Source organism: Nocardia fusca NBRC 14340 (assembly GCF_001618425.1).
GTDB classification, from domain to species: domain Bacteria; phylum Actinomycetota; class Actinomycetes; order Mycobacteriales; family Mycobacteriaceae; genus Nocardia; species Nocardia fusca.
Map to the genome: position 1 here is coordinate 1 of NZ_BDCU01000054.1, position 55688 is coordinate 55688.

The 55688-nt window shown below is 68.5% G+C and carries 61 protein-coding genes (1 of these 61 running past the window's edge); 40 read left to right on the forward strand and 21 right to left on the reverse strand.

Features of this window, described 5'->3' with window-relative positions:
- Nucleotides 1-231: 231 nt before the first annotated feature.
- Entirely contained in the window at nt 232-693 is a 462-nt protein-coding gene (locus NF4_RS31305) for a hypothetical protein (RefSeq protein WP_063131009.1), read from the reverse strand.
- Between the two features lie 498 nt (nt 694-1191).
- Here NF4_RS31305 and NF4_RS31310 point away from each other — a divergent pair, with 498 nt between their 5' ends.
- Nucleotides 1192-1512, forward strand: a complete 321-nt coding sequence (locus NF4_RS31310; protein ID WP_063131010.1) for a hypothetical protein — start codon at nt 1192-1194, stop codon at nt 1510-1512.
- A gap of 417 nt (nt 1513-1929) precedes the next feature.
- Here the strand turns inward: NF4_RS31310 and NF4_RS31315 are convergent, their stop codons facing one another.
- A complete protein-coding gene (locus NF4_RS31315; RefSeq protein WP_063131011.1) occupies nt 1930-2628 on the reverse strand; it encodes a helix-turn-helix transcriptional regulator in 699 nt (232 codons plus the stop codon).
- 133 nt (nt 2629-2761) lie between these two features.
- Between NF4_RS31315 and NF4_RS31320 the strand changes: the two genes are divergently transcribed.
- From NF4_RS31320 to NF4_RS31360, 10 genes are all read left to right on the forward strand, one after another.
- Complete coding sequence (locus NF4_RS31320; protein ID WP_063131012.1) at nt 2762-3274, forward strand: DUF2231 domain-containing protein; 513 nt, start codon at nt 2762-2764, stop codon at nt 3272-3274.
- A 37-nt stretch (nt 3275-3311) separates the two neighbouring features.
- The gene (locus NF4_RS31325; RefSeq protein WP_063131013.1) at nt 3312-3731 is read left to right on the forward strand and encodes a hypothetical protein; all 420 of its coding nucleotides are present in this window, start codon (nt 3312-3314) and stop codon (nt 3729-3731) included.
- Nucleotides 3732-3733: 2 nt separating this feature from the next.
- Entirely contained in the window at nt 3734-4327 is a 594-nt protein-coding gene (gene folE / locus NF4_RS31330; RefSeq protein ID WP_063131014.1) for a GTP cyclohydrolase I FolE, read from the forward strand.
- Nucleotides 4328-4425: 98 nt separating this feature from the next.
- On the forward strand, nt 4426-5370 hold the full coding sequence (locus NF4_RS31335; protein WP_063131015.1) for an NADP-dependent oxidoreductase: 945 nt from the start codon (nt 4426-4428) through the stop codon (nt 5368-5370).
- A 289-nt stretch (nt 5371-5659) separates the two neighbouring features.
- Nucleotides 5660-5989, forward strand: coding sequence for a barstar family protein (locus NF4_RS38895; protein ID WP_063131016.1), 330 nt, complete (start codon nt 5660-5662; stop codon nt 5987-5989).
- A 34-nt stretch (nt 5990-6023) separates the two neighbouring features.
- Nucleotides 6024-6155 (forward strand): hypothetical protein, encoded by a 132-nt coding sequence (locus NF4_RS39870; protein ID WP_269749668.1) that lies wholly within the window; start codon nt 6024-6026, stop codon nt 6153-6155.
- Nucleotides 6156-6217: 62 nt separating this feature from the next.
- Nucleotides 6218-6454 (forward strand): hypothetical protein, encoded by a 237-nt coding sequence (locus tag NF4_RS31345; RefSeq protein WP_157120702.1) that lies wholly within the window; start codon nt 6218-6220, stop codon nt 6452-6454.
- Nucleotides 6455-6817: 363 nt separating this feature from the next.
- Nucleotides 6818-7315, forward strand: a complete 498-nt coding sequence (locus NF4_RS31350) for a pyridoxamine 5'-phosphate oxidase family protein (RefSeq protein ID WP_063131018.1) — start codon at nt 6818-6820, stop codon at nt 7313-7315.
- A 51-nt stretch (nt 7316-7366) separates the two neighbouring features.
- Nucleotides 7367-7804, forward strand: coding sequence for a VOC family protein (locus tag NF4_RS31355; RefSeq protein ID WP_063131019.1), 438 nt, complete (start codon nt 7367-7369; stop codon nt 7802-7804).
- Nucleotides 7805-7958: 154 nt separating this feature from the next.
- On the forward strand, nt 7959-8444 hold the full coding sequence (locus NF4_RS31360; RefSeq protein WP_232330734.1) for an SLOG cluster 4 domain-containing protein: 486 nt from the start codon (nt 7959-7961) through the stop codon (nt 8442-8444).
- On the opposite strand, the gene NF4_RS31365 is transcribed toward NF4_RS31360, so the two are convergent.
- Nucleotides 8441-8974: a TetR/AcrR family transcriptional regulator gene (locus NF4_RS31365; RefSeq protein WP_198165540.1), complete on the reverse strand. Its 534-nt coding sequence runs from the start codon at nt 8972-8974 to the stop codon at nt 8441-8443. The two genes, NF4_RS31360 and NF4_RS31365, sit on opposite strands and share 4 nt — an antisense overlap.
- A gap of 79 nt (nt 8975-9053) precedes the next feature.
- Here NF4_RS31365 and NF4_RS31370 point away from each other — a divergent pair, with 79 nt between their 5' ends.
- Both NF4_RS31370 and NF4_RS31375 read left to right on the forward strand, forming a co-directional pair.
- Nucleotides 9054-9908: a TIGR03564 family F420-dependent LLM class oxidoreductase gene (locus NF4_RS31370; protein WP_063131020.1), complete on the forward strand. Its 855-nt coding sequence runs from the start codon at nt 9054-9056 to the stop codon at nt 9906-9908.
- Between the two features lie 263 nt (nt 9909-10171).
- Nucleotides 10172-10648 carry a 2'-5' RNA ligase family protein gene (locus NF4_RS31375; protein WP_269749669.1) on the forward strand — a complete coding sequence of 159 codons (477 nt, stop codon included), beginning with the start codon at nt 10172-10174 and terminating at the stop codon, nt 10646-10648.
- Nucleotides 10649-10878: 230 nt separating this feature from the next.
- Here NF4_RS31375 and NF4_RS31380 read toward each other — a convergent pair whose 3' ends face one another.
- Nucleotides 10879-11634 (reverse strand): MerR family transcriptional regulator, encoded by a 756-nt coding sequence (locus NF4_RS31380; RefSeq protein WP_063131091.1) that lies wholly within the window; start codon nt 11632-11634, stop codon nt 10879-10881.
- Between the two features lie 217 nt (nt 11635-11851).
- Between NF4_RS31380 and NF4_RS31385 the strand changes: the two genes are divergently transcribed.
- Entirely contained in the window at nt 11852-13393 is a 1542-nt protein-coding gene (locus NF4_RS31385) for an MFS transporter (protein WP_063131022.1), read from the forward strand.
- Nucleotides 13390-13986 (forward strand): TetR/AcrR family transcriptional regulator, encoded by a 597-nt coding sequence (locus tag NF4_RS31390; protein ID WP_232330735.1) that lies wholly within the window; start codon nt 13390-13392, stop codon nt 13984-13986. The genes NF4_RS31385 and NF4_RS31390 overlap by 4 nt, the downstream gene beginning before the upstream one ends.
- 263 nt (nt 13987-14249) lie before the next feature.
- On the opposite strand, the gene NF4_RS31395 is transcribed toward NF4_RS31390, so the two are convergent.
- Nucleotides 14250-15071: an SDR family NAD(P)-dependent oxidoreductase gene (locus NF4_RS31395; RefSeq protein WP_063131024.1), complete on the reverse strand. Its 822-nt coding sequence runs from the start codon at nt 15069-15071 to the stop codon at nt 14250-14252.
- 84 nt (nt 15072-15155) lie between these two features.
- Here NF4_RS31395 and NF4_RS31400 point away from each other — a divergent pair, with 84 nt between their 5' ends.
- The 7 genes from NF4_RS31400 to NF4_RS31430 all read left to right on the forward strand — a co-directional run bounded on the left by NF4_RS31400 (nt 15156) and on the right by NF4_RS31430 (nt 20950).
- Nucleotides 15156-15707, forward strand: coding sequence for a TetR/AcrR family transcriptional regulator (locus NF4_RS31400; RefSeq protein ID WP_063131025.1), 552 nt, complete (start codon nt 15156-15158; stop codon nt 15705-15707).
- A gap of 93 nt (nt 15708-15800) precedes the next feature.
- Nucleotides 15801-16484: a TetR/AcrR family transcriptional regulator gene (locus NF4_RS31405; protein ID WP_063131026.1), complete on the forward strand. Its 684-nt coding sequence runs from the start codon at nt 15801-15803 to the stop codon at nt 16482-16484.
- The gene (locus NF4_RS31410) at nt 16481-17362 is read left to right on the forward strand and encodes an alpha/beta fold hydrolase (RefSeq protein ID WP_063131027.1); all 882 of its coding nucleotides are present in this window, start codon (nt 16481-16483) and stop codon (nt 17360-17362) included. Before NF4_RS31405 ends, NF4_RS31410 begins: the two co-directional genes overlap by 4 nt.
- Nucleotides 17363-17416: 54 nt before the next feature.
- Nucleotides 17417-17737, forward strand: a complete 321-nt coding sequence (locus NF4_RS31415; protein WP_063131028.1) for a hypothetical protein — start codon at nt 17417-17419, stop codon at nt 17735-17737.
- 260 nt (nt 17738-17997) lie between these two features.
- Entirely contained in the window at nt 17998-19458 is a 1461-nt protein-coding gene (locus NF4_RS31420; protein WP_063131029.1) for a DHA2 family efflux MFS transporter permease subunit, read from the forward strand.
- 425 nt (nt 19459-19883) lie between these two features.
- Complete coding sequence (locus tag NF4_RS31425; RefSeq protein ID WP_232330736.1) at nt 19884-20480, forward strand: DUF5994 family protein; 597 nt, start codon at nt 19884-19886, stop codon at nt 20478-20480.
- A complete protein-coding gene (locus tag NF4_RS31430; protein ID WP_063131031.1) occupies nt 20477-20950 on the forward strand; it encodes a DUF5994 family protein in 474 nt (157 codons plus the stop codon). The genes NF4_RS31425 and NF4_RS31430 overlap by 4 nt, the downstream gene beginning before the upstream one ends.
- Before the next feature lie 89 nt (nt 20951-21039).
- On the opposite strand, the gene NF4_RS31435 is transcribed toward NF4_RS31430, so the two are convergent.
- Complete coding sequence (locus NF4_RS31435; RefSeq protein ID WP_063131032.1) at nt 21040-21627, reverse strand: HdeD family acid-resistance protein; 588 nt, start codon at nt 21625-21627, stop codon at nt 21040-21042.
- 56 nt (nt 21628-21683) lie between these two features.
- A complete protein-coding gene (locus NF4_RS31440; protein ID WP_063131033.1) occupies nt 21684-22598 on the reverse strand; it encodes a phosphotransferase enzyme family protein in 915 nt (304 codons plus the stop codon).
- Between the two features lie 285 nt (nt 22599-22883).
- On the opposite strand from NF4_RS31440, the gene NF4_RS31445 reads away from it, so the two are divergent.
- Together NF4_RS31445 and NF4_RS31450 are read left to right on the forward strand one after the other, a co-directional pair.
- The gene (locus NF4_RS31445) at nt 22884-24098 is read left to right on the forward strand and encodes a phospholipase D-like domain-containing protein (protein WP_232330737.1); all 1215 of its coding nucleotides are present in this window, start codon (nt 22884-22886) and stop codon (nt 24096-24098) included.
- Nucleotides 24099-24385: 287 nt separating this feature from the next.
- The gene (locus NF4_RS31450) at nt 24386-24949 is read left to right on the forward strand and encodes an STAS domain-containing protein (protein ID WP_198165541.1); all 564 of its coding nucleotides are present in this window, start codon (nt 24386-24388) and stop codon (nt 24947-24949) included.
- Here NF4_RS31450 and NF4_RS31455 read toward each other — a convergent pair.
- The 7 genes from NF4_RS31455 to NF4_RS31485 all read right to left on the reverse strand — a co-directional run bounded on the left by NF4_RS31455 (nt 24899) and on the right by NF4_RS31485 (nt 32043).
- Entirely contained in the window at nt 24899-25477 is a 579-nt protein-coding gene (locus NF4_RS31455) for a pyridoxamine 5'-phosphate oxidase family protein (RefSeq protein WP_063131093.1), read from the reverse strand. The genes NF4_RS31450 and NF4_RS31455 overlap by 51 nt on opposite strands.
- Nucleotides 25478-25555: 78 nt before the next feature.
- A complete protein-coding gene (locus tag NF4_RS31460; RefSeq protein WP_063131035.1) occupies nt 25556-26599 on the reverse strand; it encodes an FAD-dependent oxidoreductase in 1044 nt (347 codons plus the stop codon).
- Nucleotides 26600-26766: 167 nt separating this feature from the next.
- Entirely contained in the window at nt 26767-27753 is a 987-nt protein-coding gene (locus NF4_RS31465; protein WP_063131036.1) for a glycine betaine ABC transporter substrate-binding protein, read from the reverse strand.
- Nucleotides 27750-28487 carry an ABC transporter permease gene (locus NF4_RS31470; protein WP_063131037.1) on the reverse strand — a complete coding sequence of 246 codons (738 nt, stop codon included), beginning with the start codon at nt 28485-28487 and terminating at the stop codon, nt 27750-27752. Before NF4_RS31470 ends, NF4_RS31465 begins: the two co-directional genes overlap by 4 nt.
- Nucleotides 28484-29770 carry an ATP-binding cassette domain-containing protein gene (locus NF4_RS31475; RefSeq protein ID WP_063131038.1) on the reverse strand — a complete coding sequence of 429 codons (1287 nt, stop codon included), beginning with the start codon at nt 29768-29770 and terminating at the stop codon, nt 28484-28486. The genes NF4_RS31470 and NF4_RS31475 overlap by 4 nt, the downstream gene beginning before the upstream one ends.
- Nucleotides 29771-30080: 310 nt before the next feature.
- A complete protein-coding gene (locus NF4_RS31480; protein WP_063131039.1) occupies nt 30081-30725 on the reverse strand; it encodes an ABC transporter permease in 645 nt (214 codons plus the stop codon).
- Between the two features lie 382 nt (nt 30726-31107).
- Nucleotides 31108-32043 (reverse strand): TauD/TfdA dioxygenase family protein, encoded by a 936-nt coding sequence (locus NF4_RS31485; protein ID WP_063131040.1) that lies wholly within the window; start codon nt 32041-32043, stop codon nt 31108-31110.
- A gap of 282 nt (nt 32044-32325) precedes the next feature.
- On the opposite strand from NF4_RS31485, the gene NF4_RS31490 reads away from it, so the two are divergent.
- Complete coding sequence (locus NF4_RS31490; protein WP_063131041.1) at nt 32326-33822, forward strand: aldehyde dehydrogenase family protein; 1497 nt, start codon at nt 32326-32328, stop codon at nt 33820-33822.
- A 145-nt stretch (nt 33823-33967) separates the two neighbouring features.
- Here NF4_RS31490 and NF4_RS31495 read toward each other — a convergent pair whose 3' ends face one another.
- A complete protein-coding gene (locus NF4_RS31495) occupies nt 33968-34822 on the reverse strand; it encodes an oxygenase MpaB family protein (RefSeq protein ID WP_063131042.1) in 855 nt (284 codons plus the stop codon).
- Nucleotides 34823-35048: 226 nt separating this feature from the next.
- On the opposite strand from NF4_RS31495, the gene NF4_RS31500 reads away from it, so the two are divergent.
- Nucleotides 35049-36719 (forward strand): acyl-CoA synthetase, encoded by a 1671-nt coding sequence (locus NF4_RS31500; RefSeq protein WP_063131043.1) that lies wholly within the window; start codon nt 35049-35051, stop codon nt 36717-36719.
- A gap of 25 nt (nt 36720-36744) precedes the next feature.
- Here NF4_RS31500 and NF4_RS31505 read toward each other — a convergent pair whose 3' ends face one another.
- Entirely contained in the window at nt 36745-37431 is a 687-nt protein-coding gene (locus NF4_RS31505) for a lysophospholipid acyltransferase family protein (protein ID WP_063131044.1), read from the reverse strand.
- A 35-nt stretch (nt 37432-37466) separates the two neighbouring features.
- On the opposite strand from NF4_RS31505, the gene NF4_RS31510 reads away from it, so the two are divergent.
- Nucleotides 37467-38018, forward strand: a complete 552-nt coding sequence (locus tag NF4_RS31510; RefSeq protein WP_063131045.1) for a TetR/AcrR family transcriptional regulator — start codon at nt 37467-37469, stop codon at nt 38016-38018.
- A gap of 43 nt (nt 38019-38061) precedes the next feature.
- Here NF4_RS31510 and NF4_RS31515 read toward each other — a convergent pair whose 3' ends face one another.
- Both NF4_RS31515 and NF4_RS31520 read right to left on the reverse strand, forming a co-directional pair.
- On the reverse strand, nt 38062-38565 hold the full coding sequence (locus NF4_RS31515; protein ID WP_157120704.1) for a GNAT family N-acetyltransferase: 504 nt from the start codon (nt 38563-38565) through the stop codon (nt 38062-38064).
- Between the two features lie 401 nt (nt 38566-38966).
- Complete coding sequence (locus tag NF4_RS31520; RefSeq protein ID WP_063131046.1) at nt 38967-39587, reverse strand: maleylpyruvate isomerase family mycothiol-dependent enzyme; 621 nt, start codon at nt 39585-39587, stop codon at nt 38967-38969.
- Between the two features lie 103 nt (nt 39588-39690).
- Here NF4_RS31520 and NF4_RS31525 point away from each other — a divergent pair, with 103 nt between their 5' ends.
- Nucleotides 39691-40587, forward strand: a complete 897-nt coding sequence (locus tag NF4_RS31525; protein ID WP_198165543.1) for a MerR family transcriptional regulator — start codon at nt 39691-39693, stop codon at nt 40585-40587.
- A 101-nt stretch (nt 40588-40688) separates the two neighbouring features.
- Here the strand turns inward: NF4_RS31525 and NF4_RS31530 are convergent, their stop codons facing one another.
- Nucleotides 40689-41150, reverse strand: coding sequence for an SRPBCC family protein (locus tag NF4_RS31530; RefSeq protein WP_063131048.1), 462 nt, complete (start codon nt 41148-41150; stop codon nt 40689-40691).
- A gap of 210 nt (nt 41151-41360) precedes the next feature.
- On the opposite strand from NF4_RS31530, the gene NF4_RS38260 reads away from it, so the two are divergent.
- The gene (locus NF4_RS38260) at nt 41361-41507 is read left to right on the forward strand and encodes a hypothetical protein (protein WP_157120706.1); all 147 of its coding nucleotides are present in this window, start codon (nt 41361-41363) and stop codon (nt 41505-41507) included.
- A gap of 26 nt (nt 41508-41533) precedes the next feature.
- Here the strand turns inward: NF4_RS38260 and NF4_RS31535 are convergent, their stop codons facing one another.
- Complete coding sequence (locus NF4_RS31535; RefSeq protein WP_063131049.1) at nt 41534-43024, reverse strand: sugar transferase; 1491 nt, start codon at nt 43022-43024, stop codon at nt 41534-41536.
- 427 nt (nt 43025-43451) lie between these two features.
- Here NF4_RS31535 and NF4_RS31540 point away from each other — a divergent pair, with 427 nt between their 5' ends.
- From NF4_RS31540 to NF4_RS31555, 4 genes are read left to right on the forward strand one after another with little or no spacing between them, the layout of a single operon-like run.
- Nucleotides 43452-44699: a class I SAM-dependent methyltransferase gene (locus tag NF4_RS31540; protein WP_063131050.1), complete on the forward strand. Its 1248-nt coding sequence runs from the start codon at nt 43452-43454 to the stop codon at nt 44697-44699.
- Nucleotides 44696-45478 (forward strand): glycosyltransferase family protein, encoded by a 783-nt coding sequence (locus tag NF4_RS31545; protein ID WP_063131051.1) that lies wholly within the window; start codon nt 44696-44698, stop codon nt 45476-45478. Before NF4_RS31540 ends, NF4_RS31545 begins: the two co-directional genes overlap by 4 nt.
- Nucleotides 45475-46125 (forward strand): PIG-L deacetylase family protein, encoded by a 651-nt coding sequence (locus NF4_RS31550; protein WP_063131095.1) that lies wholly within the window; start codon nt 45475-45477, stop codon nt 46123-46125. Before NF4_RS31545 ends, NF4_RS31550 begins: the two co-directional genes overlap by 4 nt.
- Before the next feature lie 2 nt (nt 46126-46127).
- Nucleotides 46128-47156: an NAD-dependent epimerase/dehydratase family protein gene (locus NF4_RS31555; protein WP_063131052.1), complete on the forward strand. Its 1029-nt coding sequence runs from the start codon at nt 46128-46130 to the stop codon at nt 47154-47156.
- On the opposite strand, the gene rfbC is transcribed toward NF4_RS31555, so the two are convergent.
- A complete protein-coding gene (rfbC, locus tag NF4_RS31560; protein ID WP_063131053.1) occupies nt 47140-47703 on the reverse strand; it encodes a dTDP-4-dehydrorhamnose 3,5-epimerase in 564 nt (187 codons plus the stop codon). The genes NF4_RS31555 and rfbC overlap by 17 nt on opposite strands.
- A 14-nt stretch (nt 47704-47717) precedes the next feature.
- Here rfbC and NF4_RS31565 point away from each other — a divergent pair, with 14 nt between their 5' ends.
- The 7 genes from NF4_RS31565 to NF4_RS31595 all read left to right on the forward strand — a co-directional run.
- Nucleotides 47718-48881, forward strand: a complete 1164-nt coding sequence (locus NF4_RS31565) for a class I SAM-dependent methyltransferase (protein ID WP_084533707.1) — start codon at nt 47718-47720, stop codon at nt 48879-48881.
- A 166-nt stretch (nt 48882-49047) separates the two neighbouring features.
- Entirely contained in the window at nt 49048-49884 is an 837-nt protein-coding gene (locus NF4_RS31570; RefSeq protein WP_063131054.1) for a glycosyltransferase family 2 protein, read from the forward strand.
- A 29-nt stretch (nt 49885-49913) separates the two neighbouring features.
- Complete coding sequence (locus tag NF4_RS31575; RefSeq protein ID WP_063131055.1) at nt 49914-50969, forward strand: glycosyltransferase family 4 protein; 1056 nt, start codon at nt 49914-49916, stop codon at nt 50967-50969.
- Nucleotides 50966-52120 (forward strand): glycosyltransferase family 4 protein, encoded by a 1155-nt coding sequence (locus NF4_RS31580; RefSeq protein ID WP_063131056.1) that lies wholly within the window; start codon nt 50966-50968, stop codon nt 52118-52120. The genes NF4_RS31575 and NF4_RS31580 overlap by 4 nt, the downstream gene beginning before the upstream one ends.
- Nucleotides 52117-53589: a lipopolysaccharide biosynthesis protein gene (locus NF4_RS31585; protein WP_084533708.1), complete on the forward strand. Its 1473-nt coding sequence runs from the start codon at nt 52117-52119 to the stop codon at nt 53587-53589. Before NF4_RS31580 ends, NF4_RS31585 begins: the two co-directional genes overlap by 4 nt.
- Nucleotides 53586-54590, forward strand: coding sequence for a CgeB family protein (locus tag NF4_RS31590; protein WP_063131057.1), 1005 nt, complete (start codon nt 53586-53588; stop codon nt 54588-54590). The genes NF4_RS31585 and NF4_RS31590 overlap by 4 nt, the downstream gene beginning before the upstream one ends.
- Before the next feature lie 24 nt (nt 54591-54614).
- Nucleotides 54615-55688, forward strand: the 5' portion of a protein-coding gene (locus tag NF4_RS31595) for a hypothetical protein (RefSeq protein WP_063814762.1). It continues 345 nt past the right edge of the window; only the first 1074 of its 1419 coding nucleotides appear in the window; its start codon is at nt 54615-54617; the stop codon falls past the right edge of the window.

A 55688-nucleotide genomic window follows, 5' to 3' on the forward strand; every position in this document is an offset into this window, starting at 1 on the left:
GAGTCCTTCCTCGGCCGGGTCCGGCGCGCGCCGAACAGACCGAAGTGCTTGTGGTGGTTCGGAATCGGCTCGCCGGAAGAAACGGGCGCCGGGTGATCGCGAATCTCGCGATCGTGAATCCTGGATTCGGCCGTAGGAATATTCAGCCCACATCAGAAGGGGCGCAACGAGCCGAGTCCGAATCTACCACCGGCCGCGGTGGTTTGCTACGGAACTGCGCCACATCCCGGCTCAGGAATTCGCCTGCGGCCGCGCCTCGTGGCCGGGTCGGCCGTGGGTACGACGCGCTTCCTTCATCTCGGCTTCGTAGACGTGACGCCTGCCCTGGAGCAATTCCTCCCGGACGTCGCGTTCGATTTCGCGGAACAAGCTGTAGTACCCGTCGTCGTACTCCTCGACGACCTGGAAGGTCCACCTGCCCTCCAGGACATTGCGGCCGATCAGGTCGGCCGTGATTCGATCGGCGAGCTGGTCGTGACCTGCCTCCCGCAACAACGTCACCGCCCAGCCCAGGGCGAAGTCGGCGCGGCCGGTCAGTTGATGGAACGCGTACAGATGCCCCCGGGCGCGCTCGGCGATCTCGAAGGCTTCGGACAGTTTCCCCACTGCCTCGACCGTCGTGTCGCCGACACCCGCCGGCCGGCGATGACGCTCCGCGGGAACGTCATCGTCACCGGTCTCGGTCACTGCCATTCCGACAGGCTATCGACATACCGGCGGAATCCCGTCTCGCTCCGCGCGGGCGAGTCGGGGTCGCGCGAGGCCGGTTGCCGCAGCATCACAGACGTTCGCGCCCGGGCGAGGGTCGGCAGCACAGGACGCATCTATGTTCCTTGCAGTTCTATCACATACAAGCCCTGACACACCTGTTCGGTGCGCGCACGCAAAACATACTTTCCGGAACAATCAGCGCTCTGCGACAGAAATTCCGGCGATTGCGCTGCCAATCAACGGATCACAGCCTCATAGTCGAACCGCACGAGCCGCATCGCCTGTCCTGATAAGTTACTTAGTATTCTCGACTGGTCGGCAGATACCAGGCCGAGGCGTTTCGACTCGATGAGGAGTGGGGACGATGGACCGACTCGACAGGCGCGATGCGTCGAAGCCGCCGGACGACGACGACCTCCTCTCGTACCCGTGACCCGGACCCACCCCACGCCCGGTCGCCGACCCCCAGAAGGAAATACGATGATGCGCACTCCCCTCCGCTTGGCCGCCACCTCGATTGCGGCGACCGGCCTGATCGCCACCGCGGCCGGCGCGACGGCCGCTCCCCCGGTCGCCCCGATCCCCGCACCGGTGGCCGCCGCCGAAACCGGGACCGGCTCGGCAATGCTGGATTCGGGATCGGCGGCCGCGCAGTCGGCGGTCGAAACCGTCCAGCGCGGCGACATCATCGGGATCATCGTGCTCTTGGCCCTCACGCCCTTCCAGATGCTGACCGGCGGCGTCTGCGACCTCGCCACCCTGTCGGCTCTGCCGAACCCGTGCGCCCCGAGCACCTACTGATTCCCAGGCGGCCGACTGCACGGCATTGGCTCGGGCCGGATGCGGCAGCAGCCCCCGACGCCGGGGACCGGTCCGGTCGGTAACGCACGAAACGCCGCCGAGCACGAAGTCCGGCGGCGTTCGGTCGGGGGTGCCGACGTCCCACAAGCGCCTCTCGGCGAGTGGTCGCTCGTAGCGACAAAAGGGGTGAGGCCCGGGGCTGTCCGGACGCCGACAGGTGTTCCAACGCCGACCGGTGCGGGTTCTATTCCACCGAGCATGTGATGCGGGCTACCCGGTATGTCACCGGCCCGCGCGCCCGGCCCGGAGATGGGAGACCCGGGTCGCACTGCGCGTCCGAACACCGATGGCCGGACCGCCCGGTACCAACTCGTACCACTGTGCCGACGTCTTCGCGTAGGAAGTAGCCGCGGCCGATCAGGGGCCGGGTTCGGCGTGGATTTCGACGCAGCATTCACCGGCTGCGGGGGCGAGGTCGGCGTGCACGGCATCCGCTTCCAGACCGCGGAGCAGCCCGGTGAGATAGGCGTGATTGAGCGAGCACACCAGGTCGGGTGCCCGGGCCGCCAGCGGGTGGAAGGGGCAATTGCGCAGCCGCAGACAGGCCGGGGCTGTTCTGGCAGGTTCGAAACCCTGTTCGCCGAGCGTGGCGGCCAGGAGGGTGATGGCACGTTCGGCGCCGAGCCGGCCCGGCCGTAACCGTGCACGGATTTCGCGGCCGGTGGCGGCACCCCGGTCCCCGGCGACGCGCAGGGTGGCATCGCGCGCGGACTCCCCGGTAGCCTCGGTGAGGACGGCCTGCATCAATATTTCGGCGAGGATCTCGTGGCGGCGTTCGGGAATGCTGACACGTACTTCGATATCGGCGGGTTCGTACACCTTCGGCGCCCGTCCGACGCGCCGGATCGCGCCGACGTATTCGTAGTGGGCCCGTAGTAGCCCGGTGTCGACGAGTTTGTCGAGGTGGAACGCGGCGAGTTTGCGGGATATCCCGACATGTTCGGCGGCTTCGTCACGGGTCACGGGACGTCCGGCGCGCCGGATGAACCAGTACATGTTCCGGCGTAGATCGTCATCCAGTGCGGCAACGGCGCCGATATCGGCTTCACTGGTCACCGGTCCACAATAACGCCGATCAGATTGTGTGGAACCTGCCGGACGGCCGGCGGAGAGGCGGGCCTTGACCCCTCCCTTCAATTGAACCAAAATTTATTGGTGTAATTACGTCCCGGGTGGCGCGGAGGTTGTCATGACCGATGACTGGCGGCAGGCCAAACGCCCGGTCAGCGCCGTGCTGGCCGGGCCGTACGGGCACCCGTTCCATCCGATCCTGGTCACCGTGCCGATCGGAGCGTGGCTGGCCAGTGTGGTGTTCGATATCGGCTCGCACCTGGTCGACGACCCCGGATTCCTGGCGCGGGGCGCGCAGTGGTTGATCGCGATCGGGGTGCTGGGCGCGCTGGCCGCGGCCACGGTCGGATTCCTGGACCTGTTCGCCATCCCGACCGGCACGCCCGCCTTCCGGATCGGGCTGGTCCATATGAGCCTGAATCTGGCGGTCACCGTGGCGTTCGCACTCGATTTCTGGTGGCGCGCCGCCGGCACCGATCCCGACGCCGCCGTCGCGGGTGGCCCGCTGGCCCTGTCGCTCGCCGCCGTCGTGGTGCTGGCGGTGTCGGGATATCTGGGCGGCAAACTTGCCTACCACTACGGCGTGCGGGTCGCCGACGAGCGCACCCAGGCCACCGGTTTCCGGCGTTGACCTCTCCCTTTGTCCCTTCTCTTCCTCAGGAGTCATCATGGGCATCGCAGCTCTGATCCTCTGGCTGCTCACCGCGGTCGGCGGCTTCGTCCTGTTGGGCACGTGGATCGCCAAAGGCGGTGCACGTGATTCGGATTCCAGCCATCTTCCCGTTCCGGTGGTATTCGGGCACTTCCTGCTCGCCGTGGCCGGGCTGGTGGTGTGGATCGTCTATCTCGTCGTCGACAACGATGCGCTGGCCTGGGTCGCCTTCGGGCTGTTGATTCCCGTCGCGCTGCTCGGATTCGTGATGCTGGCGCGCTGGCTGCCCGTCTACCGCTCCCGTACCACCGGACTGATGGGCAAGACGCCGCCCGAGCGGCACTTCCCGGTGGCGATCGTCGGCGGGCACGGTGTGTTCGCGGTCGCCACCCTCGTGCTGGTGCTGCTCACCGCGCTCGGCGTCGGAGGCAGCTGACCATGTCCCAGCCTGGCCTACGGGTCGTCCACGACACCGGCGCTGTCGATCTGACCGCCGCCGAGGACGCCGCCCGCGCCTTCCTGACCGCCCTCGGCATACGCCTGGACAGCGAACATCTCCAGGCCACGCCGGGACGGATGGCCCGGGCTTATGCCGAGTTGTTCACCCCGCGCGCGTTCGATCTGACCACTTTTCCGAACGAGGAGGGTTACGACGAACTCGTGCTGGCCCGCCGGATCCCGCTGCGGTCGGTGTGTGAACATCACCTGCTGCCGTTCGTGGGCGTCGCGCACGTCGGCTACCTACCCGGCGACCGCATTCTCGGACTGTCGAAACTGGCCCGGATCGTCGAACACTTCTCCCGTCGGCCGCAGGTCCAGGAAAGGCTGACCAAACAGGTCGCCGACTGGCTCGACCAGCATGTGCAGCCCAAGGGTGTCGGCGTGGTCATCGAGGCCGAGCACACCTGCATGACCCTGCGCGGAGTGCTGGCCGCCGGAGCCACCACCGTCACGTCCACGCTGCTCGGCACCCTGCGCGAAGACGCCCGATCCCGCCAGGAGTTCTTCGCCCTCACCGGAAACGGCCCGTAAGCCGCCCCATCCGGTTGCCGACCGCCGGTGCCGTCGGGCCGGATCTCGGTACCCGGCGCCCGGGAATGCCGTAGCGCCACAACGGGTTGCGCCGGGGTATGAAGGCTATCGGTTTCCACGAATTCGGCGGTCCCGACGTCCTCCGGATGCTGGACTTGCCCGAACCCCAGGCCGGTCCGGGCGAAGTCCGCATCCGTGTGCACGCCGCCGCGGTGAACCCGACCGATGTCCTGTTGCGCACGGGCGGCCACGCCGTCCGGATGCCGGACCGGCGGCCGCCGTTCGTGCCCGGTATGGACGCCGCCGGCGTGATCGATCAACTCGGCCCGGGAACCGGCGACCGGCTCGGCGTGGGCCAGCGCGTGATCGCCATGGTGCTTTTCACCGGTCCGCACGGCGGAGCCTATGCCGAACAGGTCGTGGTGCCGGCCGCCTCGGTGGTGCCCGCTCCCGAGGGCGCCGATTTCGCCGCCGCCTCCACCCTGTTGATGAACGCCATGACCGCCCGTCTCGCCCTGGACGCGCTGGCCGTACCCGCCGGCGCCACCATCGCCGTGACCGGGGCGGCCGGTGCAGTCGGCGGATACGCGGTGCAGCTGGCGAAGGCCGACGGGCTGACCGTCGTCGCGGACGCCGCCCCGCACGACATCGACCGGGTTCGCGGCTTCGGCGCCGACCACGTCGTCGCACGCGGCAGCGATATCGCCGATCGGATCCGCGCGCTGGTGCCACAGGGCGTTCCCGGCCTCGTGGACGGTTCGATGCAGACCACCCGGACACTGCCCGCCCTCGCCGATGGCGCAACGCTGGCCGAGTTGCGGGGATGGTCCGGGCCGGCCGAACGCGGGATCCGGGTATGCCCGGTCATGGTCACCGACGGCATCACCGACACCGAACGCCTGGACACCCTGCGCCGCTACGCCGAAGACGGCACTCTCACCCTGCACGTCGCCGACGTGCTTCCTGCCGACAAAGCAGCCGAAGCCCACCGCATGCTCGAACGTGGCGGACTACGCGGCCGGGTGGTCCTGGACTTCTCCTGACCGGCCGGTGGTGCCGGGAGCTCCTCGGTTGGTCGGGTCCGCGCCGACATCACTCGAGTCGCTGCCGTGGTTTCTGCGCTCGACGATGATCACGCGGGCTATTCGTAGCTGTCGTCGTGCAGACCACCGAGGTAGGCGATCACCCCCAGATACCGGTGGCAGAGCGGTGTGTGGTCGCGGTGTGCGACGCTCCCGCAATGCCTCGTCCAGGGAATCGAATCCTGAACCGAGGGTGAGGAGTACCACGGCGGCAAGTCCTCTTTGTCCTCACGCTCTACGAGATGAAGCGATGAACAAGAGAATTTCGCTTGACCTGAGCAGCACGAAGACCGTCGAGCAACTGCATGCGGTCCTGAAGAACGTGTTCGGCTTTCCCGATTTCTACGGCAACAACTTCCCGGCCCTGGTGGATTGCTGGTCCAGTCTGCGGTATCCGGACGACGGCATGAGCGCCTTGGTGCTCGACGCTTTGGATGACCGTCTCGAGCTCTGTGTCAACGGCCTGGCCTCTTGCTCCGAAGATGTCATCCGAACACTGATCTCGGCCGTCGAGGCAGTCAACAACAGAGCCCGCTTGAACAGCCTGGAAGCAGTCATCCTGTTGGTCCTGAACGAATAGCGGCGATCGACCCGACTCATGGTTGCCTTGACTCATGTACATCGCGCAAGCTCACCGGCCGTTTCCGGCGCCCATGGAAGGCGACCTCGATGGCGCCTTCTTCGAGAGAATTCTCGGCAGTGGCGCAACTTCCTTCTACCTGATCATCGTCCCAGGAGATATCTGACGGCCTGAGATCACGAGCTGATCGATCAAGGCACGTTCTCGCTGGAGGAGTTGCATCCAGAGGTGCTCAGGCTCGGCAGGCTTCCGTCCGCCGGGACACTCTGGTTGTACGAGCTGGAGTCATTCAAGGTCGCTCGTGAGCATCACGACGACCAGGAGACGTTCAACGACAACGCAACGGACTATGGATCCGCGGTGTTCGACAACTTGTCGACACTCCTGGACCACTGTCAGAACGAATTCGGTGTTTCAGCGTCGGACTTCAAGACGAGCGACGCCACGCACTATCCCAAGCTCTGATGGGTGGTCGAACCTTGCGTCAGGTCGTACGGGTATTGAAGCGCCCCGGGTTTGATGTGCACCGGTTTGTCTGTCTCCAGCCGGTTGCTCGGAAATTCTGGGTGTGCTCGCCGTGTCCCGCTCGACGCCGGAGGTCCGATCCCCGCACCGGACAGCGCCCGCGGTGACGAGGACGCAACGCGGGGACCACGCTCTCCGAATGGCCGGCTTATGGTCCCGGCGCGAGGGACCATGTGTCCGCCGCAGCGATGAATTCGGAACGCGGATCACGTCCATTGTTCGTCACCGATCACTTGTGTGGTGACTCGACTACCGGCCGCGCCGCGACCGGCCATCGATGATACCGACGAAGGAGCAGCCAGCATGCAACCGAACGAGATCACCGCGATCCTGGACCGTCCGCTCAGCCAGGAGCTGCTGGCCCGTGACCTGCTGCGCATGGCCTACGTCGCCACGGACGGCACGCCCCGCAACATCCCCATCGGATTCACCTGGAACGGCTCGCAGATCGTCGTCTGCACCGCGAAGAACGCTCCGAAGCTGCCCTCCCTGCGCCGGCACCCCGAGGTCGCTTTGACCATCGACACCGAGGTGCATCCGCCGAAGATCTTGCTGATCCGCGGCCGGGCGGAGCTGGACGTGGTCGACGGCATCCCGGAGGAGTACCTCCAGATGAACGGCAGCTACGAAATGACCCCCGAGCAGCGGGTCGAGTGGGAGGCCGAGGTGCGCTCGCTCTATGACGGCATGGTGCGGATCGTGATCACCCCGACCTGGGCCAAACTCATCGACTTCGAAACCACCCTGCCCACCGCGGTCGAGGAGTTGATCCGGCAGCGGGCCGAGCGTCAGCGCGCCTGAACCGATCGACCCGGCCAGAATGGGCCGAAACGAACCTCGAGGAGAATCTCCATGACGATCCACCGGATGGATCACGTCGGCATCGTGGTCGAGGATCTCGCGGCCGCTGTCGCGTTCTTCGTCGAACTGGGTCTGGAACCGGAGGGCGAAGCAACAGTCGGGGGCCCATGGGCCGACGACCTCCTCGGACTGGACGGCGTCCGAGCGGACATCGTCGTCGTCCGGACTCCGGACGGCCATACCCGGGTCGAGCTCTCGACGTTCTACTCTCCGGCGACCATCGGCACCGCGCAGAAAGCGCCGGTGAACACCCCGGGCACCACTCGCCTGACATTCGTCGTCGACGATGTCGAGGACGTCCTCGACCGCCTGCGCGCCCAGGGCGCCGAACTCGTCGGCACGGTAGCCCGATACGAAGACATCTACCGGTACTGCTACGTCCGCGGCCCCGACGGCATCCTCATCGGGCTGGTCGAGGAACTCCACTGAACGGCGCTCCTCGCCGCGAACACACGGCCGGCCGATTCGACGACTGTTCCCGCACCGGCCGAGCCCGAGAACAGAGCCATGTGCCTCGAACGTCCGTTCGCCGAAACCGCGAAAGTAAAGTCACTCGATCGCCGCTACTACCGAGGAGTCGAGGTTGCCACCGATCCAGGTCGCTGTTTGCGGGCCCAGCAATTGCACCGACACCGACGCCGCCAATGCGCGCGAAGTCGGCAGACTGCTGGCCCGAGCCGGGGCCACCGTGCTGTGCGGTGGCGGGCGCGGGGTCATGGCCGCGGTAGCGGAAGGGGCCTTCGCCGAAAACGGGTTGGTCATCGGCATCCGCCCCGATGCCGACCCGGCCGGGGTTTGCGAGGGCCTTTCGGCTGTCCTGTACACGAACATGGGAGAAGCGCGTAACGCCATCCTGGTCCGGTCCGCCGACGCGGTCATCGTCGTAGGCGGTTCCTGGGGAACACTGTCCGAACTCGCTCTCGCCAACCACCGCGGAGACACTCCGGTGATCACGCTCGGCGGCTGGAAGATCCGCGACGCCGACGACAACCCCATCGACGCGGCCATCACCGCACCGAGCCCGCTGGTCGCCGTGCGAACAGCTTTGGCGCAGATCAGGGGCTCCTAGCTCGTCCGTGCGCGCAGCCCGTCCAGCAGGACGCGGGTCAGGTGATCGTCGACCTGGGCGCCGCAGCGGCAGACCGCCACATTCAGCACGCGCACCACCTCCATCGGCGGTACGTCGGCGCGCAGGTCGCCCTCGCGCTGCGCGGCGGCGGCGATCTCGGCGATCAGCACGTTGGCCTCTGCCTCCAGCTCGGGAAGGTCGGGGTGTTCGGGTTGGTCGGTGAGCAGCGACTTGATCAGTGCCAGCGGCAAAGCCACGCAGAGTTCCACCACCCGCAGCAGCGCCTCCCATGCCGGGGCCCGGCCGACCTCCGCGCGCGTTGCCTCGATCAGTTGTCGCAGCGTGTCGACCGCGATGTCCTCGAGCAGGGCGCGCCGGTCCGGGAAGTGCCGGTACAGCGTGCCGACGCCGACTCCCGCCGCTCGCGCGATGTCCTCCATCGACACGGCCTCGCCCCGCTCGCCGGCCAGCCGCAGGGCGGCGCCGGTGATCGCCGAACGGTTGCGCCGCGCGTCTGCCCGCACTTCCACGCTCCCATCAACCGGAATCTCTGATTCATCTTATGCTACCGTCAGATAAGCGGAATCCAGAATTCACCTTGGAGGGGCAATGCGGATCGGCCTGTATGCCGGAGATCAGAGCGATATGGAAACCCGGATCGAGCAGGTGCGCACGGCCGCCGAACTCGGGCTGAGCAGCGTGTTCTTCAATCAAGTGCTGGCGTGGGATCCGCTCGTTGTCGCGGCACTCGTCGGGGCGGCCGTGCCGGGAATCGAGTTGGGCACGGCCGTCGTGCAGACCTACCCACGCCACCCGATCTCACTGGCCGCGCAGGCGCTCACGGTCGCCGCCGCTACCGGAAACCGGTTCACCCTCGGCGTCGGCCCGAGCCATAGGCCGTTCGTCGAGGGTATCTACGGCATGTCCTTCGCCCGGCCCGCCCAGCACACCCGCGAGTACCTGACCACGCTGCGCACCGAACTCTCCGGTGCCGGTCACGTTCAACTGCCGGGCGTGCAGCCACCGCCGGTGCTGCTCTCCGCCCTCGGCCCGGTGATGCTCCGCATAGCGGGCGAACTGGCCGACGGCACCGTCACGGTGTGGGCGACACCGGCGACGATCGCCGACCACATCCGCCCGCGGATCGACGCCGTGGCGAAGGCCCCACGCGTCGTCGCGTCGGTGATGCTGAGCGTGACGAGCAGACCGGACGCCGTCCGCGCGGAAATCGCCGGAATGCTCGGCTTCGCCTCCGATCTACCCAGTTACCGAACGCTTCTCGACCGCCAGGGCCAGCGCAACGTCGCGGAAACCGTCGTCGCCGGGGATGAGGAAACCGTCGCCGCCGCCGTCCGCGCATACTCCGCCGCGGGCGCAACCGACCTGCTGGTCAGCCCGGTCGGCGACGCCGCCGAAAAAGCGAGAACACTGGAACTGGCCGGAGAATTGTCCCGCTCGCGGTAACCACGTACACCCGCGCAGCGAAAACGGTCGACAAGCTGCCGCTACGCTGGCCACGAGGTCTTATCGCGATTGCCCTGCGCGGACCCTCGGAGGATTGAATGAGCCCATTTCCCCGGAAAATGGAAAACCGATGGGCGAATCGCGCCGAACCCCCGCCGGGCCACGGGATCGTCTCCTGGCATCTGTTGATGAGTCGGTACCCGCAGGTATGCGACGCTGCCACAGCGGCGCAAAGAGCTTTGAGTTCTTTCCCCGGGCTACATATGACGCCGAGAGAATGGCTTCATATAACGACGCTCATGGCCGGGCCGGCAGAGACCATCACTCGCGAACAGATGTCGGCGATGGTGGCGGCGGCACGGGCTCGGCTGCGGGAGGTTCGGCCCACTCCGGTATTCATCGAAAAAGTTCTCTACCATGCCGAAGCTATTTCGCTCGGCGTGCAACCCGCACAAGCGCTGGTTCCCCTCCTCGACGCAGTACGGTCCGCCACCCGGACGATCATCGGACCCGGAGAGGCGAGTGATGGCACCCCTTCCTCGTGGATTCCGCACGTCACGGTCGCCTACAGCACCGCCGAGCAGCCCACGGGCCCGATGATTTCGGCTCTGGGGACGGCGGTACCGAGACGTGAGGTGACGATCGATGCTGTCACGCTGGTTGTTCAATGGGGCCCGGAAAGGCGATGGGATTGGGAGCCCGTCGGAACAGCCTCTTGTGCCGCCACGACCGGCAAGTAGTACCTTGCCGGGTCGGTTCCGGTTTCCGGAGCCGACGATGGCGGTGACGCGATTCTCCACACGCATGGCGGCGAGGCCGCGGACCGTGACGCCGGTTTCGGTCCGGATCGGCGCACTCCGAATTCAGGCACGAGGCCTGGCGTGCGGGAACCCTTCCCCCACACCAGGCGCCCGCGTAACCTCAACCGCTCGCGTATCGCCGAGCGGTACGCCGGCGTCTCCCGAACTCGTTATCGGCGTGCGGCGTTCGCGGCCGTGATGAACTCGATCTGGGCCGGTGAAGGTCCGCAGAACTCGCTCTCGATCCGGTCGGCTTCGCCGGCCTGCATCCGGTACAGGCTGTCGCGCAGATCCGCGTCACCACCGTGGAACCCTTCCAAAAGCTCCATCCACTGCGCCGCCATCTGCTGCGCCTCGGGTGAGGCCGGGTCCATTCCCGCGGCGATCGCCGCATCGACCTTCGGAATGAGCACACTCCATTCCGCTTCGGCTTGCCGAATCTGCTGTTCACCGAGGTCTTCCCGACGCTGCGCGAGCTGCGTCAACTGCCCCTCGGTGAAATACTCCTTGAACGTGTCGTCGACCATGACGGTCCTCCTGATCAATTCCAGGAAGCGATCCGCGGATGCGTCCGGCCTGCTCTCCGCCGTAGCGGCCAGCGCCGCGACCAGGGCATGAAGTTCCTGGGTCGCAGCCAGTTGCGCGGCCAGAAAGTCGCGATGAGCAGACAGCACCTGCGTCATCGCCACAGTGCCCGCGAGCAGGTTCGTGATCTGGTCCAGCCCCAGGCCCAGTTGACGCAGGGCCAGCACCTGGTAGAGACGCTCGACATCGCCGGCGGTATAGAGCCGGTGGCCGGTGCCGGTGCGCCCCGCAGGCTGTACCAAGCCGATGCGGTCGTAGTGATGCAGAGTCCGCACCGTCAGTCCGGCCTCGGCCGCGAGTTCACCGACTTTCCACACGCGCTCGGTTCCGTGCTGGTCCATCCGTTTCATCCCACTTCCACCGGCGCACCGTGCGCCGGTGTCGCCGACGGTAGAACCTGACCTTACGTCAGGTTCAAGCCGAAACAGCCGCCACCGAATCCAGTCGCCACGCCATGCCGAGGTGAGCGTTCCCGGGTGGCAACTCCGGGGCCCCTTTTCCCAGTAGTTGAACGATGGTACAACTAGTACGGACGTTCAACTAGATTGAGGAGACGAGATGCGCGCGGGACAACCGGCCGGATGGCGCGAATGGGGTGGCCTTGCATTGCTGGCGTTGCCGACCATGCTGTTGGGGCTGGATGTGACCGCCCTCTACCTGGCTGTGCCGAGTCTGGCCGTGGACCTGGACCCGAGCGCGACCGAGACGCTGTGGATCATGGACGCCTACGGCTTCTTCATCGCCGGATTCCTGGTCACGATGGGGACTTTGGGTGATCGGATCGGCCGGCGCCGGTTGCTGATGATCGGAGCGGCGGCGTTCGCGGCAGCCTCCGTCTTCGCAGCGTTCGCTCCCGGCACCCTGTGGCTGATCGTGGCACGCGCACTTCTCGGCGTGGCCGGAGCGACGCTGATGCCCTCGACCCTGTCCCTGATCGGCACCATGTTCACCGACGCCCGGCAACGCGCGCTGGCCATCGGGGTGTGGGCCACAATGTTCGCCGCGGGGATGGCCGTAGGGCCGGTCGTCGGCGGGGTCTTGGTCACCACCTTCTGGTGGGGCGCGGTCTTCCTCGTCGCGGTACCGGTCGCATTGCTAATTCTGGCCGGCGCACCGTTACTGCTGCCGGAGCACCGCACGCGCACCGGCGGGCTCGACGTGCTCAGCGTCGGTTTGTCCTTGGCGGCGATGCTGCCGATCATCTACGCGATCAAACACGCTGCCGCCCACGGCCTCGATATCCAGGCCGTGGCCGCCGTCCTCCTCGGTGGTGGCGCTACAGTCGCGTTCGTTCGTCGTCAGCTGCGTCTCGGGGAGCCGCTGCTCGATATGACGCTGTTCACGAACCCGGGCTTCTCCGCGGCTCTGTCGGTGTTGCTGATCGGCTTGGCCGGGTTCGGTGGCGTGATGTTCCTGGTCACCCAATACCTGCAGCTCGTCACCGGCCTTTCACCGACCGCCACCGGGTTGTGGATGGGCCCGCCCGCGCTGGCCATGCTCATCGGCGCGATCGGCGCCCCGCTGCTGGCCGACCGCGTCCCGCCCGGCGTCATCATGGCGGGCACCCTGGCGCTGTCGCTGGCCGGATACGGGCTGCTGGCCTCGGCCGGGACAGACAGCAGGCCGGCCGTCGTCGCCGGGTTCGCCCTCGTCTACCTGGGTCTCGGTGTCATCGCCGCACTGGGTACCGACATCGTCATGGGTGCCGCGCCACCGGACAGGTCAGGTTCGGCTGCGGCACTGTCCGAGACCGTGCAAGAGTTCGGGATCGCCGCAGGCGTCGCCCTCCTGGGGAGCCTCACCACCGCCATCTACCGCCGCGATATCGAAATACCTTCGGGGCTATCGACTTCCGTGGCCGAGACCTACGGCAACAACCTCTCCGGCGCCTCATCGGTCGCGGACCGGATCCCGGCCGACGCGTTCGACCATGCGCGGAGCGTGTTCACCGGCGGCCTCAACACAGCCGCCCTCGTCGCGGGCATCGCCATCGCCTTCGCTGCCTCGGCCTGCTTCGTGATGCTCCGGCACATCCGGCCCCCCGGCGAGGCCGACCATGCAGCAGAGCCGATAGCCTCGACACCCGGGAGCAATCGATGACAGATGACGCGATGACGGCCGAACACGACGGCGGGCATGAGACGGTCGATGGACGCAAACTGCGCGGCCGGCTTCGGCGCGCCCAGATCATCGAGGCAACGCTCGAGATCGTCCGCCGCGACGGTGCGACCGGCGTCACCCACCGCACCGTCGCCAAGGAAGCCGGGATCACCACCAGCCTGACGCTCTACTACTTCGCCACCCTGGACGATCTGCTGATCGCCGCCCTGACCAGCGTCACCGACGAATACACCCGCCGCATCCGTCACCTCATCGATACCGCGGACGACCCCCTCACCGGTCTGGCGGAGCTCATCGCCGAATCCGGCGGACCCGGCCGCGAGCGAGCACTCGCCGAACGCGAACTGTCGACCCTCGCCGCCCGCCGTCCCGCCCTGCGGCCGATCGCGCGACGCTGGCGCGACAACGTCGCCGAACTCGCCCGCACACAAACCGACGACACCGATACGATCGAGGCCTTCGTGGCCTTGTCCGACGGCCTGTGCACCGCCATCCTCCTCGACGACCACGAAGCCGACCCCGACCACATCCGAGCGGTCCTCCGCAAGGCACTGCACCGAAGCAGTCGGTAGCCGCATCGGGCAGGCCTCCGACGCCCTCGACGTGCCGCGAAGCTCCCGCGCCGCGCTGCCCGGCGATTATTACATCGCAGCGAGCAACCGAAGGCTCAGCCTATCGACGGGATCCGGTCGACACGACGAACTCCTGCCGCGTCGAACCCCTGAGCGAAGATCTCCGCCCGATCAGCACTCGCGCCCGCCGGCCGGCGGCCGCCACGATGCTCTACGGCGCGGGCCGGGACCGCCGGGTCGAGTTCGACTCGTAATGACGGGCGTCAAAGGACCTTCTCGACGGCCGATGCGAGGCGTATCGCGTCCTTCTCATCGTGGGCGCCGGCGGTGAGCGGGAGTGTCCTGGCGCCACGGTAAGCGGCGCGGCCCGGGGCCGGGGTGTCGATGATGTCGACGATCGGCCGGATCGCGTCTTCGGGGCTTCGGCCCAGCAGGGGCGCCAGGACCGCGGCGGCGACCTTCATACCCATCCCTACCTCGCCGGCAAAGCTGGAGCGGACCAGCCGGTCCGGCCCCCAGGTGATGTAGCCGAGGTCGGGGTTCTGCTCGGCGGCAAGGATTCCCAGCAGTTCGTTGGCTCGGCGCTGCTGAGCGTTCGATCGCCTGAAGGTGAACCCGTCGACCATCTCCAGGTCGTCGAAATCGATGGCGTCCGGGCGGGTGCCCGGGACGGCGAGGTTCACGATGACCGGCCTGTCGCTCGCGCGCAGCAGGTCGGCGAGTCGCGTCACGAACAGGTACTTGCCGAGGAAGAACAGCGACCACGACGCCTCGTGCCCTTCGGATGTCACGTGTCGGCGCTGCCGGATGAACGACGCGGCGAGCACCAGCGCATCGATCTGTTCGTAATTCTCTCGCAGATGCTCGATCACGCGGCGGCTGTCCGCGACGAGGGAGAGATCAGCCGCGATGAACTCGGCCCTGTCCGGCGCGGACGGATACCGGCGCGCCGTTATCGCCACCAGCGCGTCGAACTTGGCGCTGCTGCGCCCGATCACCACTACTCGATGCCCTACGGCGAGGTAGTGGCGCGCCAGGGCCGCACCCATCCCGTCCGTGCCTCCCGTGATCACGATCGTCCGCATATCACTCCCACTCATTCCGGAACATACGTTCCGGAACAGGCTACATCAATCGGAACACATGTTCCGCATTGGTAGGATCGGGACATGACAGAGGGCCGGAAACAGCGGCGTGACGCCGCGGCGAACAGGCAAAGGATCCTCACCGCCGCCGAGGACGCGTTCCGCCACCACGGCCTCTCCGTCGACATGCGTGCTGTCGCGGCCGCGGCGGGAGTCGGCATCGGCACGCTGTACCGGCATTTCCCCACCCGGGAAGACCTCGTGCAGGCCATCACCGGAACCGATCTGGCCGACCTCGCCGTTGCCCATCTCCGGGACGGGGCTTCGGCGATCGATGGATTGCGAGAGTTCTTCACCAGCGCACTGACTCGGCTCCGCGCCAACAAGGCCATGATCGACCTGCTGGCCGGCGCATCCCCCTCCGACGCGGACCTCGAACGATGCCTCGACCATCTGAGATCCGTCGGCCGCGAAGCCGTGGACCGATCCGCCATCGACCGGACGCTGGCGCCCGATGTGACGGCAGACGATATCGCCTACCAGTTGCTCGGCCTCATCCGTATCGCGCAGATCGTCCCCGAGCCGGGCACGATCGGCCATCACGTCGAACTCGCCTTGCGCGGACTGGCCGCCTGATCCCCTGAGATTTGCATGTCACCACCACAGCCCCCGCCCTGCTATCGTAGTGACCAGTATTGAATTTATGGTCACTACACCAGCAGGAGCCGTATGCCGCGCCCCCTCGTCCCCGACCGGCGCGGAAGGATCCTGACCGCCGCCGCCGATCTGATCCTCGAAACCGGCTGGCCCCACACCACGGTCGCGGATATCGCCGAACGCGCCGGCATCGGCAAAGGCGCCGTGTACCGCGAGTTCACCGACAAAGCGGCCATCCTGGACGCCGTCCTTAGTCGCAGCATGCGCCGGATGACCGCACGGGTTCACCAACAGGTGCTCGCCGCCGACGGCGTGGTCGATCTACCCGCCGTGTACCGGTTCGGCGTGGAGGCACTGCTGTCCGAACCGCTCATCCGCGCGCTGTATCTGGGCGATGACGCGGTCCTGGGCGAACACGTCCGCGGGGTCACCGACCAGCGTTACGCGATGCGTTTCGGCTGGCTCGCCGATTACATCGAACGCCTGCAACGTGCCGGAGTGGTCGTGGACACCGTGCCGAGCGAGACCATCACCCGGATGCTCGGCTTCTTCACCGTCGGCCTGATCAACGCCCCGGGTGTCCTCGATGCGGGGAGCCCGGCGGAGTTCAGCGATGTCGTCACGCTGTTCGCGGATCTGACGGGTCGCGGACTGGCCGGCCCCGGACCGGTGGACGCCGCGGCCGCCCGCCGCGCCCAGCTCACCTTGCTCGATCAACTGTCGGATCAACTCGCTCGGCCGGGGGACCCCCGATGACCATCTCCGCTTTCACCTCTCATACCGACCTCGTCGTTCGCGGCGGCCCGGTCCGCCACTACCGATCCGGCGACCACGGAACTCCCGTATTGTTGCTGCACGGCGGCATGCTCGACACTGCCGAAGGCGTCTGGCGCGATATCGCGCACCGGCTGGCGACGAAATACCAGGTCCATGCGATCGACCTGCCCCGGCACGGGGCCAGCAGACCATGGCACGGCCGCCTGGACCGCAGGTTCTTCGACGACTTTCTCGACGACCTGCTCGAGCAACTGGCGCTCCCCCGAACAGCGCTCATCGGATTGTCTCTCGGGGGCGGGCTCGGTATCGGGTACGCCCTGCGTCACCCCGAACGAGTCTCGGCATTGCTCGCGATCGGACCGGGCGGTATCGGCGCGAAACGGCGCGCCCAGTTCGCCACCTGGGCGATGATCAATACACCGGGGCTCCTGAAACTCACGAGCAAATACCTCGCCCGCAGCCCGAAAACACTCCGGAAGTCGATAATCGGCAGCCTCACCGCCGGAGTCGATACACCCGGCTTCGACAGGATCCTCGAGCTGGTCCGTTCCGAAGCGCACGCCAAGGCCGAGTACGGCGAACCGGCACTCGACGACTGGATGGTCGACGCATACGGACCCTGGCGCATGCGACTGAACTACCTCACCGAACTGACCGGACTCCAGGTGCCGAGCCTTTGGATGCGCGGCGAACACGACACACTGGTCGGCCATACGGAACTCGCCGCCGCCGCAACGGCAGCACCCGGCGGAGAGCTCGCCACCATACCCGGCGCGGGTCATATCGTGACCTACGACCAGCCGGCCGAATTCGTGCGCGTGGTCGAAGATTTCCTCGGTCGAGTCGACCACCGTTGAACGGACCCGATGGCCATTGCGGACCGGACCCGGAGCCCAGCTACGATCCAGCACATGAAACACGAAAAATTCTCTCTCGCAGCTGTTCTCGCAGTCGCCGCGGTAACCGCGGTGGCTCCTGCCGCAGCCGCCTTTCCCAGCGGGTCAGCCGGTCTCGGTGACGGCCGGGAAGTGGTGATCGTCGACAACACCCTGGAACTGACCGATCTCAACGCGTGCTGGGCGAGCGGTTTCCCGCGTGATATCCGGTTCGACAACCGCAGCACTCGCGATTTCCGCGTATACAACTCCCCGGACTGCAGCGGCGCGCCCGTGGCGACGGTCCCGGCGGGGCATACCGCGACCCACTACGGCTGGTCGGCTTCCGCTCGATAGTCGCCCCCGGACGCGGTCCCGAGCCGCCGGAGCTCGGGAAAACCGCGAGGGGCCAACAGCGAACACGTCCATTGCTTCGGTATTCCGCGATTCGGTCCGGCTATCGCGTCAATATTCCCGGCACCACCACGCTCGCTTTCGGTTGTCACCGTTCTCACAACCCATTGACCTCAATATTGATTGAGGTTACAGGCTTGTCGCAGGGTCTCCCGACCCGGCGATACCGGTTCGCCACCCCACCCGCACCGAAAGCCAGGGCCATGATCACCACCGAGACGACGCCGGCACCACCGTCCGACGCCCGTAATCCACTGACCATCGCGCTCGTTCTCGTGGTCGGAACGATCATGGCGACGCTCGATCAGACCATCGTGAACGTCGCCATCAACAAACTGTCCGTGCAGTTCCACGCCGGTCTGAGCACGATCCAGTGGGTGGCCACCGGATATTCGCTCGCGCTCGGCGCGGTGGTGCCGGCCTCGGCGTGGCTGGTCGGTCGTTTCGGGGCGAAGCGGCTGTATCTGGCCGCGGTCGCCGTGTTCGCGGGCGGCTCGGTACTGGCGGGGCTGGCCTGGAACATCGAGTCCCTGATCGCGTTCCGGGTCGTGCAGGGCGCGAGCGGCGGGTTGCTCATGCCGGTGGCGATGACGATCCTGTTGCGCGCCGCCGGGCCGGAAAGGCTCGGCCGCGCGATGAGCACGCTGGGATTGGCCGTGCTGGTCGGCCCGCTGCTGGGCCCGGTGATCGGCGGCTATCTCATCGACGAAGTGTCGTGGCGCTGGATGTTCTTCATCAATCTGCCACTGGGCGCACTGGTTCTGCTCCTGGCGGCGAAAGTGCTGCCCGGCGATGCGCCGGAGCCGCCGCGCGTTCTGGATGTCATCGGCCTGCTGCTGATGTCGCCGGGACTGGCGCTGCTGATCTACGGAGTGACCGCCGCGGGTGAACACGCCGGTTTCGCCACACCGGCGGTGTGGGTGCCCATCCTGGTGGGCGGCGCGCTCGTGGCCGCGTTCGTGCGCCGCTCGCTGACCACTCCGGTGCCGCTGCTGGATCTGCGGGTGCTCGGCAATCGGACCACCAGCACGTCGGCCGCGCTGCTGGCACTGTTCGCGAGTGGCTACTTCGGATCGATGTTGCTGCTGCCCCTGTACTTCCAGGTGGTGCGCGGCGAATCGGCCCTGGTGGCCGGTGCGCTGGGCATTCCGTTCGCGCTGGCGTCCGGTGCGACCATGCAGGTGGCGGGCAGGCTGATCGACCGGATTCCGCCCGGTCGCTACCTGCCGGGCTCGATCGCGGTGGCGCTCACCGGTTTCGTGCTGTTCGTGATCCAACTCGACGCGGACGCGCCGTACTGGGCACTCGCTGCCACCATGCTGCTGATGGGTGCGGGCGGTGGCGGCACCATGATGCCGGTGCTGACGACCGCCACCCGGCCGTTGAATCGGAACCAGCAGCCCGCGGGATCGACAGTGCTGAACATGATCAGCACCACCGCACTCGCCCTCGGCACCGCGGCGACATCGGTGACCCTGGCCGCGTTACTGCCGGCGGGCGGCGGGTTGCAGACCTTGCACGGCATGGACCCCGCACAGCGGGCCGCGCTGACTCCCGACTTGGCGGAAGCCTTTCAGCACACCTACCTGATCGCCCCGGTCATGATCGCACTGGCCCTGATCCCCGCGTTGCTGCTGCCCGGGCGCCGAGCAGCCGACCGATGATCACCGGCCCCGGCCGGTGCCCGGCCGACAGCGGTGCGGATTGCCGGGCTTGCGGTAAGCGCGCCGATCAGGTCGTGCCATCGCGGCGTGGTCGATGATGTGCGTAGCCGGAGTTCGTGGTTCACGACCGTCACACCGGCACCATGTCGGATCGAACAGGATCACCGGACGCTGCGTCGACACAGTGAACTGCTGCGGGTGCGCTCGGAGTGGTTGCGGCCGCTCGGCGACGACGCCGCCGATCACCTCTCGGTCGTCGCTACGCGTGCAAATGGGCAGGTCACTGCGCAGAGGTGCACAGTGATCCGGTGCGCAAGGCGAGTAGAGTAAAGGAGCCGGAGGCTTTTCGTACGGAACCACCCGTGGTCTCGTCGTCGCTCGGCAGATGAACAGGGCCCGCTACACGGGCCCGGAGGAGCGTCGCGATGACGCTACAACACGAGCCGATCCTGCTGGACCGCTCTTCACGCTTTTCCCTCCGCAGCCGACCGTCGGCCTCACGCCGGTTACCGACACCACGAGCACCCCACCCCGGGGTGGTCGGTGGGGCCTGGTGGCCCCACTCGACCGACTTGGCCGCCGAGATGACCGATTTGGAGGCGCTGCTGGCCGATCGGGCGGCCGGCGTCGACCGCATCATGTACGACCTGGGCACCTGGCAGTCGGCCCCGGAGCGCATGGTGATCGGCGGGCATTCGGTTCGCCTGGACGGATACCGGCACCTGCCCGCCCACACACTCTGTGTCCTGGGCCTGGATCGCACACGGCTCGTACTCCTGGTGATCCCTGCGGCCACCGCCACCGCTACCGCCCGGGCGCTCCTGTCCGCCGCGTCCCGGCCGGGCAATGAACTCACCGCCGACGAACTCGTGGCGGCCGACACCGGGCACAGCCCTGATCGCGACCAGAACGAGGACGCGTTGTCCCGCTGGGACGACGAAGGCGGTCACCGCGGGAAGGCAGACCCGCACGATCGCCCCTTCGCCTTCGCCGGGACCGCGGCCGCAGGTGGACCGACATGACACAGGACCCGTCGCAGCGCAGAGGCGCCGCCGACCGCGGTCTGGGGCAGTTCCGGGCGACCGCCGATGGTGGACAACCCTTCGATACGCCGACCCGCACGCCGCGGCTGCTCCTGCGCGACCGTGGCGACGAATCCACCGGCGTCGACGGCGCCTGGTGGCCCAGAACCGGCAACCTCACCACCGAACTGCACAACCTGGTCACCGCGCTCACGCCGCGACTGGGCACAACCACACGCATCACCTTCGACTGGAATTCGCTGAGCCGGTCCCAACGTCGCATCGACCCTCCCGACGGGATCGAGGTCACCGGACCGCTCCCGGACCAACCGGCCGACCTGATGTACGTCTACGGCCCGCACGATCAGCGCCTTCGCTTATTGGTGATCGACCCCAGCACCGATCCCTCCCACGCCGAAGCCCGGATCCGCAAGGCCGTGGGCACCACTACGGACCAACCGCAATCCTGAACCATTCCGCCGCGTCGACACCGGCAGTGTGCGTCTCGATACGCAGCGGGAAGTCGTGTCGATTGCCGGCCGATTGCCACGGCGTGCGATCAGAGGGCATCCGGCGTGGTCTTCGCCCGGCCACGCACCTGGATCGCGCTGACGACCTCCACGATGCCCACGAAGATCAACCACCAACCGGCCACCAGGGTCAGGACCGCGACGGAGTTGAACGGCCAGACGATCAACATCGCGCCACCGATCAGCAGCACGATGCCGAAGAAGACGTTCCAACCGCGCCCGGAGGTGCCCGAGGGCGCGTCGGCAGCGGCGACCAGTACCGCTACGCCACGGAACATCCAGCCGATACCGATCCACAGGGCCATCAGCAGCACTGCGTCGCCGAGATGGCGCAGCGCGAAGAAACCCAGGATGAACGACAGCACCGCGCTGACGAGCAACATGGCCCGCCAGCCGCCCGACACATGACCGCCGAACGCGGCGACCAATTGGAAGACACCCGAAACCAGCAGGTAGATACCGAACAGAACGGCCAGGACCACGATCGTCGGACCGGGCCAGACCAGCACCATCACCCCGACGACCACCGACACCGCGCCGATGACCAACATCGCCTGCCACGCGCGGCGGGCCAGTTGATGCAACGGCCCCTCGTACTGCGTATCGCTGGGTGTCATGCAGGCATGATATGACGCCACCCTCCGATTGCCGATGATTCGCTGGTATCGAAATGCTACGGCCGCGAAGTGGCCGCCCCGAGCCGTCCCGGAGTCGGCCGGAGCCGATGGAAGGCCGCCAGCCGCTGCCGGTGGTATTCGAGATCGTCCTCATCGTGCCGCACCCCGCGGGCGACGGCGATGCCGAAGTAGGCCGCTTCCCGGCGCAAACGGTGGCGCATGAGCTGGGCGAGCGTGATGTCGTCGAGTTCTCCCGCGGTACCACCCGCGGCGACGTACGCATCCACGAACGCACGGGCGCCGGACAGGTCGCGGCCGAACTCGTCGGCGAACTCGAGCGCGGCGGAGGCCAGTTCGAGCTCCGGCGGGCCGATCGCGGCCTCGTCCCAATCGATCAGGGCCACCACATGACCGTCGCGCGACAGCAGATTGCCTTCGTAGTAGTCGCCGTGCAGGGGCTGCGCACGCGCCGTCGTGGTGAAGGCGGCCAGCCAGCGGTCCAGGTCCGGGTCGGGTAGCTCGGCCGAGGGTGCGCCGTCCAGGCCGATCTCGAGAAACGAGGGCCGGGGCCGCGGCGGTGGCCGGTGCTCGGCGAGGGCCCGATGGACCCGGGCCAGCAGTCCGGCCGCCTCGAGGAACTGGACCCGGTCCGCGCTATCGGTCCATCGGCCGTCGACCAGTGGCCACACGGTGACGGGGTGACCGGCCACCATCTCCACCGTCGATCCGTCCGCACGGGGCAGCGGCGCCACGACCTCCGGGACGGCCCGTGCGGCGGCGGCGATCCCGTGGCACCACTCCATCTCCCGCGGGTCGCGCCGCGGCGACCCGATCCGCACGACCACCTCACCCACACGGTATGCGGCCGATTCCTCGCCCCCGTGGAGTCGTTCGCCCGCACCTTCGTATCCCCAGGACGCGGCGACCGCGGCCCGGATGTCCTCGGTGAGCGGCAGATCGATGTAGACCACGCTCTCACTACTACCGGGTGGGCGGCCCGGCCATCGGCTCGACCCCCGGACCGTACCGGGCCGGGCAGCACTCACGACCGGGAACCCACATCGCGCCCCGATGTGATCCCCGTCCGGCGGCGATACTGTGCCGAAGCGATCGGGTATCGCCCGCGTAGGTGCATCCGCGCACCTGTGATCACCCAGGGCACCGCGTAGCGGAGGCGGCACCGCCGGTTAAGGTCGGAGCACACCGAGGAGGCGCCCGTGCCGGTGCGGCGCTCGGTGCGCAGCAGAGGAGTTATCGTGACCAGTACCCGAGATCTGCGCGAGCCCGCCGAGGCGGCGCCTCGATTCGCGGAGTCCCCCACCGCGGCGGTCCGTATGCGCAGGCGACTGGAACGACTCCTCGGGGTCGCCGCCACCGAGGGGAACGCGCTGGTCGCGCTCCGCAACGGCGACGAGATCTTCCCGGCGATGCTGGATGCCATCCGTGACGCCGAGCACACCGTCGACATGATGACCTTCGTCTACTGGCAGGGCGATATCGCTCGCCAGTTCGCCTATGCGCTCGCCGAGCGCGCCGAGGCCGGCCTCCGGGTGCGGCTGCTGCTGGACGGTTTCGGCAGCCGGTCGATCGAGAAAGGCCTGCTGACGCTCATGGAACGCGCGGGCGTCCAGGTCGCCTGGTTCCGGAGACCGTTGTCCCTGTCTCCGCTCAAACAGAACCACCGCTGTCACCGCAAAGTGCTGGTCGTCGACGAACGGACCGCGTTCACCGGCGGAGTGGGCATCGCCGAGGAGTGGTGCGGCGACGCGCGCAACGAGCACGAGTGGCGCGACACCCACGTGCGGATCGAGGGCCCGGCGGTGGACGGCGTCGCGGCCGCCTTCGCACAGAACTGGGCGGAATGCCACGACGCGCTCTTCGACGACCGCGACCGCTTCGCACCGCAGCAGCATCACGGTTCGGCGGTCGTCCAGGTGGTTCGCGGGTCGGCGAGCCTCGGCTGGCAGGATATGCAGACACTGCTACGGGTGGTCATCGAATCGGCCGAGCAGCGGCTGCGGCTGGCCACGGCCTACTTCGCGCCGGACGCCTACTTCATCGAACTGCTCTGCGCCGCCGCGCGACGCGGGGTGGAAGTCGAGATCCTGCTGCCCGGCCCGCACACCGACAAACGCGTCTGCCGGCTGGCCGGTCAGAATTTCTACAGCGACCTGCTCGCCTGCGGGGTGAAAATCCTGCAATACCAGCCGACGATGATGCACGCCAAGGTCATCACGGTGGACGGGATCGCGGCCCTGGTGGGTTCGACGAACTTCAACCGGCGCTCCCTGGACCACGACGAGGAGATCATGCTCGTGGTCCTGGACGAACAGTTCACCGCGACGCTCGACGAGCATTTCGACGCCGACGCGAAGGTCAGCGAACTGATCGAAGAAACACGCTGGCAGCGCCGATCACTCGCGCAGCGCATCCGGGAGGCCGCGATGCGGCCGATCCGCCGATACCTGTGACACCCTCCACCAGCGGGTCGCAGGCATAGCCGGAAAACGAAGACACCGGTTTCGCCTCCGCAACGGTCCTGGCGTGGCGAGCTCCGGACCGGCGTGCGGGCCCGCCGACCGAGAGCACGGCCGGTATCGCACAGCGGGTAGGTCCACGAAACGAAGGGTTCGGCGTGGGCACTGAGGCCACCGGCCGGGACGCCTAGGCTTCGATGGGGGCCATGAGCCGGCGTTGAGAGCACAGGGCCGCTCCCACCAGGATGCGCAACGCGTCTCGAGCCGATTCGAGTGCAGTTATGAACCGTCCCTCTGCTCACCACCCGCCGCCTTCGGCCTCAGCACATTGGCGGTCACCTCGTGACCAGCTGAGTTTCCGGGTCCGCCGTCGTGGGGACATCGTCCTGCTGGCCGTACGTGGACAGGCGGATGCCTTCACGCTGGCGCTGTGGCGCCAGCAGGTGCGTGCCGCCGCGGATACCGTGACCTGCTCCCGGGGCGCGCTCGTCGTCGACGCCACCCGTCTCGATTTCCTGTCGGTGCGCAGCCTCGCCGCGCTGTCCGACGAGGCGCAGGAGTACCGGCGCGAAGGGATCGAGATTTTCCTGGTCACCGCCGAGCCGGCCATCGCCCGGATAGCTCGCGCCGATACCCGCACCGCGCAGTTACCGGTGCGCTCGACGGTGGTGAGCGCGCTGACAGCCGTTCACCTCCGAGACCGGACACCGGAGGTGGTTTCGGAGGAGCCGGGGAAGGAGCGCACGCGCGAACCGGCCGGCCCGGGCGTCACCGCCGGAAGCGCGCCCCCAGGGTCAGCGCCGCACCTCGGAGGGCAGCGGGTGGTCGAGGTCCAGCGCCGGTAGTCCGTCGATACTGTGCCCGTTGTCCCCGGTGATCCGGCGCGCGAACTTCTCGTCCGGCTGCCGGGCATGGTGCGCGTCCAGTACCGGCCGTTCGCCGACGAAGTCGTAGTACGGCACCGAGTACCCGCACGCGTCGGCGATACGTTCCACCTCGACCACGATCACCGCCCGGATTCCGGGGTGTTCGAGACCGAAATTCGCTCGGAGACCGGCGAACTCCGGATCGTCGGGACGCGCGACCCGGCCGGTTCCGTACAGGCGCAGGATACGGGAGTTGCGGGTGAAGGAGCAGAACATGAGGGTGATCCGCCCGTTCTCGCGCAGATGCGAGATGGTTTCGACGCCGCTGCCGAACAGATCGAGGTAGGCCACCGTGTGATCGTCGAGGACGGCGAAGGTGTCCTGGTATCCCTTCGGCGACAGATTGACCCGCCCGCCGTCCGACGGCGCCGTCGCGACGAAGAACATCGCCTGCGCTTCGATGAACTGTCGCAGCGGCCCGTCGAGATGCGAAAACTCCTTGGCCATGGCTTCCTCACCGTCGATGGACTGTGCCGTCAGCGTATCGGCGCCGCCGCGGGCCACGGGGGTGAGAAACCTCTCGGATCACGCACGCATTCTGCGGGCCACCCGATCACGCTCCTCGGCTATCGCGCGGCGGCGGGCGATCATGGCCTCGGCGGGAGAGCCACCGCTGACGATCGCGTGGTGCACCGCTTCGATGTCCTCGATACCTTCTCGCGCGCCCACCCCCGCCGCGGGCGTGATGGCGTGGTCCGCGTCGCCGACCAGGATCAGCGGGGCCACCGGCGTCGCCGCGGTCGCCAGCGCGACATTACGCGCGTTGGACACATGGACCTGTTCGGTGGCCGCGACCAGGGTGGCGGTCAGTTCCCGCACGGAGCGGGGCGCCGCCTCCACCACCGCGGCGGCCCAGTTCCGCACCGGCACGATCCCGGTATCGGCGACCGGCAGCGGTTCCCGTTCGATGCGCAGGAACCACAGCGCCGAATCGGCGCCGGGCCGCCAGATATGGCCGAAGGTGGCCGCCGGGCGGGTGCCGGAGGCCGGCTCGGCGTGGAAATGCAGAACGAACGGGTCGGTGGGGCATTCGACAGGGGTCGCGGTCATTCCGTAGACCACCACATCTCCCGCGTACTCCGGGGTCCGGCCGGGTTCGGTGCCCGCGCGCGCCACCGAGTCGATACCGTCGGCACCGATCACCAGATCCCGCGCGGTCACCGTGCGGTCACCGATACGCAGGGTGGTGTGCCCGGTGGTGGCGTCGACCGCGACCTCGGTGACCGGGCTGCCGTAACTGATCTCGGCGCCCGCGTGTACCGCGAACCGTTTCAGCACGGCGATCAGATCGCTGCGCAGCCAGAACCGGTGCCCCTCGCTGGGCCGCCGCCGCGTCACGCCGTCGCCGGGGGTGTATCGCAGTTCGCTCAGCGGATACGAGGCCGCGTGCAGTTCCGCCTCCGGCACGCCCAGCGAGATGAGACTGCGGTGGCCCCGGCCGTCGAGGATCAGGAACGCTCCGCCACCCCCGCCGTTGCGCTGCTCGTAGACCGTCACCGGCCGCCCGGCCCTCGACAGCGCGCCGGCCAGCGCGGTTCCGGCGATACCGCTTCCCAGGATGGTGATCATCGGATCTCCTTCGGCGAGTGGGCGCGCACGTAACCGATCGGTGGGCGGCAAGCGACCACAGCCGCTTTCCGCCCGGGGCGGTGCTCAGGGCCGGTGCTACACCCGCTCATATACGGGCGGGCATCCGCTCCCGGTGCCCAACATACAAGACCGGCAACGCATCCGGTCTACTCGACGAGGTTCTCGCTCTTCAACCAGTCGTAGGCCACATCGGCGGGATCCTCGCCGTCGATATCGACCCGGCCGTTGAGTTCCTGCATCAGATCATCGGTGAGATGTTCGGAGATCGTGGCGAGCAGCGGTGCCAGCTGCGGGTAGCGGTCGATGATCTCACCGCGCACGACAGCTGTGCCGCTGTAGGGCAGGAAGAATTTCCGGTCGTCGTCGAGCACGACCAGGTTCAGGTTCTTCACCCGGCCGTCGGTGGTGTAGATCATGCCGAAATTGCAGGGTGCGCTCTTCGCCGTCGCCGTATAGACGACCCCGGCGTCCATCCGCGTGACATTGCCCGCCGGAACGCCGCCGGGATCGTTGTAGGGAATCCCGTACTTCTGCAGCATCGGAATGAAACCATCGGAGCGACTGAAGAATTCGTCGTCGACGCAGAAGGTCCGATCACCGACGGGAAGCGCTGCGACCTCGGACAGCGATTTCACGCCCAGCCGTTCGGCGGTGGGAGTCGACGCGCCGAACGCGTAGGTGTCGTTGAAATTGGCGGGGGGCATCCACTCCAGGTCGTAGTCGCGCTTCTCGATATCGTGGACGCGCTGCCACAGTTCCTGGGGATCTGAGATGGTCTCGGTCTGGTTGTGGTAATTGACCCAGCCGGTGCCCGTGTACTCCCAGAGGATATCGGCGTCGCCGTTGAGCTGGGCCTGCCGGGAGGAGGCCGAACCCGGCGCCCCGGTGAGATCGGTGACCTGCGCGCCGGCGGCGGCGAGATAGGTCGCGGTGATCTTGCCGAGCAGCACGCCCTCGGTGAAACTCTTCGAGGTCACCACCAGCTTCGCCCCCTCCAGTGGTAGCTGCCCGTCCGGCAGGCGCGCATCATGGAAGGTGCCCGACGAACTCACCAGGCCACATCCCGCGAGCAGCGAGATCGCCGCGAGGAGAACCGAAACCGTGGAGGCCAGTCGTGCCGGTGCCGGACTCATGACACACCTCGCGGGGTCGCGGCCAGTTCGACGAGTCGGCCCAGCCAGTCGATGGTCAACGCCAGGAGCCCCACCAGGATCGCGCCGGAGATGAGCAGTTTGGGCAGGAACAGCGTGACGCCGGTGGTGATCAGCGTGCCGAGGCTGGTGGCGCCGATGAACGTGCTCAGTGTGGCGGTACCGACCAGGATGACCAGTGCGGTGCGGACACCGTTGAGAATCACCGGCACCGCCAGCGGCAATTCCACCTGTAGCAGCGTCCGGGTACCCGAGTAGCCGATCCCCCGCGAGGCCTCGATGGTGCGCTGATCCACCTGCCGCAGCCCGACGATGGTGTTCTGCAGAATCGGCAGGACGGCGTAGACGACGAGACCGACTATCGCCGTGCGGAATCCGGTGCCCAGCCAGAACGTGAACAGGACGAGCAGGCCGACGGCGGGCGCGGCCTGACCGACATTGGCGATATTGACCACGACCGGCTCGAACCGCTTCAGCGCGGGCCGGGTCAGCGCGATACCCAGTGGAATGGCGATCATCACCACGATGACCGTGGCCACCACGGTGAGTTCGATATGCGCGACGAGGGTTGTGCGCAGGTTGTCCCAGCCCAGCGAGGCCTGTTCGGTCGCGGTGAACGTCGTCGCGCGGTACCACAGCAGGTAGCCGATACCGATCACCGCGATGATGAGCGGTTCGAACCACACATCGAGCGGGAGGCGGCGTAGCCGGGTCATGACCGCTCGGCCGATCCGGGTTCGTCGTCGGCGGCGACCACCGGGGTCGGCGCCGGATCGGTGCCGTCGACGTAGGTCTCATAGGACGCGTCCGGTTCGTCGGCGCGGGCATCGGCGAGTTTGTCCCGGATCAGTTCGGTCACCGAGTCGATGCTCAGCGAGCCGACCACCGCGCCGCGGCCGTCGGTGACCAGCGCGGCGCCCTGGCTGGTCGCGAGCATGGCGTCCAGTGCGTCGTTGAGCGTCGACGAGCGCGCCACCACCGGTAGCCGCCGGTCGAGGAAATCGGAAACCTCGGGCTTGGTGGCCAGTTCGGTCAGCGTCGGCCAGGACCGCGGCCGCCCGGCGCCGTCCACCACGACCACCCAGCTGTGCCCGGCGGCTTTCGCGCGTTCGATCACCGCCGGTGCGGATTCGCCGATCCGGGCGATGACGACGTCGTCGGACGGAACATCACGGACGCGGGAGACGGTCAGATACGCCAATTTCGCACCGGATCCGACGAACTCCTCGACGAAGGGGGTGGCCGGATCGGTGAGGATGTCCTCCGGGCTCGCGTACTGCTCGATATGCCCGCCCTCGGAGAGGATGAGCACCTTGTCACCGAGTTTGGTGGCCTCTTCGAAATCGTGGGTGACGATCACGATGGTCTTGCCGAGTTCGTGCTGGATAGCGATGAGACTGTCCTGCAGACGGGCCCGGGTGATCGGGTCGACCGCACCGAACGGCTCGTCCATCAGCAGCACCGGTGGATCCGCCGCCAGGGCGCGGGCCACGCCGACGCGCTGCTGCTGGCCGCCCGACATATCCTTGGGGAGCCGGTCGGCGAAGGTGGCGGGGTCGAGGCCGACCAGATCGAGCAGGTATTCGGTACGTTCGGCGATCCGCTTCTTGTCCCAGCCCAGCACACGCGGGATGGCACCCACGTTTTTGGCGACCGACCAGTGCGGGAACAACCCGCCGGACTGGATGACGTAGCCGATCGACTGCCGCAGTTTGTCCGGATCCTCGCGGGTGACATCGCGACCGTCGATGAAGATCCGGCCCTCGGTGGGTTCGATCAACCGGTTGATCATCTTGAGGGTGGTCGTCTTCCCGCAGCCCGAAGGGCCCACGAAGGCGACGATCTCCCCGGCGGGGATTTCGAGGTCCAGGCGTTCGACCGCGGGCTTGCGCTGACCCTTGAACCGTTTGACGACCGAGTCCAAGGTGATCGAGGCGCCGGTGACCGTACGCTCGGTTGTCGCCGCGGCCGTGCCGCTGCTCGTCACATCGCCGGTCATAGGGCCTCCCTCGAAGCGAATTCATGCGCTCTGCGGAGGCCGCAGCGCAGGCGGAGGCGTCGCACATCCCCCGAAGCGGTTCCATACGTCGGCAGACGCCGCAGCGAAGGCCCTGGTACCGCCTCATAGGACCTCCCTCGAAGCGAATTCACGCGCTCTGCGGAGGCCGCAGCGCAGGCGGAGGCATCGCACCTCCCTCGAAGCGAATTCATGCGCTCTGCGGAGGCCACAGAGTTGGCGGAGGCATCACACCTCCCCCGAAGCGGTTCCATACGTCGGCGGAGGCCGCAGCGAAGGCGGAGGTATCGCCTCATGACAGTCCCTTCGCGATCGTGAGTCGTCCGAGCAGGACGAGGAGCGCGTCGAAGACCAACGCGATGATGACGATGAGAATTGTTCCGGTGAGCGCCATTTCGAGGGCGTTGGCGCCGCCGAGCCGGGACAACCCGTTGAAGATCAGCGAGCCGAGCCCGGGGCCGAGCACGTAGGCGACGATGGCCGCGACACCGACGATCATCTGGGTGGACACTCTGATCCCGGTGAGGATCACCGGCCAGGCGATGGGCAGTTCCACGGTAAGCAGAATGCGCAACCGCGAAAAGCCGATGCCCCGGGCGGATTCGACGACCGAGGCCGGTACCGACCGCAGACCGACGATGGCGTTGCCGATCACCGGCAGGGCCGCGAAGAATGCCAGCATGATGAACGACGGGACGACACCGAGTCCGAAGGGCACCAGCAGCAACGCCAGCAGTGCCAGCGAGGGTATCGTCAGCGCGACCCGACTGGAGGTCAGCGAGAGGGCCGACAGCAGCGGCAACCGGTAGACCGTGACGGCGATGAGGACGGCGACGACGGTCCCGACCAGAACCGTCTGGAACGCCAAGGAGGCATGCTGATACGTCAGAAATGTCAGCAGCTCCCCCCGACCTCGGATATAGCTCCACAGATTCACTGGATTCCCATCGTCGGCCGGAAATCGTTCGGCGCCCGTCCGTGCGGAGTCATCGGAGGCGCAAGCTGTAAAAGATTAATCGATATCACCCGGTCGAACAGAGAGGGCGCGCGGCGGATACGGCACCGCGCCGCCGCATTCGTGCGCGTCCGCGACCGGTACCGGCGGCAATACGACACGGCGCATTACTGTCCAGGGTTTCGATCTCCGGGAATCCATAACAATTGCGGCGGTGCGCGGCCGAGCGTGCGGACATCCGGCGTACATGGGTTCCGTCGGCGTCACTCGGGACGACCGACGGCCACCGACCGGGTATCGCGAGCAATCCCCGGTCCATTGTGCGGCAGTGACATTCGATAACCGTTCCGGCGGGTGAGCGCGGTTAGGCGGCGCGGGCCGGCGAGTCGACTGCCGAATAGTATTCGGCATCGCCGGAGATCACGGTGCTCGGCCTACCGTCGACCCCGACGGGGATTCCCCCGGCCAGCGTGATCCGGGTCAGCCGGCGGTGCTCGGTACCGTCGTAGTCGTCGATGGCGTAGTGCTGGGTGGCGCGGTTGTCCCAGATGGCGACGTCGCCCAGCGCCCAGTTCCAGCGAGTGGTGTTCTCCAGCCGGGTGATCCGGTCCTGCAACAGCCGGAACAGCGCCTGTGATTCGGTGCCGGACAGACCCACGAACTGCTTCACGAATCCGCCGAGCAACAGGGCCCGTTCACCGGTCTCCGGATGCACCTCCACCACCGGATGCTCGGTCTCGAAATAGCTCGACTCGAATTCGCGCCGGTAGGCGGTGGCGCCCTCGTCGGGGTTGTCCTCGGCGGTGGCGGCGTAGTCGTACAGGTTGGTATGCCGTGCGCGCAGGTTCTCGGCCAGCAATCGCAGCGGTTCGGGCAGCGAGTTGTAGGCGGCGACGGTGGAGGCCCAGGTGGTCGAACCGCCGTAGCTCGGCAGGACGACGGCGCGCAGAATGGATGCCTTCGGCACCCGGTCGACGAAGGTGACATCGGTGTGCCAGCTGTTCGAGCGGCCGTGGCGCGAATCGATGGCCAGGCTCTTCACCCCGGCCGATCGGACGGTCGGATGCGGCGTGGTCGGGGTACCGAGCAGTTCCGCGAACTCGTACTGTCCGTCCTCGGTGAGATGGTCCTGGCCGCGGAAGAAGATCACCTTGTGCTCCGCGAGCGCCGCGCGGATACCGGCGACGGTCTCCGGGGACAGATCGCCGCCGAGCCGGACCCCGTCGATTCGCGCGCCGATATGGGTACCGAGCTTGGTCACCTGCACGGTGGTAGCGGTGTCAACAAAGTCGACGGGCATTCCGGGGCCTTTCGCTCGTATCCGACGATCGACTCGAATGAAACCAGCGCGGGACCGCCGCGACCAGGGTTTCGGTCACCGGGATCGTAAGGGGCAACCACTCGGCGAACCGGCCGCCGCCCCTGCGCAGCGCATCCTCGCACCCGGCCGGAGCGTTTCGTTCCGCACCGGCCGCACCGCCGAGGAGAGGCCGGTGGCCCATAGAATGCGGGCCGTGGGCGGAGGCAGCCGTCGACGGCGAGCACCCTGCCGGCGCACCCGGAACGAGAGGGAGATATCGAGATGATCCTCGCCGACGAGCCGCTGCTGCGCGCGCCCCACCTCTACATCGACGGCACCTGGGTCGAACCGGCCGCCGGCGGGATCCGGGAGATCCGCGATCCGGCGGACGGCGCGGTGATCGCCGCCGTCGGCGAGGCCGGTGCGGTGGACGCGCGGCGTGCGGTCGGCGCGGCCCGTGCCGCGTTCGCCACCGGCGCGTGGCCGGGTACTCCGGTCGCGGAGCGGGCCGCGCTACTGCTGCGCACCGCCGAACTCCTCGCCGAGTATCGCGACCCGATCGCCCGGATCGAGACCCTGGACACCGGCAAGACACTGCGCGAGAGCCATATCGATATCGACGACGTCATCGCGGTGTTCCGGTACTACGCGCAGCTCGTCGGCACCACCGGCGACCGGGTCGTCGATACGGGCGATCCGGCGGTGATCAGCCGTATCGTCCGCGAACCGGTGGGTGTGTGCGCGCTGATCTCGCCGTGGAACTATCCGCTGCTGCAGATGTCCTGGAAGGTCGCCCCCGCGCTGGCGGCCGGCTGCACGGTGGTCGCCAAACCGAGCGAGGTCACTCCGCTGAGCACGATCGCCCTGGTCCGGGTGCTGGAACAGGCGGGGGTGCCGCCGGGCGTGGTGAACCTCGTACCGGGCGAGGGTCCGGTGGTGGGGTCGGCGCTCACCGGTACGCCCGAGGTCGATCTGATCTCCTTCACCGGTGGCGCCACCACCGGGGCGGCCATCGCCGCCCGGGCCGCCCCGCACATCACCCGAGTGGCGCTCGAACTGGGCGGTAAGAATCCACATATCGTTTTCGCCGACGCCGACCGCGACAGCGCGATCGACGCGGTGCTGACCGGCGCCTTCCTGCATTCGGGCCAGGTGTGCTCGGCCGGGACCCGGCTCATCGTGGAGGAGTCGATCGCGGACGGGTTCGTCGCGGAACTCGCCCGGCGCGCCGGCGGAATCCGGGTCGGTCCCGGGACGGATCCCGCGTCGCAGACCGGACCGCTGGTCTCCCCGGAACATCGCGCCGCGGTGGAGGCCCAGGTGGCCCGCGGTCTCGCCGAAGGCGCGGTGCTGATCGCCGGGGGGAAGCGGCCGGAGGACCCCCGGCTGACCGCCGGCAGCTACTACCTGCCGACCGTGCTGGACCGCTGCCGCCGCGAGATGCGGATCGTCCAGGAGGAGACCTTCGGCCCCGTACTCACCGTGGAGCGGTTCGCTACCGAGGCCGAGGCCGTCGAACTGGGCAACGACACGTCCTACGGACTCGCGGCCGGCGTGCGCACCGGCGACGCGGCCCGCGGCGAACGGGTGGTCCGCGCGCTCCGGCACGGCACGGTGTGGCTCAACGATTTCGGCCCCTACACTCCCGCCGCCGAATGGGGTGGGTTCGGGCGTTCCGGTATCGGCCGCGAACTCGGCCCGAGCGGGCTGGCCGAGTACCAGGAGACCAAGCACATCTGGCACAACACCGCACCGGCGGTGGGCGGCTGGTTCGCCTGAATCCCGGGTCGGCTCGCGGTAGTGACCTGTCCGCCGCCGGGACCTGCCGACGCTCGGCGACACCCTCATGGAACGTCTCGCCGACGCGGCCCGCAACGGCCTGGTCACCGCCCGGCGACGCTGACGGGCGCGGTGGGTTCACCCCTCAGACCAGCGGTTTACCCAGCGCCCGGCGTCGCCGCATATCGGCGAGATGTTTGTCCAGCGGGTACATCCGCCAGCGTTCGGGCCCGAGCCGCATCACGGTACCGATCGCGCGCATGATCAGCTCGAAGGCGCGTTGCCGCCCCGGGCTCCAGGCCAGCCCCAGTTCGTCCCGGTACCGCTGGGGCAGGAAGCCGGTGGTGAAGAACCGGTTGACGGGCCGGAACAGCACCCGTTCGACGCGCCCGTACGGACCCAGCTCCACGACCTGTTCCCGCAGATACCGTTTTACTTCGTCGTCGATCGATATCTGCGCGGACTTGCGCTCCCAGTATTCGGCGAACGCGGCGCGATCGGCCGGCCACATCTCCGGGCGCATCTGCAGCGTGGTCCCGAATCTGCTCGACTCCCGGTACAACTCGTCGGCGTAGTCGGCGTCGAGCGGACCGTACAGGTATTCCAGTGAATCGACGACCCCGCGATAGATGCACGCGGCGACCCACAGCTGCAGTTCCGGGTCGAACGCGTTGTACTTCACCGCGCTGCCCGGCCGGGACCGGACCTGGCGATGGGAGGTGTTGGTCGCCTCGCGGTAGGCGGCACGTTCCTCGTCGGTGCCCAGCATGGCCACCGCGAGATAGGTCAGCGTCGTGCGGCCGCGTTTGCGCGGATGTAGATCGAACCGGCCGCTGTCCACGGTGCTCTCGACGACACCGCGGCCGACCGGCGCCTGGCTCAGCTGCATCACGACGTTGGCCGGGCCGCCGAGCAGCGCGGCCGGGCCGGCCAGGTATTTGCGGCGGGCGACCTCGCCGGGCTGATCAGCGCTTGCTGCCGGTGACGCTGGGCGCGACATAGGACCTCCATGCAATACTGATAGAAACTTTACTCCATTCTCTCACACTCGAGGAGCGTCGATGTGAATCCGCGGTATGAGATCGCCATAGCGCACACGCACGGATAATGCGCAATAAGTGAACGTACATTCTGCGCCTGAGCTACCCTGGCCGAACCACTCGGCCAGCCCGGCGCCGCGTAGTCCCGCGCTCCGGTCGGACTGTTCCAATTCCTGGAGGTGACCCATGCCGACGAACCTGCCCGCACCCCGCGCGGCGCTGCGTTCGGTGACCGAATCGCTGGCCGCGGTGAGTGTGCTGCGCCGGCGCGGAATGCTCGATCCGAAGCGCCCCGGCGAACTGCTCCGCACGGTCCGGGACGCGCGGATCCACGGGCCGTTCGTGACGGTGCTGCGGGCCGCCGCCCGGCGCGACGGCGCGGCCGAGGCCATCGTCGACGACCGTGGCACGCTCACCTTCGACCAGCTCGACGCGCAGTCCAATGCTCTCGCCCGCGGCCTCGCCGCGAACGGTATCGGCGCCGAATCCGTGGTGGCGGCCCTGTGCCGGGACCACCGCGGCATGGTGCTGGCCCTGCTGGGCGCGGGCAAACTGGGCGCCCGCGTCGTCCTGATGAACACCGGGTTCGCCGGGCCGCAGCTCGCCGATGTCGCCCGGCGCGAAAAGGTCGGCGCGCTACTACTCGACGCCGAGTTCACCGGTCTGCTCGACGCGATCCCGGCGGAGACTCCACGTTTTCTCACCTGGGGCGAATCCGGCGACACCCCCACGATCGACGCGTTGATCGCGGCACACTCCACCGCGGCGACGGCGCCGCCGCCGCATCCGGGCAGCACCGTGATCCTGACCAGCGGAACCACCGGGACGCCCAAAGGCGCTCCCCGGGACAAAGTTTCACCCCTGCAGTCGGCCCAGTTCCTCGATCGCATCCCGATCCCCCGCAACGACACGATGGTGATGGCCGCGCCGATCTTCCACGGCACCGGACTCTCCCAGTTCGCCCTCGGCTGGGCCCTCGGCAACAGGATCGTCTTCCGGCAGGGCCGATTCGACCCGCGCGCGACACTCGCCGCCGTCGCCGCGCATCGCGCCGCGAGCCTGGTCGTGGTGCCGACGATGCTGCAGCGCATCATCGACCTCGGCCCCGAGGTGCTCGCCGGGTACGACACCTCCTCGCTGCGGGTCGTCTTCTCCGCCGGCTCCCCGGTCTCCCCGGATCTGAGCCGCCGCACCGCGGAAGCGTTCGGCGACGTGCTCTACAACCTGTACGCGTCCACCGAGGTCGCCGTCGCGGCGGTGGCGACACCGCAGGATATGCGGGACGCGCCCGGTACGGTCGGCAAACCGCCCGTCGGCTGCCGCGTCGCCCTCTACGACGAACAGCGCAACCGGATCACCGCGCCCGGGACCGTGGGCACCATCTTCGTGTCCAGCGGACTGAGTTTCGGCGGATACACCGACGGGCGGCACAAGGAGATCGTCGACGGATTGCTCTCCAGCGGCGATGTCGGGCATTTCGACGCCGAGGGCCGGCTGTTCATCGACGGCCGCGACGACGACATGATCGTCTCCGGTGGCGAGAACGTCTTCCCGCTGGAGGTGGAGAACCTGCTCGTCGAGCGGCCCGACATCCTGGAAGCGGCGGTGGTCGGGGTACCCGATCGTGACTTCGGCACCCGGCTGCGGGCTTTCGTCGTTCCCGCCGCGGGGGCGACGGTGAGCGAGGCGGATATCCGGGAGTACGTCAAGGCGAATCTGGCGCGCCACAAAGTGCCGCGCGAGGTGATCTTCCTCGACGAACTCCCCCGCAATGCGACGGGAAAGCTGATGCGGCGCCGGTTGGTACCGGCCGACGAATCCGGGACGGCACAGTCCACCGCGGGCAAACCGGACTGAAGCCGCGCCGCGGGGAGCGTCGAACTCAGGCCGCCAGGCCGTGGCCCGGACGACGGCGGGCGTATTCGTCGACGTACTGCTGGCCGGTCCGGGCGGCGAGGGTCCGCATCAGCGCGTCGGTCGCCCGCCGGGTCCCGTGCGGTCCGGCGGCCCGGTAGGCGGTCAGATCGAGCGGGGGCAGGATCTCCAGCCTCACCCGGCGCCGCCACCACCGACGCCCCGGGCCGGGGCCGGTGCCGGTGATCGCCACCGGGAGCAGCGGCACGCCGGTGGTCATCGCGACCCGGACGGCGCCCGTGTGCCCGCGGTAGAGCCGGCCGTCCGGCGATCGGGTCCCTTCGGGATGGATACCCCAGACACCGCCGCGTTCGATGATGCCGATCGCGGCGGTGAGCGCGGATGCGGCGCCGGGCCCGCCCCGGCGATCCACGCGGATCTGGCCGACACCCCGGAAGAACCATCGCTGGGCCAGGCCCACGGGGCCGGGGCGGTCGAAGTAATCGGATTTGGCCAGGAAGAACACCTGCCGGCGTAGCGCCCGGGTGAGGTAGAAGGAGTCCAGCACCGCCAGGTGGTTGGCGGCGACGATATAGGGCCCGCGCCGCGGAAGATGCTCGCGCCCTTTCACTTCCGGCCGGCCGAGCAGCCAGAGCGCGGGACCGATGAGGACATACCGGCACAGGCGATAGCAGAATGCGCTCCACAGAGACATAGACATTGTCTACCCGGCGGGTAGACAATGTCTACATGACTGCGAGCGGAACCCGGGACGCACTGGTCCAGGCCGGTGTCGACCTGCTGGAGGAAACCGGTTCGACCGAGATCGGCCTACGGGAGATCGCGCGACGGGCCGGCGTGTCGCACGGTGCGCCCCGGCGCTGGTTCCCGACCCACAAGGCACTGCTCGGGGCCATCGCCGAGGTCGGATTGCGCGATCTGGCGCGGACCCTCACCGAGGCCGGCGATACCGACGCCACCGCCGATATCGCGGAATGGGCGCGGGCCTACATCGAATTCGCCGGGACCCGGCCGGCGATGTTCACCCTGATCTTCCGGCACGATCTGCTCGAAGGCTCCGGCGCCGGTCTGCGCTCGGTGTCCAGACCCCTGTTCGACCGGCTGCTGAACCGGGTGCGTGCCATCCACCCGGTCCCCGACCCGCTCACCACAGCCACCGCGCTGTGGGTGGGCGTCCACGGTATCGCCGTCCTCTCCACCACCGGCGCGCTCACCCTGGCCGCTCCCGGCGTGGATACCGACGCACTGATCCAGCGGGTGGTGCGGGACACGCTCGGATGACCCACCGCCGCGGCGGGATCCGGAGATCCCGCCGCGGCGATCGTCATCGTCCGGAGGTCATCCGGAACTCGACACGCTCTCCGTCCGTGTGGACACGAGCGAAGCCCGCTTTTTCCAGCACCCGCACCGAAGCGGGATTGGCGAGTTCCACCGACGCCGACACGGTGTGCACCTGCGGTGCGGTGAAGGCGTACTCGGCCAGCGCCCGAGTGGCCTCGGTCGCGTACCCGCGTCCCCGGCGCGACGGCACGATGCCGTAACCGAGTTCGACGACACCGTCGGCCGGGGGCCAGAACAATCCGATGGATCCGACCGCCAGGCCGCTACCGCGTTCGGACACCATCCGGTGGCCGAAGCGATCCAGCCATTCCGGCCGGGCGGCGAGGGCCTCCACTATTTCCCGGTCACCGGCGGCCGGGAAATCGACGGCCCAGGACGGCTGCCGGACACCGGTTCGCACGGCGGCGAGGTCGTCCGGGGTCCAGAGACGGAGAATCAGGCGGGTGGTACCGATATCGGTGGGTTCGGTGTGAAAAGAAATGGACACGACAACTCCAGATCGTGGAAAGCGATCCGGTCGCGCGAGTCAGTGGTGCGCGACCCGGATGAGGGCAGGCTGAAACAGGCCTGGGCGGGCCATATTCATCGACCTCCTCATCCGCCGAGCACGATTCGGTTGCCGACACTAACCGGGCCCCCACGTGACGGCAAGTCCGGGTACGACGCAGCGCAGCGGCCGCGTGGCGCGGCGAGGCCACGTGGTGACGGTCACCGAGAACTGTCGGATCTGTCAGATCGGCGAGTCGGGTGCCGAATACTTCGCGCGGAGTTCGGTTTTGAGGACCTTCCCGCTGGCGTTGCGCGGTAGGTCGGCGACCACCGCGCTCCGCGATACGCCGGTCACGTCGCACCCGGCCCGCATTCGCCATACCCTCCCGAACCCCTCGTTCAGGCCGACCCGGCCCGATCCCCCACCGATATCCGGCCGGTGACCAGCAGCAGTATTTCGGCGATCGGCGCGGCCACGGGAGCGCCTGTCCCGGCCGACCACTCCGTATCCGTCGCGATCAGGCGGTGACCGGCCAGTACGCGCTGCGCACGGAACGGCCGTCCCATCCGCCACACCCGCTCGACCGACCACCGCGCCGCGTCCACCGGCATCTCACGCCGCATACCGAGCGGTACCGCGATGTCCTGCCCGTGTACCAGCAGATCCATCAGCCGATCGAGGGCTGTGGTGCCCAATGGGGTGTGGCGTAGCTCGATCGCGGCGCGCAGTTCGGCGAGGAGGGCCTCGGGCGAGCGGCCGTTCGCATAGCGGACGGCGGTCGCGAAGCTCATCCGGTCGAGATCGCCGCGGGCGCGCAGCAGTTCCCACAGGATTTCGCCGGCTCCGGCGCGTGAGGTGAGCAGGATATGGGCGACGACGTCGCGGATCCGCCACCCGGCACACCACGATTGCCGGTCCCACTGCTGTTCGGTCAGCCCGTCCAGCAGCACCGCCAGACCCCTGCGTTCGGCAGCGACGGCCGCCCAGACCTGTTCGGCGGAAACGATCTCGGTGCTCACTGTCCTACTTCCTCCTGTGCTCGATGACCTCCGCTACGGTAGGAACTCCACCCGGGTGGAGGTTCCAGTAGAAGTGACCCACATCACAGACTTGCGTGCTGCGGTGAGCATCGGAGAAGCGTCACGGCGCACCGGTATCCCCGTCCGGACCATCCGCTTCTACTGCGACGAGGAGCTCCTGCGGGTACACCGCACCAGCAGCGGCCATCGGGTGTTCACCGGCGAAGCCCTCACCCGGTTGACGGCGATCCGGCGGTTGCGCGCTGTCGGACTCGGCCTGCCCGTGATCGCCGCGATACTCGCCGACGAGGACGCCACCCGCGGCGCCGTGGCCACCGAGCGGCGGGCGGTGGAAGCCGAGCTCGACGCGCTGTCGTGGCGGCACGCGGTGCTGCTCGCTCTCGAGGGGACCCGCGAGGAGGACCGTGCGGTGACGCTCGCGCGGCTTGCCGGGGTGGCCGAACGCGGCGCGGCGCGCGATGTCCTCGTCGGATTCTGGCGTCGCGTCCTGGCCGCGATGCCGGCGGGGCTCTTCGACGAGTTCGTGGCGATGGATATTCCGGCGGTGCCGGCGACGCCCACCCCCGGCCATGTTCTCGCGGTCGCCGAGCTGGCGGAATTGGCGCGGAGCCCGGATCTCGGGCGGGAGATATCCCGTGAGCTGTGGCTGTCCGACCGGGGGTCGATCCGCGACGAGCGGGCCCTGATCGCCGAGCTGGCGCCCGCGCACACCGGCGCCGCGCAGCGTCTGCTCACCGGCGCCGACCCCGGTCCCGGCCCGGAACTCGACCTGTTCGTCGCCGCGCACGCTGCGGCCCGGGGCCGCCGGGACACCCCGGCCTTCCGCCGCCGGTTGGCGGCCGGTGCGACCGGCCATCCCGCGGTCACCCGGTACTGGGCACTGACCGCCCGGGCACTCGGCACCCCACACACCACCGGCGCCACCCAGGAGTGGCTGCACACCGCTCTCGACCGGTCGCTGGAGCCGCGCGGCGGATGACCGGATCCGACCCGCCGCCGCCGTAGGGTGCGGTGGTCCCGGGCCGACAGCACTGCGCCGCACGAACCGGTGGTTCGTGCGGCGCAGGAGGTGCAGAGCGGTCAGTTACCCGGACGCGGAACGTCCCCGCGCCAGGCCCCGGTCTCCTGAGGCCGGGATTCGATGAACTTTTTGAACCGTTCCAGATCGCCCTTGACCCGGCGATCCAGCAGGCCGGCCTTGTCGGCAACGTTCTCGGCGAGTCCCTCCGGATCGATATCCATCTGAGTGATCACCCGGGTGGTCGAATCATCGATACGGTGGAAGGTCACCACACCGGCGTGCTCCGGACCGCTGACCGAGCGCCAGGCGACCCGCTCCTCCGGATGCTGCTCGGTGATGGTGGCATCGAATTCACGATCGACGGGGCCGATCTTGATCTTCCAATGCGTGTGCGTGTCGTCGATCTGGTCGACTCGTTCGACGCCTTCCATGAAGTTCGGAAACGACTCGAACTGCGTCCACTGGTTGTACGCGGTGCGGATCGGCACCTTGACCTCGGTAGACGCGGTGACAGTGCTCATAGGACAACAACCTCCCTCGGGTCCGGTGGCCGGTGCCGCGGTCGTTCGGCGGCACCGGACGGCCGGACAGTCGGCTTCGGTACGTCGAGCGGCTACCCCGGGCCCGGAGGCACAAACCCCGCGATCGAAGATCGAGTCCGCGGATTGGGCGAGCGGATTCGGGGAAGCCCGGGTTCGACAGGTACACAAACTCTTTCGAGGAGGTGGACCGTGAGCACCGTCGCCACGACACACAGGAACCGTCGACCGGCCGCCATGATGACGACCCGGTTCGGACGTCCGGGGTCCGCGCGCTCACTGCTGATCGCCTGGATGACCCTCATGGCCTTCGTCAGCCTGGCGCTTGCCCTGCTCTGACCGCTCGCCGGCACCCGCGGCCGGGGTCAGTAGGCGCCGTCGCCCCTGGCGACCGCCCGCAGGGTGCGGGCGATGATCCGCAGGTCCAGCAGCATGGACCAATTCTCCACATAGGAGATGTCCAGTTCCACCGATTCCTCGGGGGAAAGGTCCGAGCGGCCGCTGACCTGCCACAGTCCGGTGATCCCGGGCCGTACCAGCAACCGCCGGCGCATCACGCCATCGTAGGAATGAACCTCGCGGCGGACCTGCGGGCGCGGTCCGACGACGCTCATATCACGGAACAGCACATTGAAGAACTGCGGCAGCTCGTCGAGGCTGTACCGGCGCAGGAACCGGCCCACCGGGGTCACCCGTGGATCGTCCTTGAGTTTGAAGAACAGCGGGTTGCCGCCGTGGGCGCTGATCAGTGAGGCGGCTTCCCGGTCGGCCCGCACGTACATACTGCGGAACTTGATCATCCGGAACGGCTTACCGTCCATCCCGATGCGCTCCGAGAGGTAGAAGACCGGCCCGGCGCTGGTGAACTTGACGGCGGCGGCCAGTACCAGCAGTACCGGCGCGATCGCGGTGAGGACCAGGGCGGAGAAGCACAGATCGAACACCGCCTTGCCGAACGAGAGCGCCCGATCGTACTGGGGCCGTTCGATGTGCAGCATCGGGATACCCGCCAGCACCTGGCTGGACATCCGGGTACCGGAGATGTCCATGATGCCGGGCGCGATGATGAGTTCGGTGCCGAACGCGTCGAGATCCCAGGCCAGCCGGCGGATATCGCGCGGGCCCAGCCGGTCGGTGGCCGTGACGACCACGGTATCGGCGCCGCTGCGGCGGACCGCGCTGCGCACCGACCGGTCGTTGCCGACGATCGGGATATCGCGCTGCCCCACGCGCAGGGCGGTGGGTTCGTCGAGCGCGTCCCCGGTGGGGGTGCAGACCCCGACGACGTGATAGCCGTGCATCTCCTGCGCGGACAGCGCCGTCGCGACGGCACGGGCGGCGTCCGGACTGCCGACGACCAGGACCGAGCGGCGATAGCGGCCCAGCGCCCGGCGTCGCGCTGCGTGCGCACGCCACAGCGCCCGGGTCGACATCAGGCCGAGCAGACCGAGCGGGAGCGCGATCACCAGGTGGGCGTGCGCGATGTCGACGCGCAGGATCAGCGAAACGATCGCGATCGTGCCGAACAGTTGGAGAGTGGCCGAGAACAGTCGGCGGTATTCGTCGGCGCCGGCGCCCACGGTATGCGGGGAACGGGAGCCATTCCAGCCCAGCAGAATCGACCATCCGGCCGCGATGCCGAGCGTGAGCGCGGTGGTACGGGGCTCGAATTCCCAGCCCAGGGAGTGCCCGGGCGCGATGCTGAACAGTTGCGCGCACAGAGCCGCCGCGGTGACCACCGCGATATCGGTCCGGGCGAGTCGGCGGACATATCCAGCCCGCCAGGAGTCCCGGTCACCGGGATTCGGCAGGTGCAAATCGACCGCGCCACCGACCACACGGAGATCCAGAACCATGAAACGTACCCGCTTGAACTTCGAACGACCGTGCCTCGGCTGTCGTGCGCGACAGCAGATCACACGCTTTTTCCAGGAGGCCCGTCCTTCATAACAGGAAGGCCGGGCCGATCTTGTTGCAGAAGTATTGCCCCCATCGACGCCGGACACAAGTGCTGGAATCGGAATTCCCACCCATGACGGTTCCGGATCGGCGCCGAATACCGGGAAAGAGCCCATTTCGGTTGTCCACCATCGTTATCCGGAGACCGATCGTTACATGGTTTGCTGAACATATGCCATAGGTCACTTCTGCGCAAAAGTCCACTCGAACCGTGTCGCAGATGCGCCGGATTGGTGCTATTTTTTCCGTCGATCGGCAGAGAGAAGATGCTTCTCGGGGCTGCGGGGCGCCGCCGATGTACGTGACCGTTCGAGTGGAGCCCGAGTGCATTGTCGTTTGTGTGAGTCGTCCCGGCTGGCCAGTGTCGTCGACCTGGGGGCGACACCTCCTTGTGAGAGTTTCCTCTCCGAGGATCAGCTAAACCTGCCGGAATCCACCTATCCGCTACATCTCCGGGTGTGCGCGGACTGTCTGCTGCTGCAGATCCCGGCGCTCATCACGCCCGAGGAGACGTTCACCGAATACGCCTACTTCTCCTCGTACTCCGAGTCCTGGATGCGGCACGCGCGCGAGTTCACCGGCGCGGCGGTCACCCGGCTGGGCCTGGGCCCGGACTCGTTCGTGGTGGAAGTCGCGAGCAATGACGGCTACCTGCTGCGCAATGTGGTGGCGGCCGGTATCCGCTGCCTGGGCATCGAACCCTCGGCGAACGTCGGCGCGGCCGCGCGGACGGCCGGCGTGCCGACGCTGACCGAGTTCCTGACCGAGGACTCGGCCCGGCGGGTTCGCGCCGAATACGGTGCCGCGGACCTGGTGGTCGCGAACAATGTGTACGCCCACATCCCCGACCTGCGTGGTTTCACCCGCGCGCTGCGCACGCTGGTCGCCGAGGACGGCTGGATCTCGATCGAGGTACACCACGCGCTGAACCTCGTGCGGCACGGCCAGTTCGACACGATCTACCACGAGCACTTCCAGTACTACACCCTCGCCTCGGCGCAGCGGGCGCTGGCCACGGCCGGACTGGCGGTCGCGGATGTGGAAACACTGCCGACCCACGGCGGATCGCTGCGCATCTGGGCGCGTCCCGAGGCGGTGGCCGAACCGTCGCCGCGGGTGTCGGAACTGCTGGCGATCGAGGCGGACACCGGTCTGCACGCGGTCGAGGGCTATCGGTCCCTGCGCGAACAGGCCGAACGGGTACGCCAGGATCTGCTGCGCTTCCTGCTCGACCAGAAGGCGGCCGGGCGGCGGGTGGTCGGCTACGGCGCGCCCGGTAAGGGCAACACCCTGCTCAACTACTGCGGTATCCGCCCCGACCTGCTCGAGTACACGGTGGACCGCAACCCCTACAAGCACGGCCGGTACACCCCGGGCACCCGCATACCGATCCATCCCCCGGAACGGATCGACGCCGACCGACCCGATTTCGTGCTGGTGCTGCCGTGGAATCTGGAAACCGAACTCACCGCGCAGCTGCGTCATATCGGGGAATGGGGTGGACAGCTGGTATTCCCGCTGCCCGCTGTCCGGGTGGTCGCGCCGAACCCGGCGGAGGTCGCCGCGCGATGAAGGTCGTGTTGTTCTGCGGTGGGTACGGAATGCGGATGCGCAGCGGGGAGAACGACAGCCCGCCCAAACCGATGCAGATGGTGGGCCCGCGTCCGCTGATCTGGCATGTCATGCGTTACTACGCGCATTTCGGGCATACCGAATTCATTCTCTGCCTGGGCTACGGCGCCCACCACATCAAGAATTTCTTCCTGACCTATCAGGAGACGATGTCCAACGATTTCGTCATCCGCGACGGCCGCGTCGAATTGCTGCACTCCGATATCGCCGACTGGACGATCACCTTCGTCGATACCGGCCTGGAATCGGCCATCGGGGAAAGGTTGCGCCGGGTGCGTCCCTACCTCGAGGGCGACGACATGTTCCTGGCCAACTACTCCGATGTGCTCACCGATGCCCCGCTGGACCGGATGATCGACCGGTTCACCGCGTCCGGCGCCGCCGCTTCGATGATGATCGTGCCGCCGCAGTCGTCGTTCCATTGCGTGGACGTGCTGCCCAGTGGCGAGGTCAAGCAGATCACCGCGGTCGGCAAACTGCCGATCTGGGAGAACGGCGGCTACTTCGTACTCACCCAGGAGATCTTCGATCATCTGCCGGAAGGCGGGGACCTGGTGGAAGACAGCTGCGGGGCGCTGGCCGCGCTCGGCCGGCTCTACGGTTACCGGCACGACGGTTTCTGGAAACCGGCCGATACGTTCAAGGAACGCGCCGAACTCGACGCCGGATATCACCGGGGCGACCGCCCGTGGATGGTCTGGGAGCGGGCCGCTTCGTGATCACTCTCGCTCCCGCGCGACTCGGCGAGGTCGCGCTGCTCGGCGCGCACTGCGACGATATCGCCATCGGGATGGGCGCGACCCTGCTGACCCTGACCCGCGGAAATCCGGGACTACGTGTGCGGGCGCTCGTGCTGTCCGGCGGTGGTACCGCCCGCGCGGCGGAGGAAAGCGCCGCCCTCGAACGTTTCTGCGCCGACGCCGATCTGGACCTGACAGTGCTCGACCTGCCGGACGGGCGGGCTCCGGCGCACTGGGACGGGGTCAAGAGCGCGCTCGCCGAGTTCCGGCTCGACACCGACCCGGAGCTCGTCTTCGCCCCGCAGCGCGGCGACGCCCATCAGGATCATCGCCTGCTGGCCGAACTGGTGACCACGGAGTTCCGTGATCATCTGGTACTCGGCTACGAAATCCTCAAATGGGAGACCGATACGCCCCGGCCGGTCGTCCTGCATCCGGTGGCACCGGAGATCGCCGCGGAGAAGGCCCGGCTGCTGGCCGAATGCTATCCCTCGCAGGCGCACCGCGACTGGTTCGACGAGGCCGCGTTCCTCGGTCTGGCGCGGGTTCGTGGCGTGCAGTGCCACAGCGAGTACGCGGAGGGGTTCGAACTGACCAAAGCCGTCCTCGATCTGGGAGGTGTGTAGGAGTGCGCGTTCTCGTCACCGGTCATCAGGGTTATCTCGGCACCGTCATGGTTCCGGTGCTGCGGGCCCGGGGGCACGAGGTGATCGGACTGGACGCCGGCTGGTTCGCCGACTGCGTCCTGGGCCCCGCACCGCAGGACCCGCCCCGGCTGGCCGTGGACCTGCGGGACGTGACGATCGAGCAGCTCACGGGCTTCGACGCCGTCGTGCATCTCGCGGCGCTGTCCAACGATCCGCTGGGCTCCCTGGTCCCCGAGATCACCCACGACATCAACCATCACGCGTCGGTGCGGCTGGCCCGGCTGGCCAAGGAGGCCGGGGTGCGCCGCTTCCTCTACGCCTCCACCTGCTCGGTCTACGGCGCGGCGGGCGACGGACTGGTCGACGAGAGCGCACCCCTGCGCCCGCTCACCCCCTACGCCGAGAGCAAAGTGCGAGTGGAAGACGACCTGGTGGCGATGGCGGACGACCGTTTCGCACCGGTGTTCCTGCGCAACGCGACGGCGTTCGGCTTCTCGCCGCGGCTGCGCGCCGATATCGTGCTCAACAATCTGGTCGGCCACGCGGTGCTCGACGGCGTGGTGAAAGTGCTCTCCGACGGCACGCCGTGGCGGCCGCTGGTGCACGCCGCGGATATCGCCGAAGCGTTCGCGGTCTGCCTGGAGGCGCCGGTCGCGGCCATCCACGCCCGGGCCTACAACATCGGCACCGAGACCAACAACCGCACGGTCGCCGAGATCGCGCAGGCGGTCGCGGAGGTGGTACCCGGCTCCGAGGTGCTGATCACCGGGGAATCCGGGGCCGATCCGCGGTCCTACCGGGTCGATTTCGGCGCGGCGCGCCGGGAACTGGGGTTCGAGGCGCGCTGGACCATCCCCGAGGGGGCCGCGCAGCTGTACGCCGAGTACACCGCCGGTGGACTGACCGCGGCCGATTTCTCGGGCCGGTTCGTACGCCTGGCGCGGTTGCGGCAATTGGGTGAGTCGGGTGCGGTGGACGAGACGCTGCGGCGGGTCAGGTCCGGTGTGTGAGGTGTGTGGTCAGCAGTTCCCGCCAGCTGCCCGCGGCCCGGTCGCGGGCGGAGACCAGCGTGACCTCCTGCGGCCAGGTCAGCGCGAGATCGGGATCGTCGTAGGCGACGGCGAGGTCCTCGGCCGGATCGTGCGGGCGGTCGATGCGGTAGCACACGTCGGCGGTATCGGTGAGCGCCTGGAAGCCGTGCAGGAACCCGGCCGGCACGTAGAGATGCCGGAACTCCGCGTCGTCGAGCAGGAACGCCTGGCTGCGACCGAAGGTGGGCGAATCGGGCCGGATATCGACGAGGATGTCGTGCACCGCGCCGTGCGCGCAGCGCACCAGTTTCGCCTCCCCGCGCCCGCCGCGCCCGTGCATACCGCGCACCACCCCGCGCGCCGACCGCGACTGCGAATCCTGCACGAACGTCGCGGACGCGCCGGGACCGAGGTGGGAGTCGAAGATCTCGGTGTCGAAGGTACGGGTGAACAGGCCGCGGGCGTCGCGGAAGGGTTCGGGCACCAGGATCAGCACATCGGCGAGGTCCGCCTGTTCGATTCGCACCGGGTGATGGTGCCATGAGCGGATCCGATACGACGCACGGCGGCCGCGCGGCCCTGCTCGAACCGCCCCCGGCCGACCCACCGGGTTGCCGGGCCTGCCGCGGGGCGGACCTGGTGACGGTACTGGATCTCGGGGCGATGCCGGCGGCGGATCACTTTCCGCCGGCCGACACCACCCCGCGGCCGGACGAGGCCGCCCACCCGCTGGCGATGGTGGTCTGCCGCGGCTGCGGGCTGGCGCAACTGGCGCACGACGACACGGTCACCGCCGAACCGCGCGGCGTGGAGCCGCGCGCACTGCGCGAACAGGCCGCCGCCGCGGTGCGGCGGGTCGCCGAAGCCGGTCTGCTGCGCGGCCGCACCGTGCGCGAGTTCGCCAGCCCGCACGGAGGCAGCTGGCTGGAGTTGCTGGCCGAGCGCGGTTTCGCCGTTTCCGACGGACCCGCCGATGTGGTGTTGGATTCGTTCGGTCTCATGCACGACCGCGATCAGGCGGCGGCCGTGGCCGGCCGGGCGGCGGCCACCGCGCCCGCCGGTGTGCTGCTGTTGCAATACCACCCGCTGCACACGATCGTGACGCAGGGGCAGTGGAACGCGCTGCGGCACGGCCATTTCGCGTACTACTCCCTGTCCGCACTGCGTGCGCTGCTGTGCGGCGCCGGGATGTCGGTGGTGGACGCGTGGGACTTCGACCTGTACGGGGGCACAGTGCTGCTGGCGGCGGTGCACGGCACCGCCGAACCCGGTGCGGCGGTGCGGCGGATCCTGGACAAAGAGGCCGCGGCGGCCGACCCGGACGTGCTGCGCGGTCTGCAACGTTCGGCCGACCGGCACACCGAGAGCCTGCGCGCCACACTGGAATCCGCGGCGGCGCGCGGCGAGCGCGTGTACGCCTACGGAGCGGCCTCGCGCGCGGTGGCGTTGTTCTGCCGGGCGGGGGTGCGGCGTGAACTGCTGGCCGGGGTCGCCGACGCGGCACCGGCCAAACAGGGCCGGCGGATGCCGGGGACGGATGTGCCGATCATCGCGCCCGCCGACCTCGTCGCCGCCCGGCCGGATCGGGTGCTGCTGACGGTGCCCGACCTGCTCCCCGAGGTATCCGAGCGGTTCCCGGAATTGGCCGGACGCTGGTTCACCGACGAGCCGGCCGCCCCGGTGCGGGAGCGGCCCATCCGGTAGTACCCCAGCCCGCGGGCGTGCGGACCACTGCTCCTTCGCACCCCGGACGGTTCCGCGAAGCCACACGTTCCGGCGATCGGACCCACCGATCCGGACCGAAATCCGTTGCCTCGGATACGCCGGCATCGCCGGCGTATCCCCTTCCATTCCATCGAAAGGATCACCAGTGGTCAGCGTGTCGATCTGTGTCCCGGCCTACGAGGCCGCGCGGACACTCGAGCAGACGCTGCGTTCGATTCTGAGTCAGGACGTCGACTTCGAACTGGTGGTGCTCGACAACGCGAGCACCGACGCCACCGGCGAGATCGCCGCGTCCTTCCACGATCCGCGGATCCGGGTGGAACGCAATGCCACCACGCTGGCCATCGGCGACAACTGGAATCGCGCCATCGCGCTGTCCACCGGAGAGCTGGTGAAAGTGGTGTGCGCCGACGATATCCTGCTGCCCGGTTCGCTCGCGGCGCAGCTCGAGGTGATGGCCGATCCGGCATTCGCCATCAGCTCGAGCCGTTTCCAGGTGATCGACGAACAGGGTGATCTGGTGGAGACCGGTCTCGGCCTGCCGGGTCTGGACGGGGTCCGCACCTCCCGGGCACTGGCCCGCACCATCGTGCGCCGCGGTCCCGCCGATTTCGGCCCCACCGCCGCCGCGATGTTCCGGCGCGAACACTTCGACCGGGTCGGCGGATTGCGCGGGGACCTGGTGTTCCCGATGGATGTCGACCTGTTCGCGCGGGTCGGGCAGTTCGGGTTGTTCTTCGGCCTGACGGAGGTGGCGGCGGCCTGGCGGGCCTCGTCGTTCAATCTCTGCGCGCGCACCTCGACGGTGAGCAAACTCAGCGAGACCCTGCGTTTCCACCACCGCCTGGCCCGGGATTGCCCGCTGCTGGTCTCGCCGCTGGATGTGACCATCGGCGATCTGCGGCTGGCGCGGACGGCGCTGGAACGGTTGCGGGTGCGGGCGGGGCAGTTCGCCCGGGCCCGGATCGGGTCGCGCCGATGAGCGCGACGGCCGGGCCACCGCGGGTCCATATGACCGGATCCGAGTGGTTCGGGGCCGCGGCGGGCGGCCTGAACCGCTACTTCACCGATCTCTTCGCGGCACTGACCGACCGGCCCGAGGTCGAGGTCTCGGCCGCCGCGTTCGGCGACGCACCGGCGGGCGGGCTGTCGTGGGGACCGGTCGGGGGCTCCACGTGGCGCCGCGCGCGCACCGCGTTCCGGGACACCCCGCCCGCCGCCTCCGGCCGGGCGACCGTGCTGGACCGGCATTTCGCGCTGTACGGACCACCCGATGCCCGCACCCGGCATCTGGTGGTGCATTTCCACGGGCCGTGGGCGGCGGAGAGCCGGGCGGCCGGCGGCAGTGCGCTGGCCGCCGGCGCCAAATACGCACTGGAACGGCTGCGCGCCCGGCCGGCCGACCGGTTCGTCGTCCTGTCCGAGTACTTCCGGGACCTGCTGGTGCACGACTACCGGGTGCGACCGGATCGGGTGGCCGTGATCGCACCGGGTGTCGACCTGGACCGGTTCCGCCCCGCTCCCCTGCCCCGCGACGCCGCGCCGCTGGTGCTGTGCGTGCGCCGGCTGGAACACCGGATGGGTATCGATGTGCTGCTACGGGCCTGGCCCGCGGTACGGGCCGCCCACCCGGAGGCCCGGTTGGTCCTGGTCGGCACCGGTACGGCCGAGGCGTCGCTGCGGGAACAGGCCCGCGGTCTCGGCTCGAGTGTCACCTTCACCGGCCGTGTCTCCGACGCCGAACTCACCGGCTGGTACGGGCGGGCCACGGTCACCGTGGTGCCGTCGGTGGCGCTGGAGGGTTTCGGGCTCATCGCGCTGGAATCGCTCGCGGCGGGCCGCGCGCCGGTCGTCACCGCGTGCGGCGGCCTGCCGGATTCGGTCCGCGGCCTGGACCCGTCGCTGATCGTCGCCCCGGCCGATGCCGGTGCCCTGGCCGCCCGGCTGGCCGCCGCGCTCGACGGCGCGGTCCCCGACCCCGGCCGCTGCCGGGCGCACGCCGAAACCTTCTCGTGGTCGGCGGCCGCCGACCGGCATATCGCCCTCTACCGGGAGCTGACCGGATGATCCGCGCCGTGTTCCTCTCCCATACCGCCGCACCCTCCGGCGCCGAACTCGCGACGCTGCGACTGCTGACCGCGCTGCGCGCGGGCGGCACGGTTGACGCGTCGATGCTGCTCACCGCCCCCGGGCCGCTGGTCGACCGGTTTCGCGCCCACCGGATACCGGTCACGGTATGCGGCAACGCGTTCGACAGTCGCTCGCTGACCGTCGACGGCTCCGGACCGCTGCGGTTGCTCACCGGGGCGGCCGGCCTGGTGCGACTCGGCACCCGGCTCGGGGCGATCGTCCGGGCCGAGGGCGCCGATGTGGTGGTCGCCCAGAGCACGAAGGCCCTGCTGATGGGCGCCGTGGCCGCCCGGCGCGCCGGAGTGCCGCTGGTCTGGCAGGTCCACGACCGGATCAGCCGCGAATATTTCGGCCGCGTCCTGGCGTTCGCGCTGCGGGTGCTGGGCTGGACGGTCACGCGCGGCATCGTCGCCAACAGCCGGTCCACCCTGCGCACCCTCTACACCCGGGGCCGGGTCGCGGTGATCGCCCATCCGGGCGTCGAGCCCCTCGCGGCCCCGCACCGGGCGGCCCAGCGCGAACCGGACGCGGTGCGGATCGCCATGGTCGGACGCCTCACCCCGTGGAAGGGGCAGGAGGTACTGCTGCGCGCACTTCCCCTGCTTCGCCACCGGCCGGCCGCCGTCCAGCTGGTGGGTGGCACGTTCTTCGGCGAACAGGACTACCGCGCGCAACTGGAGCAGACGGCCGCCGCACTCGGACTGCCGGTCGAATTCACCGGTCACGTCGACGATCCGGGCCCCTACTTCGCCTGGGCCGATATCGCGGTGCACTGTTCGGTGCTCGCCGAACCCTTCGGCCAGGTGGTGGTGGAGGCCATGGCCGCCGGGTGCGCGGTCGTGGCGGCGGACGCGGGCGGCCCGGCCGAAATCCTGCGATCCGAGGTCGACGGTCTGCTGACCCCACCCGGCGACCCCGCCGCGCTCGCGGCCGCGCTGGACCGGCTCATCGCCGATCCGGCCCTGCGCACCCGGCTGGGTGCGGCGGCGCGGGAACGCAGCGCCGATTTCGAGATCGCGGCCACCGCCCGGGCGGTCACCGGGCTCCTGCAACGGGTCACGGGCCGGCGGGCGGTGCGCGCACGATGAATCCCGCCGACCCGCTCACCATCCCGATCCGCATCGTCCACCGCCACTATCCGGTGTCGGTGGACGGCCTGCGGGTTCCCGACTACGACCTGCCGACCGAGATAATCCCGGCCTTCGCCGACTGGCCGACCGAGAAGCTCCCGCTGATCACGGCGATCCCGCCGGCGGAGGCGGGGCCGCGGACCCGGGCGGCGCGGCTGCGGGAACTGGCGACGGTCCTGCGCGATATCGCCTACGTGAGCTTCGGCAAGTACGGCCAGTACCTGGTCACGGTGGCGACCCTGCCGCTGATCGCACGGTTGCTCGGCGCGTCCGGGATGGGACTGCTGGCCATCGGGATGTCGGCGTATTTCCTCGGCTCGCTGATCGTCGACCTGGGTATCACCTCCTATCTGGCCGCGCGTATCCAGGAGTCGGGTACCGACCGGGAGATGGTGAACCACACCCGCGGCACCTACCTGGCGATCCGCGGCGGCATCCTCGGCGTGCTCGCGGTGGCGCTGGTGACGGCGGTGCCCGCGGGCGCACCGGACTACCTGGGCATGGTGCTGCTGGGGTTGTTCGTCGGCGGCTTCTGGTCGATGTCGGAGGACTGGGTGCTGATCGGCCAGGGTCGTTTCGGTGCGTCCACGCTGTACCAGTCGATCGCCCGGGTGGGTTATCTGGTCGCGCTGCTGACCCTGCTGCCCCGGTTCCCGACCGCCGCCATGGCGATGCTGTGCCTGCTCGCCTCCTCGGTGATCAGCCTCACCCTGACCTGGTGGGACACCTGGCGTACGTTCGGTCCGCCCGGTCGTCCGCGGGGGGCGTGGAAACTGATCCGCGCGGCATTGCCCGTCGTGACGGGAAGGCTGCTGACCACCAGTTACGGGCAGGGCGCGGCCGCCGTCTACGGCGCGGTGCTGAACGCGGCGTCGCTCGGGCTGTACTCCGCCGCGGACCGATTGGTGCGGGCGGTGCAGTCGCTGCTGGACCCGATCGGTTTCGCGCTGCTGCCGCGAATGGCCAAACGTAGTGGTGAGGAACGGTTCTGGCCGGACGCGCTCCGCGCGCTCGGGGTCTGTGTGGCGGCGGCGTGCGTCGCGACCGCGGCACTGTGGGTGGCGGCGCCGCTGATCATCGGACTGGTATTCGGCGACGAGTTCGGCGGCGCGGCCGGCGTACTGCGGCTGGAGGCACTGATCCTGCCGGCCACCACCGTCACCTCGTTCGTCACCACCGCGGTCCTACCGGTCCGGCAGGACACCGTCGGAGTGCTGATCGGTTCGGCCACCGGCACCGTCGTGGCGGGGTGCGCGCTGCTGCTCACCCTGCGCACTCATTCGGTGTGGACGCTGGCGGCCGGGATCGTGGCCGCGGAGTTCGCGGTGGCGATCTGGTATCTCGCGCGAATGCGCGCACTGATCGTGCGGGAACGCACCGCGGGCGCTGCGCAGCCCGCCGGTGCGCAGAGGAGAGGGACGCGATGAGGATTCTGTTCGTCGGCGACGACTGGCTGGGCAGCAACGCCCGCTCGCTCGCCGAGGGGTTCCGCCGGCTCGGCCATGAGGTGATCGTGGTCGACTCCACACCGGTGACCCTGCCACCGCGGTTGTCACCGTCGTGGCTGTACGCGAAAACCGGTGAGCGCCGGGCGCCGTGGACAGTGGACCGGGTGCACACCCGGCTGGAGCGGGCCGCCGCCGAACTGCATCCGGACCTGGTGTTCGGTTTCAAATCGGTGTATCTCGACCAGTCCCGGCTGCTGGAGATCCCGGCGGCGCACCACGTGCACTACAGCCCCGACGATGTCTCGAATCCGGGCAACACCAGCGCGGACTATCTCGCACACGAGTCCGAATGGGACATGGTGGTCACCACCAAACGCCACAACCTGCCCGAACTCGCCGGCCGCGGCGTCTCCCGGACCCTGTTCGTGCGCAGCGCCTACGATCCGGCCTGGCATCATCCCGCGGCCCGGCGCGGAACCCGGCAATTCCTGGTCGGTTTCATCGGTGCCTGCCGCCCGGACCGGCGGCCCGGCATGGTGTCGCTGGCCCGCACCTACGGGTCCCAGCTGCTGGTGCGCGGGCCGGGCTGGCGGCGGGTACGCCAGTTGCAGACCACCCGCGCCGCGGTCGCGGGACCGGTGTACGGAGAGGATTTCGCGATCGCGGTGGCATCGGTGACGGCGAACCTGGTGCTGCTCAACTCCGCCAACCGCGACACCCACACCTGCCGCACATTCGAGGTTCCGGCGTCGGGCGGGTTGTTCGTCGGTGAACGCACCGACGAACACGCCGAACTGCTCGACGACGGCACCGAGGCGTTCCTGTTCTCCAGCCGCGACGAGCTCGACGAGATCCTGGAGCGCTGCGCGTTGTACCCGGATCAGGCGGCCAAGACCGCCGAGGCCGGGTACCGCCGGATCGTCGAGGGCGGTCACACCTATACCGACCGGGCGAAGGAGATCCTGCGTGCGCTGGACTGAATCGCGGACCGCGCGACGGTGCCGATGATCCCGCATCTGATCACCTCGAACGGGCCGCTGCTGGTCGTCGTCGCGGCGCTGGCGACCATGGTGTGCGCCGCCCTGCTCACCCACGGAGTCCTGCGCGTGCTGCTCATCGCTCAGGCGGTGTACTGGGCGATGTCCTATGTCGCACGCCCGGTGGTGCTGCTGACCGTACGACCCGACCCGCATTTCGGTGACAATGTCGCCGACCCGCGGCTGGCCGAGATCGGGTACGACGTGGGGATCGAGGCCGCGTTGCGTCCGGTGGCGTTCGGTCTGACCGTCTACGCGCTGATCGTGCTGGTTTTCGCGCTGTGGACCCGGCGCCGGCCCCGGCCGGGGCGGGCGCCGCTGGCCGGCGATCCGGATCTGATCGCCACCCTGTGGGTCCTCTACGTCCTGGGCACCTTCGCCCGGCTGCTCAGCGTGGCCACCGGCGCCGCCGGGCAGGCCGGCGATGTGCAGAGTGCCTCACCGGTGCTGAGCCTGCTCACCATGCCCGCGATCCTGGGCGCGATCGGACTGATCGTCCTCGCCCGCCCGCCGCGGCAGTCCGGCACCATCGCGGTGCTGGGCGTGCTGATGGCCGGGGAACTGTGGTGGACCACGGCCACCGAATCGAAGACGCCGATCCTGGGCGCCGCGCTGGCGGTCGCGGTGCGTTTCGCGCTCACCGGCTGGACCCGGGGCAAAGTGCTCGGTATCGGAGCGGTCTCGGTGACCGGTATCGCCGGCTTCGACTGGCTGCAGTCGCTGAAGACCTCGCCGTATCTGCGCGCCGAAGCGGCCGCCGTGGACGGGGCCTACCCCGAGGGGGTGCGCCCGTTCCTGAGTCTGCTGCGGCGGTTCGACCTGCTCGAAGCCGCCACCGACGCCTACTACACAGGGCCGAACTCGTGGTTGGGCCCAGGTGAGGTGGTCGGGCATCTGGCGCGCAGTATGGTGCCGGCGCAACTGCTGGCCGAGGAGAAGCTGCACGCCGGAACCGCCTGGGCGAGTGAGGTACGGGGCGCCTCGGTGGATATGAGCCAGGTGTCGGTCTCGCTGGCGGAGGGCAATATCAGCGAAGGCTAT

Excerpts from the sequence above, each read along its gene's own strand:
- NF4_RS31500 (WP_063131043.1), top strand. The coding sequence starts at position 35,049 with ATGCCGACGAACCTGCCCGCACCCCGCGCGGCGCTGCGTTCGGTGACC.
- NF4_RS31380 (WP_063131091.1), bottom strand. The coding sequence starts at position 11,634 with ATGGACCAGCACGGAACCGAGCGCGTGTGGAAAGTCGGTGAACTCGCG.
- NF4_RS31430 (WP_063131031.1), top strand. The coding sequence starts at position 20,477 with ATGACACAGGACCCGTCGCAGCGCAGAGGCGCCGCCGACCGCGGTCTG.
- NF4_RS31410 (WP_063131027.1), top strand. The coding sequence starts at position 16,481 with ATGACCATCTCCGCTTTCACCTCTCATACCGACCTCGTCGTTCGCGGC.
- NF4_RS31505 (WP_063131044.1), bottom strand. The coding sequence starts at position 37,431 with ATGTCTCTGTGGAGCGCATTCTGCTATCGCCTGTGCCGGTATGTCCTC.
- NF4_RS31385 (WP_063131022.1), top strand. The coding sequence starts at position 11,852 with ATGCGCGCGGGACAACCGGCCGGATGGCGCGAATGGGGTGGCCTTGCA.
- NF4_RS31395 (WP_063131024.1), bottom strand. The coding sequence starts at position 15,071 with ATGCGGACGATCGTGATCACGGGAGGCACGGACGGGATGGGTGCGGCC.
- NF4_RS31435 (WP_063131032.1), bottom strand. The coding sequence starts at position 21,627 with ATGACACCCAGCGATACGCAGTACGAGGGGCCGTTGCATCAACTGGCC.
- NF4_RS31455 (WP_063131093.1), bottom strand. The coding sequence starts at position 25,477 with ATGGCCAAGGAGTTTTCGCATCTCGACGGGCCGCTGCGACAGTTCATC.
- NF4_RS31350 (WP_063131018.1), top strand. The coding sequence starts at position 6,818 with ATGCAACCGAACGAGATCACCGCGATCCTGGACCGTCCGCTCAGCCAG.
- NF4_RS31535 (WP_063131049.1), bottom strand. The coding sequence starts at position 43,024 with ATGGTTCTGGATCTCCGTGTGGTCGGTGGCGCGGTCGATTTGCACCTG.
- NF4_RS31355 (WP_063131019.1), top strand. The coding sequence starts at position 7,367 with ATGACGATCCACCGGATGGATCACGTCGGCATCGTGGTCGAGGATCTC.
- NF4_RS31420 (WP_063131029.1), top strand. The coding sequence starts at position 17,998 with ATGATCACCACCGAGACGACGCCGGCACCACCGTCCGACGCCCGTAAT.
- NF4_RS39870 (WP_269749668.1), top strand. The coding sequence starts at position 6,024 with ATGTACATCGCGCAAGCTCACCGGCCGTTTCCGGCGCCCATGGAAGGC.
- folE (WP_063131014.1), top strand. The coding sequence starts at position 3,734 with ATGTCCCAGCCTGGCCTACGGGTCGTCCACGACACCGGCGCTGTCGAT.
- NF4_RS31565 (WP_084533707.1), top strand. The coding sequence starts at position 47,718 with ATGAGCGGATCCGATACGACGCACGGCGGCCGCGCGGCCCTGCTCGAA.
- NF4_RS31465 (WP_063131036.1), bottom strand. The coding sequence starts at position 27,753 with ATGAGTCCGGCACCGGCACGACTGGCCTCCACGGTTTCGGTTCTCCTC.
- NF4_RS31530 (WP_063131048.1), bottom strand. The coding sequence starts at position 41,150 with ATGAGCACTGTCACCGCGTCTACCGAGGTCAAGGTGCCGATCCGCACC.
- NF4_RS31575 (WP_063131055.1), top strand. The coding sequence starts at position 49,914 with ATGACCGGATCCGAGTGGTTCGGGGCCGCGGCGGGCGGCCTGAACCGC.
- NF4_RS31510 (WP_063131045.1), top strand. The coding sequence starts at position 37,467 with ATGACTGCGAGCGGAACCCGGGACGCACTGGTCCAGGCCGGTGTCGAC.
- NF4_RS31405 (WP_063131026.1), top strand. The coding sequence starts at position 15,801 with ATGCCGCGCCCCCTCGTCCCCGACCGGCGCGGAAGGATCCTGACCGCC.
- NF4_RS31450 (WP_198165541.1), top strand. The coding sequence starts at position 24,386 with ATGAACCGTCCCTCTGCTCACCACCCGCCGCCTTCGGCCTCAGCACAT.
- NF4_RS31475 (WP_063131038.1), bottom strand. The coding sequence starts at position 29,770 with ATGACCGGCGATGTGACGAGCAGCGGCACGGCCGCGGCGACAACCGAG.
- NF4_RS31545 (WP_063131051.1), top strand. The coding sequence starts at position 44,696 with ATGAAGGTCGTGTTGTTCTGCGGTGGGTACGGAATGCGGATGCGCAGC.
- NF4_RS31400 (WP_063131025.1), top strand. The coding sequence starts at position 15,156 with ATGACAGAGGGCCGGAAACAGCGGCGTGACGCCGCGGCGAACAGGCAA.
- NF4_RS31590 (WP_063131057.1), top strand. The coding sequence starts at position 53,586 with ATGAGGATTCTGTTCGTCGGCGACGACTGGCTGGGCAGCAACGCCCGC.
- NF4_RS31335 (WP_063131015.1), top strand. The coding sequence starts at position 4,426 with ATGAAGGCTATCGGTTTCCACGAATTCGGCGGTCCCGACGTCCTCCGG.
- NF4_RS31460 (WP_063131035.1), bottom strand. The coding sequence starts at position 26,599 with ATGATCACCATCCTGGGAAGCGGTATCGCCGGAACCGCGCTGGCCGGC.
- NF4_RS31495 (WP_063131042.1), bottom strand. The coding sequence starts at position 34,822 with ATGTCGCGCCCAGCGTCACCGGCAGCAAGCGCTGATCAGCCCGGCGAG.
- NF4_RS31580 (WP_063131056.1), top strand. The coding sequence starts at position 50,966 with ATGATCCGCGCCGTGTTCCTCTCCCATACCGCCGCACCCTCCGGCGCC.
- NF4_RS31470 (WP_063131037.1), bottom strand. The coding sequence starts at position 28,487 with ATGACCCGGCTACGCCGCCTCCCGCTCGATGTGTGGTTCGAACCGCTC.
- NF4_RS31325 (WP_063131013.1), top strand. The coding sequence starts at position 3,312 with ATGGGCATCGCAGCTCTGATCCTCTGGCTGCTCACCGCGGTCGGCGGC.
- NF4_RS31585 (WP_084533708.1), top strand. The coding sequence starts at position 52,117 with ATGAATCCCGCCGACCCGCTCACCATCCCGATCCGCATCGTCCACCGC.
- NF4_RS38895 (WP_063131016.1), top strand. The coding sequence starts at position 5,660 with ATGAACAAGAGAATTTCGCTTGACCTGAGCAGCACGAAGACCGTCGAG.
- NF4_RS31415 (WP_063131028.1), top strand. The coding sequence starts at position 17,417 with ATGAAACACGAAAAATTCTCTCTCGCAGCTGTTCTCGCAGTCGCCGCG.
- NF4_RS31305 (WP_063131009.1), bottom strand. The coding sequence starts at position 693 with ATGGCAGTGACCGAGACCGGTGACGATGACGTTCCCGCGGAGCGTCAT.
- NF4_RS31390 (WP_232330735.1), top strand. The coding sequence starts at position 13,390 with ATGACAGATGACGCGATGACGGCCGAACACGACGGCGGGCATGAGACG.
- NF4_RS31375 (WP_269749669.1), top strand. The coding sequence starts at position 10,172 with ATGACGCCGAGAGAATGGCTTCATATAACGACGCTCATGGCCGGGCCG.
- NF4_RS31485 (WP_063131040.1), bottom strand. The coding sequence starts at position 32,043 with ATGCCCGTCGACTTTGTTGACACCGCTACCACCGTGCAGGTGACCAAG.
- NF4_RS31320 (WP_063131012.1), top strand. The coding sequence starts at position 2,762 with ATGACCGATGACTGGCGGCAGGCCAAACGCCCGGTCAGCGCCGTGCTG.
- NF4_RS31425 (WP_232330736.1), top strand. The coding sequence starts at position 19,884 with ATGACGCTACAACACGAGCCGATCCTGCTGGACCGCTCTTCACGCTTT.
- NF4_RS31370 (WP_063131020.1), top strand. The coding sequence starts at position 9,054 with ATGCGGATCGGCCTGTATGCCGGAGATCAGAGCGATATGGAAACCCGG.
- NF4_RS31310 (WP_063131010.1), top strand. The coding sequence starts at position 1,192 with ATGATGCGCACTCCCCTCCGCTTGGCCGCCACCTCGATTGCGGCGACC.
- NF4_RS31490 (WP_063131041.1), top strand. The coding sequence starts at position 32,326 with ATGATCCTCGCCGACGAGCCGCTGCTGCGCGCGCCCCACCTCTACATC.